Here is a 57,671-nt window from a genome sequence, read left to right as displayed (position 1 = left end):
TTCTGTTTTTTGCAGGGTATGTGTAACATCAGTTCGTTAAATCCCCAAAACAACCTGATATGGTTTAAACCCTTCTAGTACAGCCTCAGAAATTAATTGAATAAAAGCTTCAGTTTTGCCATAAGCCATCCATTGATCTAATGCTTCATAGTAGGCTAAACGATTTTCGACTGTAATAATGCAAGGAGGATATCCTGCTTTGAGTAACTCAAGGTTCATCAAAAGACGTGATGTACGTCCATTGCCATCAATAAATGGATGAATACCGACAAAATCGGCATGCACTTTAGCTGCGCGTTCAACAGGGTGTAGCTTATGTGCCTCCGAATTGTACCAATCGACAAGTTGAGTCATCTTGTCATTCAATAATGTATAGTCTGGTGGGATAGTCGTGGCACCTGAAATCAACACATTTTGCTGGCGATAACGCCCTGCATTGTCATCATCAATATTTTTTAGAATGAACTGATGAATATTTCGAATTTGCCATTCAGAAAAAGGCTCTTCTTTGCGAATAATGTCTTCAACATAGTAGATCGCATTTCTATGGTTGATTGCCTCGAAATGTTCTCGCAATGCTTTGCCACCAACAGTTATGCCTTCTAAAACAACTTTTGTTTCTAGTAATGTAAGTGTATTACCCTCGATTGCATTTGAGTGATAGGTCCAACGCACAATAAGATCTTCTTGTAGATTTTTTACAATTGAAGGAGAAAGGGGGCGATGCTGATCTAATTTTGTTTTTAAAGCATCAATATTTTCAAACATAACCTTGTCCCTACAGTTGTATTCTTGAATGATACAGGAAAAAAATAGGCTCTAGTCTATCGCATCAGATTTTCTGAGTGTTGATGTTCTATATTTTTTATATTTACTCTGGTTGTAGTGAGTCTAATGCTGAATATATCATCAATAAGCAATTAATATTTATTACAAAAACAAAAAATAAACGACAAATTGTGTCGCTTTGTGTTGGTTTTTTGACATGATGAAAATTATACTGTTAAAAAGCCTTGAGGGTTCACTATGATTAAACTTTATCTAGCAAAATTACAACTTCCGCCAAATACCCCTTATAAAACTTTGCCTGTATTTATTTGCAATGATTCGTACCATTTCACTCATTTAAAAATTTATAAAAATGGTTATGTAGACTGTTGGGAATTGGTGACTTTGGATGAGTTCATTCAAAAAGTGGCAGAAGGTTGGGTCACTGTTGAACTTGATGAAACTGAAACCAAAGAAATCGATATTTTTGGAGTGGGTAGCGTTTCTTCGGGTTTTCAATACCGTGCTGAAAAAAGCAATCAAGACTTAATTCTTGAAGTGATGGATATCATTGCAGAGTTAAATGATTTACCGACCAGTTCAACACGCTGTTTACAGGCATGGCATGTGTATCAAAGTGACTCGTCTGAAAAAAATCGTGAAAATCTTAAAGAAGCCTATGAGGCGATGCCACACCATTTGCGGATGTACGTATTAGGTGATCAAGATCGTAAAGATCGCCCTATTCGCCAAGCCATTTATGAAGAAAGATCATCTATTTTCGATCCATTTTTTAATCTTTCTGCCGAGGATCTTCCCTTAACTAATTTGACAGAAAAGACATTAAATCAACTACCGACAGAGCATCAATTTATGGAACAATTACAAGCGAATTTGCAACATGCCCGCACCATTAAACAACGTTATGAACAAGAAATTCAGCAATTGGTTCAACAAAAATTGAATGAATTTCATCAGGAAATCAATTTACCGATACAGTATTTAGAGTTTGAAATTGAGAGTGAAGAAAATGAGGATGGCGTTCATCAAACACAGCTCACTGATTGCAAAATTCATATTGCTTTAGAGCTTTAATGTTCTTTTAACTTTCAAATACTTATTTTATGTCAAACTTCATAGACTTTGATTTTACCGATAAAGCACTGGGTTGTTTTATCGGATTGGCATGTGGTGATGCTGTTGGAACTTCCGTTGAGTTTTTGCCCCGAGGCCGATTTAAGCCTGTTAAAGACATGATTGGAGGCGGAAAATTTCAACTCAAAGCAGGTATGTGGACAGATGATACAGCAATGACTTTGTGTCTGGCTGAAAGTTTGATTATTCATAAAGGCTTTAATGCACAAGATCAAATGGATCGTTATTGGTTGTGGCTAGACCAAGGCGATAACTCCAGTTTGCCTCATGCTTTTGGAGTTGGAAAAACCATCTTAAATGCTTTATTTCGCTATCATAAGACGGGGCAAGTTTATAGTGGTCGTACCGAATCACGCTATTCCGGTAATGGGTCTTTAATGCGTCTGGCTCCGATTATTTTATATTATCAACACGATTTAACTCTGTTATATCGTTATGCTGCATTAAGTTCACAAACCACACATGCATCTGCTGAGTGTATTGAAGCCTGTCAGTACTTTGCTCATATCGTCACCAATGCTTTACAGGGACAATCCAAAGAAAAGATTTTTGACATCCACTTTTCGACAGCATTACCTGATCTTCAGCAGATTGTTTCAGGACAATATCGTACAAAAACAGAAGATCAAATCAAAGGCAGTGGCTATGTGATAGAAAGTTTAGAAGCAGCACTTTGGGCTTTTTGGCACAGTTCAAGTTTTGAAGATGCAATTTTGAAAGCAACTAATTTGGGTGATGATGCGGATACAACAGCAGCGATTTGTGGGCAAATTGCAGGGGCGTATTATGGTTTAGTTCAAATACCACAGCACTGGAAAAATAAACTCTATCGCTATGATGATATACTTCAATTGGCTGAATTACTTATAGTTTAAGTAGGTCACAATACCCGTAAGCCATACTTACAGGTGATTTACCATAGGAGTAAAACATAAGTAGTAGGGCAATAATAGAGCCTAAAACGATATATTCCCCACCTTTCTACATTAAAAAGCTTATCAATACGGTAGCTACATCAGTATACCGAATGAATATTTTCACTGTTGGCTTAAAGCTAACTGCATTTCAAACCACTGTTCACTACCGTGAGAAGATTCAGAAACTTGAGTAAATTTAAAGCCAAATTTTTCATAAAACTTGATATATTCTTCTTTACACATCAAATAGATATATTGTTTTTTTAATGATTTTGCGTGTGTGATAAATGCATTCATTAGTTTGGCTGCATAACCTTGACCCTGAAATTTAGGGTCAACAACAACAGACATAATCACTAAATGAGCTCCTGATGATGTATGTCCAACAAGTTCTTTAAAATGATCATCAGACATGACAACATGATCGGTAGAACCGCTATTTACAAATCCTATGATTTGATTTTGATCTTCTAAAACAATAAAACCTTCAGGGTATTGCTCAGCTCGAATTCTAATTTTCTCTTCGGTCGCTGCTTCATCAGCAGGATATGCGAGTGATTCAATTTCATAACAACGCTCAACATCAGCAAGTTGAACTTGTCTTATTTGATCATTCATTGGATTTACCTAAAGATAAGTGATGCGTTATTTTAAATCAAAAACAAAATGTATATACTGCATTTTTTACATATTAAAAATGAATTTTATGCACTTTATTCCGCATGGTTTTGATCTAAATTTACTCTTAGTCTTTGATGCTTTATATCGACATAAAAGTGTGTCAAAGGCTGCGGAAGCAATTTATCTTAGCCCATCCGCGTTTAGTCATGCATTGAATCGATTAAGAAGTGTATTTGATGACCCATTGTTTGTGCGTATGGGTGGGGAAATGGTCGCAACAAAAAGAGCGGAAAATATTGCACCAGTTGTTTCAGAAAGTTTAAAACATTTATCATTTCACCTTTTTAAACAACATGAATTTGACCCATCAATGAGTGATGATGAATTGATCATCGCAACCACCGATTACACTTCTTTTTGTGTTTTACCTTCACTTATGAAAAAGCTAAAAAGTAGTGCCCCAAATATCAAATTAAAGGTGATTTTTCAAAGTATGGAAACATCTATTCAAAATATGATTTTAGGTAAAATTGATTTGATTGTGGGCTATTCAGAACAAGACGAAATGAAATCATCATTAATTGATGTATCACCATGTTTTAAAGACAAATATGTCGTTGTTGTATCAAAGGGGTTATACAGTGAAATGACATTAACGAATTATATTGAGGCAGATCATATTAAAATAAGTGCTTGGAATGAACATGATGGAATTATTGATGAGTCACTAAAAGCACAGGGTGTTTATCGAAAAATATCTTTGGAATTGCCTAATATGTTGATTGCACCGTATATGATGCAATCTACCAACCTGATGATCACTCTTCCAAGCAGAGCAGTTGATGTTTTTAAAGACATACACGAACTCGATACTTTTGCTCTTCCTATAATGGTACCTGAGTACAGTGTGAATGTTTATTCATTAGAACAAAGTAAGTTGAAGGCTCCTCAAGCATGGTTAAAGAGCAAAATTCTTTCAATATTTTAGGAAAATAAACCATGGGTTGTGCTTAATCAATTGATCTGTAAATTTTTATTTTTTTGCTGAAGCCAAATCAGGGAAAGACCTGTGAATACGAGCCACGGTATTAATATAAGGTTCAAAGTCTTCCAACCAACAAAATTAAGCAATGCACCAGCACTAAATGAACAAGCCAGTCCTACAATGAAAACAGTCATATCATTGATTGCCTGCGCTTTTGCCTTTTCTTCAACGGTATATGTTTGAGTGAGAAGCGCGGTACTACCAATGAATAGGAAATTCCAACCAATACCAAGAAGGATTAAAGAGACAATAAAGAATGATAAATGCAGCCCTGAAATGGCAATCGCTATATAACTAGCAAAGAATAAAACACCAGTAAACATCACTTTGGATGAACCAAAACGAGCGATTAGATTTCCTGTAAAGAAAGAGGGTAAAAACATACCTAATACATGCAGTTGAATAACTGTTGTGATTGCACCGAGTTCATGATGTGAGTGCTGCATCGCAATTGGTGTTGCTGTCATCCCTAAAATCATGATGCCATAACCAGTAACAGAACCAAACAATGCAACAAGATAGGTCGGTTGAAACACAATTTCACGCCAAGGTCATCCCGCATTAAAGTCAGTTTTGATTTCAACTTGATCTGGAATTTTAAGCCCAGACAAAATTCCAATCGCAATGAGCGAAACAATTGTAATAATTAAGAAAGAGCCAATATATTCAAAGTTGTTAAACAATGATCCACCCAAACGAGCCAATGTGGGTCCGATCAGGGCTGCAACAATACCACCTGCCATCACAAATGAAATTGCTTTAGAGCGAAAGGCATCATCGGCAACCTCACTTGCAGCAAATCGATAAAATTGAGCAAATGATTGATAGGCACCGACACAGGCTGTCCCGAATGCGAGTGTAAAGAGGGAATGAAAATAAATACCAATTGCAGCAATAATTCCACCTAAAACACCGAGCAAAGCACCACAAAGAAAACCTTTTCTTCTGCCAATATGTGCCATCAGCATGGATGCAGGAAACATCATTAGCGCTGTACCTAAGAACATTGATGCAATGGGTAATGTTGCTAAAGTCGGGCTATTCGCAATATTTGCGCCTGCTAAGCCACCAATGGTCATCACCATCACGGAGACAGTTTGAAAAAGGGATTGAGAACTCGCCAAAATTAAAACTTGGCGGTACATTACGTTGCTAAACATAGTAAACCTTTAAGCGAGAAACTTTTTGTTAAGGGGGGAGTATCGGTTTGAATAGAAAAATCCAGTAATACCGAGAATAGGACCTATAATTAATACCCATGCTGAATCTAGACCGATCAGGTCAAACATATAGGTGGTGATTCCAATGGAAACAATTGTGATTGCAAATCCGAAGGAGTTTTGAATTGATAGGGCAGCACCTAATTTTTCGGGAGGGCAGGCTTCTGCTGAGAGTGCAGAAAATTGAGGAGAGTCAGCAATCACTGATGTCCCCCAAACAGTTAAAACAATCAGCAGTAACCATTCAGGTAAGACTCGCCAACCAAGTACAAATACAAGGCAACTGAATCCAGAGATAAATAATGCTCCAATCGCTGTTTTTGCACTTCCAATACGTTTAGAGAGATACCCACCGAATAAGCAACCAATAGCTCCCCATGCCATAACAAAAAAGGTGAGCAAGGCAAGATTGTTAAAGCCTAATTTTTCAGGAATACCTGACTTTGCAATGAATAAAGGAATAATGGTCCAGAAGGCATAGAGCTCCCACATATGACCAAAATATCCAAATGCAGCTGCTCTAAATGAAGGATTTTTAAATACTTCGAAAGCACTTTCTTTGGACTTCTGATTTACAGGCGTTTTAGAAACAGAGGATTGTTGTTTGTCACCTAATTTAAATACAAGCAATGCCGCAGTGAGTGCAAGGAACGAAGAAAATGTGATCACAAATTGCCAAGGTAGATCAGCTGATAAACCATTTAATGCATAGGGGAGTGATGTACCTAGTGTGAGCATTGCGACCAATTTTGCTAAAACTTGCCCAGCTTTATCTGGCGCCCATTGAACTACCAATTTCATGCCAATTGGATAGATACCCGCCATGCAAATTCCTACAAAAAAGCGGTAGATCATGCCTTCAATCAAGCCATTTGCAAACCATGCAAAACATAAATTAAAAAAGGCACCGACTAATGCGGAAATTGCAAAAATTGAACTGGCTTTGAAGCGATCTGCGATACCAGTAAAGGCAATACTAAATGTGCCAATGATAAAGCCCGCTTGAACTGAATTTGTTAGCCAGCCAATATCCGAAACTGAAATATGCCATTCACGAATCAAGTCTAAAACTGCACTGTTGGCACTAAACCAAAGTGAAGTACCAAAAAGTTGTGCAAAAGTAATGATTGCAATCGCATGTATTGCAAAGAAACCATGAGGTCGACGATCCATGTGTTTATATCCTTTATATTTTTTCATTACTTTACTTATGAGAGCAGGGTTTGTATCCCTAATGTTGCTGCCTCAATTGCACCTGCTAAATAACCCGAATAATTAGGTGAAAACTCACTTGATATTCCGATCATTCTGTTTTGCCAAATACTTGTGTCAGGTGATTTCATTGGCGGATAGGGATGCCACATAGCAGGTAATTGATCATCTTCAGTTGCAATCAATGAATCCTGTGCCCAATCCTTTATAAACTCTGATTGAGGCGTTGCAGCCTGACTTCCAAATAATCGAACAAGCTGATGACGGCAATGATTGCTCAGTTCTTCATCTGTAAATGTTTTACGTGCATGTGCAGGCAGCCCAATGAATCCAAACAGGGCTGCTGAACCCTCTGCTGAGGATGCGTCATGTATTTCAGCCAATGGGCCTACTGAACTGTGTGCACTGCCTGATAATTTTTGATCCCGCCAGAAAGGATGGTCGTAGACTGCAATATACTTCGCATGTGGAGCCATCCATGTGGCAGTATTTAGCCACTTATCTGTAAACGCCTCTGGAAGATCTGGACTAAACTTGATGGTCGACACAGCTAAACGTGGCGGTATTGCGATTAAAATCTGCTGTGAAGAAAATACCCTAATTTCATGATTAAGGCATTTAACATGTACCTTTGTATGTTCACCTTCTTGAACCAGTTCAACGACCTGATGTGAAAGTAAAATATGGGACTGATCTAATTTCGATACAAGCTTGTCAATCAGTGCTTTCATTCCACCCTGAATCCTTTTAGATATGGGAGAATGAAGTTGCATACGTTGAGGAGGGCGTGATGGTGATCTTTCAATGAGCATTTCACCCATTTGGTATTGCTCGAAAGTGCTTAGACCGAAGTCATGAATAACATTTGCAAGCTGTGTTTGTTCATCTGGCCAAAACCAAGTTGCACCCAGATCAAAAGCTTCATCTTCATTGATCGGCATGGATTTCAAACGACCACCGAGCACATCATTCGCTTCAATAAGAAGATAATCGCTAATACCACGTTGTTCGAGTAAATAAGCAGCATAAAGCCCACTTATACCGCCACCAATGATGATGTATTGATAGTGACTCATTTACTTATTCTCACTTAAATACTCTCACTTTCCAGATTGGTAATAACTTTCATTGTTTTTAGATAGATCTTGGTTTGATCTTCTTGTGCAATGAGTTGATTTTCTGAACCTTTCGCTAAGCGAATCCAACCATCTTTTGTGACAAGCTGATCATTCACTTTGACCATACCTGCAAGCACAAGGATTTCAGTCAACACATGCGAATCAATACTGATCACCTGTTGGTTGCACAGCTTACGTAATTCAACTTTTTCATTGTCATTTTCAAATAGTGGGCAATATTCATAAACACCCTCTTTGGCATCCAGAGATGAGGTATGCCATGCCTCATCCAGATTGGTGTTAATCCGTATGGATTGATGATCTGTTTGCGACATTTGACGTAATTTCACAAAAATCACAGTGCCTTCTAAGCTCGATGGCTGATGTGAGCTACCCTCAGGATTTCGGAGATACCAACCTGCGGGATAATCAGCGCCTTGTTCAGAGAAAGTGCCTGAAAGCACCAAAATTTCTTCACCCTGTGGATGTTGATGACTGGGAAAAGAAGATGATTGAGCATATCGGACAATACTGGTTGCTCGGGCTTGTTCTGCACCAATCCGATCCAGCATGACACGCTCTACACCATGTTGAGGTGAAGGAACCCAGTCATACTGATCCGCATTCAGGATCACAGATTTAGAAAAGTCTGCATGAATCAACATATTAAAGTTCCTTCAACAAAAAGAATGACTTCATTCAGTACTGGGACTGAATGAAGTAAAAAATAAAATAGATTATTGATCTGGGAGCGTATCTACCGCTTCTAAAACATGCGCAGAGTAAGTTAATGCTGCACCTGCATTTAATGAAATTGCGACAGAAAGTGCTTCGGCAATTTCTTCACGGGTTAGACCTAAGTCAATGGCTTTTTTCGTATGTACTGCAATACATCCATCACAACGTGTGGTCACGGCTACAGCCAATGCAATCAGCTCGTGAGTTTTGGCATCCAAATGTCCCATTTTACTCACACCCACATCCACGGCAGTTAATGCACGCATCACATCAGGGGCTATTTTGCATAGTCGCCAACACGACCCATTAACGAATCACGATAATTATTCCAGTCTTGCATTTTAAAATCTCACTCACTTGATAAATTAATAAAGAATTGAACAACTTGATAGATACACATGTTTGAGGTGTTTTCAAAAAGTGCTTATAAAGACATCACAATATCCTGAGTGAATAATTCACTTTCAAGATCATTGTCATCTTCTAAACGTTTACAGCCATGCTAAAGGGACAATTGGATAACGCAATTTTCATTGCGAGTTTTCGCATCGCCGTGAGCATTTCATCAATTTTAGAAACCTAAAAAATCTGATTTAGTGTCCAGCCGTTACACCACCATCGACAGGCAGAATTGTGCCTGTAATCCATGATGCATTACTTGAAGCAAGAAAGAGAATCGCTTCAGCTACATCAGCAGGCTGCCCATTACGACCAAGCGGATGGAATGAGTTAAATGTTGGCAGGGTTTCTTTCACTTGCTCGTCAGACATAAAGGTGTTGTAAACAGGTGTTTCGACAACAGCGGGTGCTACGGTATTTATACGGATATTTGATGAAGCAAGTTCAATAGCTAAATTATGAGTCAGTGCATGCACACCCGCATTTGCAGCAGAATAGGCTGATGATGGTGTTGCACTGACAGCTTGTAATGCCCACAAAGAACCCGTTTGAACGATTGCACCGCCACCACGTTTATTCATCGCTTTAGCCGCAGCTTGTGCCATGAAAAATTTACCTTTTAAGATGGTGTCAAGGAACCAGTCATATTCACTTTCGGTCACGTCGAGGAATGGTTTTGACGCAAATACACCTGCATTGTTAATCAGGATATCAACACCCCCGAATTTTTCAGTGGTGTATTCCACAAGTTGTGCTGAGGTTGCAGGAAGTGCAATATCACCCGCGAAGAAGCTGACATTTTGACCTGTAGCGTCAATTTCTTGAGCTGCTTTCATTAATTTCGCTTCATCACGACCTGTAATAACAACTTTTGCACCTTCCTGAACGAGGCGTGTTGCAACTTCTTTACCGATACCAGAACCGCCACCTGTAACAATTGCCACTTTTAAAGAAAATCTATTCATTTCTGAATTCCTGTATAGCGTAAATGAGCATCGACATAGTGAGAGAGTGCTATGTCTTTTATTTGAGTCAATATTAGAAGTGGAATCAGTGATAAACAAATGAGATAATCTTGTGCTCATTGATAGAAAAACTTTAGTATGAAAACGCCGGTCTATCTCAACGCCTTAAGAGCATTTGAAGCCAGTGCTCGACATCAAAGCTTTTCGGCTGCGGCTGAAGAACTCAATGTCACACCTGCTGCCATTGGTCAACTTGTTCGTGGTTTGGAAGAGTGGTTGGGGGTCGCTTTATTTCATCGAAATACAGGTGGTAAGGCTCGACTTGTGACCACTGAAATTGCCTTAACCGCATTACCTGATATCCGTGCGGGCTTCGATCGACTGAGTATTGGTTTGGATAAGTTGAAAACGAATTCTGCTACAGGTGTACTGACTGTTGCGATTAGTCCTGCATTTGCAGCGAAATGGTTATTACCCAGAATTGATAAATTTCAGGCAAAGTACCCCGATACAGATGTCAGACTTGATACCAATTTGAAACCTGTCGACTTTATTTCCAATGGTATTGATATCGGGGTGAGATATGGTCAGGGAAATTGGGCTGGGCTAAAAGCGGAAAAACTGATGGATGAGGAAGTATTTCCTGTCTGTTCTCCCTCTTTTTATCAGGAATATCAACAGCAGTTACAATCACCTGAAAATTTACTGCATCTGCCATTGATTCATGACTTATCCATGGATCATTCTTCTGACTTTACAACTTGGGATACATGGTTGCATTTCAATCAGATTACCGAAAAGCATACTGAACGGGGGATGAAAATTAATAATTCTGCATCTGTCTTACAGGCTGCAATTGATGGTCGTGGGGTTGCCCTTGCTCGAAGTGTTATGGCGCATGATGATCTTAAAACAGGGCGTCTTATGCGGTTGTATCCTGAAATGAAATGTACTTCAGTTCTGGCGTACTACATTGTTTATCGTGACGAATGCTATACACTCCCAAAACTGGCGGCATTTCGGGATTGGTTAATTGAGGAAGCCAGATCGTAGATTTTAATCTTTGGTACGGCGTCTCCATCAAGACCAATTTGTTGAAAACTCATCATTTAAAATTTAGGTGAGAATAAGAGCAAATACAAAAATAAATGCTCTTTGAAAGGCGTAATGACTAGCACATGGTGACGAATTCTTCGGCAGAAGTCGGATGAATTGCTACAGTATTATCGAAATCCTTTTTAGTTGCGCCCATTTTCAAAGCAACAGCAAAGCCTTGTAGGATCTCATCCATACCGTATCCAATTCCATGAATTCCGACTACTTTCTCATCATTGCCTGCACAAATGAGTTTCATTTTGGTGAGTTGTCGGTGTTCTGTTACCGCTGTATACATGGATGTAAAGGAAGAATGATAGATTTTGATAGCATCTTGACCAAATTTTTCTATGGCTTGATCTTCAGTTAATCCAACTGTTCCAATAGGTGGGTGACTGAACACAACAGTCGGAATATTTTCATAATCCAGATGTTCATTCGGCTTATTGTTAAATAAACGTTCAGACAGTCGTCGACCTGCTGCCACAGCAACAGGCGTTAACTCGACTTTGCCTGTAATATCACCTACGGCATAAATGCCAGACTGTGTTGTATTTTGATATGCATCAACATGAATAAAGCCATTCTTATTTAATTGAACCTGAGTTTGATTCAGATGAAGTGCTTCAGTTGCAGGTTTTCTACCCACTGCCCAAATCAAACAATCTACGCTATGTTCTGTACCATCTGCTAGATGTAATACAAGTGAATCATCCTGAAGTTTAGTCACTTTGTTGATCTGACTTTGAATATGCACGTTAATACTTTCACTGCGCATATTCTCTAACAGAGTTTCACCTAAAAAGTGATCGAGACTACGCAGGGGCTGCTGCTTACGAATAAAAAGCTGTACATCTGAGCCTAAGGCGTTGAGAACACCTGCTAGCTCTACGGCAATATAACCAGACCCTACAATTGCAGTGCGTTTGGGTAATTTATCCAGTTCAAAGAAGCCGTTAGAATCAATACCATATTCAGCACCTTCAATGTCAGGTTTGAATGCCTGAGTACCCGTAGCAATTAAAATATGGTCCGCCGTGTACATTTCACCATTTACTTCAATGGTCTGAGTATCTACAAACTTTGCAAAACCATGAATCACATCGACATTATTTTTGCTGAGTACGGTGTCATATGACGCATGGATTCGACGGATATAGGCTTGCCTGTTTTCAACTAACTTTTTCCAGTCAAATGATTTCAATTCAGTATTAAAACCATAGTCTGATCCGTATTTATGAATTGCATCAGCAATTTGAGCGGAATACCACATCACTTTTTTGGGAACACAGCCTACGTTGACACAGGTTCCACCTATATCTCCCATTTCAATCAATGCACATTTTTTACCATACATGGCAGCACGATTGACCGAAGCAATACCGCCACTGCCGCCGCCAATCGCAATATAATCATAGTGTTTGGACATAAATGAAATTCCTGTTTTTTAGATTTAGACACTGAAAGACTTAAGTATTCATCTGGATGACAAATCTAAACTTAACATCTCCTGCTTTTAAACGTTGTAACGCATCATTAACACCTTCTAATGACACCGTTTCTATTTCAGGACGGATATTGGCGAACAAGCTAAAATCCAGTGTTTTTTCAGTGTCATAAGGTGTGCCTGTCAAAGAGCCTTGAACAATATGTTCGCCAACAACCAATTTTCCAGAAGATAATGAAAGAGGATCTTTTCCTGCACCCAATAGAATGAGTTTTCCTTTAGGTTCTAATCCAGCGATTAGAGGGGATACAACTGAAGCATTGCCAAGTGTTGTTAAAATGAGTTTGGCACCCCCAAGTTTCTGTAATTCGGCGATGGTATCTTGAGTATGGGTATCGATATAAATGTGTGCACCAAGTTTTTTCACCTCATTTGAGATGTCATCACCACGTCCGATTGCTACAACTTTGAAACCCATTTTATGGGCATATTGCAGTGCTAAATGACCTAAACCACCAATCCCTTGCACCGCAACAAGATCGCCAGCTTGAGCGCCAGATTTTTTTAAGGCATTGAATGTAGCCAGACCAGCACAAAGTAGGGGAGCTGCATCAACAGATTCCAGACCTTCGGGAATAGCGATTAAGCAGTTGTTTTAGCAAGCATGAATTCTGCATAACCACCATCCTGATTACTACCAATATATGTTTGATTTGTACAATGAACAAAAGCTCCCTGTCTGCATTGGTCACATGCATTGCAATGCCCACCCAGTCGTCCAACACCGACACGCTGTCCCATTGTCCAAATTAAAGGTACGTTTTCACCCAGTGCAATAATACGTCCAATCACCTCATGACCGGGTACACGCATGAATTGGTTTTCACCTGAAATATCTGACAGATCAGCACCGCAGATACCGCACGCCTCAACTTGAATAAGCACCTGATCTGATGATGGGGTCGGTATTTTTTTCTTGACTAGCGCTAGCTGTCCAGTTTCAGAAACTTGTAAGGCTTTGTACATATCCAGTGTGCTCAGTAGGAACAGAGATATCTAAAATAGGCGTGAGCCATTGTGCAAACAAAGCATATTTTCTTTTGAGATCAGATAGAAAATGTTTCGTTTGATCAATATTCATAAATAATTTACATGAAACTCTTCATTTAAAAGGCAATCTCTAAAGATGTTCATGATGTACTTGTATGTCAAGCTTTAACCCACGAGTTATAAAATGTTGTATATATGGAAAAAAGTTATTTGAGTAAGAAAAAGCATTATTATCTAGAAGAATTTTAATTAATACAGTCAATGAGCAATTAAAAGAATCTGTGTCATATCAAGTTGCAACGGATACACATCATTAATTTTCATAGCTCTAACTTCTTCAAGATTGCATCAGCAATCATGAGATCCAAATGAGCACCACCACTATTTTTAAAAACAGTGATATCACTTTGATTTCTAAAATTTTCAGAACTACTATTTACTAACCTATAGAGATCTCCTTGAATATGATCTCGTGATATTTTGCCATTTGTCACAGGGATAGAAATTTCTCCAATATTCCACGTAGTTTCAATATTATCTACATAGAGTTGGGAAGCTGCTATTAATTGATCATCAGCTTCACGCATTTCTGGAGTAAAGGCACCAATCAAATCGATATGAGTTCCTAAACGAATCCAATCTGCTTTTAAAATTGGTTGTTGTGCCATAGTTGCTGACGAAATGATATCAGCAGTTGATATGGCAGATTGTAGATCTGAGACAGCAACCACAGGTACAGATAATCGATCTAGTTTTTTAACAAGTGCTTGAGATTGATTTAAACGACGAGACCAAATTGATATTTTTTTAAGTTTAGGAAATAAAGCACAGTAAGCATGGACAAGATTGTTGGCAACTCGACCTGCTCCAACAATCACAAGATGTTTACTCTCAGGACGAGCGAGTAGCGTTGCTCCTAATACAGAATCAGCAGCAGTTTTCAGATCAGTAACAATATGGCTATCAATCAAGCCACGTAAAATACCATTTTCAGAAGAATAAACTGCAACCACTCCGTGAGTATTAGGTAGCCCTATATTTGCATTTCCATTAAATACAGATTCTACCTTTACGCCATAACCTAGTCCTTCAATTCTTGCCATACGATTTAATAACATACCATCTTGAGGACCCATGAGTGAGTCATGTAGAGTTGCTTTGGGTCTTTCATGACCTAAGCGCAGTGCCTCAATAGCATCATGCCAACTTAGAATACCTTTCGCCTGCTCGTAATTTAAAAAAGTCATTCGGTCTTATATTCCTTCAATAATTGACAATGTTCTTTCCGTTGCATTTCATGCAAGTTTCTTAGCTTTTTTATATTTTTCGCTGTAATAGCAATCCTGAGCAATCTGATTAGATGGGAACTCCAAAATAAATACACGTGCTTTTTGTGTCCCTTCTACAAAGTTAAAAGATTTAGTTCCATCAATAACTTGAGCATTAAACTCATTTGCTATTTCAGTCCAAGCATGTGCATATTTTTGCATAGAGGTTTTGTCGGTGATTTCCTGACATTCAATAATCCAATATCCTTTGGAAACACACATATCTTAATTCCCCAAGTAGCTTTATCCTTGAGCATAGAAATCTGTGCCTAGCATTAGAATAATTTATACTATTCATAATGACGCTCCATCATATAAAAAGTTTAATTGTGATTGACCATCTTTGTTAAGGCTAAAATGGCTCACATACCTATTGATCAATTTTAATGATTAAAGTATCAAAGCATTATTCTGAAAATATAAATATAAAAAAAAGGTCAATTTATCTCATAAAAATGATAAATCCAAATATGAAGAATATGACATATATAAAAAAATGTAATTAGCGTGGTTTTACTTTGATTGTTTTTTATATTGCTGATTTTTAATTATTAATTTTATATGAAAATATCTTTTTCGTATGAGTTAATTTAGTTAAGTTTAAATACAATGTCTGTTTTGTCCTAAAAATTGCCCATTTTTTTATATGCAAAATATGAAAATGAGGTCAAGAATAATAAGAAAAGGACGTTAGGAATTTATCATGGAAAGAAAGAAACTATTGCTGGAATATTATTAGCAGATTGGCTGGAAAGTGAGAGAAATAAACTTATTGATTTTTTAATTTCATCCACCGGACTTAGAGCAAATCTACTTCAACCATTTTTATCAATTGGCATAAATCTCAACCTAATGATAGGTCCATACCAAGTAGGAAGAGAAAGTCAGGTTTTTTAAAAGATTCAGTGAAGAGTTATTAGGTCACTATGTTATTAATCTCAAAATATTATTTTGGAAAAGCTGTTAAGGGATAGATAACAGTTTAATACTTTGTAGGTAAAGGAGTTTATATGCGTAATAAGATACCTTTAGAGGAAGTTCCTTTAAATAAATTTCATAAAAAGCTCACCATTTATTCAGCAGGTGGTCCATTTTTAGATGGCTACGTTTTGAGTATTATTGGTGTCGTGATGCTTCAGATTTCCTCTGCTTTACATCTTACTTTGTTTTGGGAAGGTTTAGTTGCAGCATCAGCGCTTGTGGGTATTTTCTTTGGTGGTTTTCTTGGCGGTTGGCTGACAGATAAAATTGGTCGCAAGTTACTTTATATTTTAAACCTAGTGATTATTGTTGGTTTGTCCGTTGCTCAATTCTGGGTAGAAACAGCACTGATGTTAGTGGTGTTGCGCTTCCTTATTGGTGCGGCGGTAGGAGCAGATTGTCCTATTGCTACATCTTTGCTAGCAGAGTTTTTACCACGTAAAAACCGTGGTCCTCGCCTTTCTGCTTTAGTAACAGCATGGTTTTTAGGGACAGCAGCAGCTTATATTATTGGTGAATTGATTTTATCAGTTATTGGACCAGACGCATGGCGTTGGGTACTAGTAAGTGCTCTTATCCCTGGCATTTTATTTTTGGTTGGACGCCTAGGTACACCTGAGTCTGCACGTTGGTTGATTAGCCAAGGGCGTACAGAAGAGGCAGATAAAATTATCAAAAAGATTTATGGAAATGAATATTCGGTAAATGATTTACCAGAACAACAAGTTGATGAAAAGAATAAGGTCTCTATCACATCTTTATTCCATTCTGGTTATGGGAAGCGGACATTATTTGTGGGGTTGTTCTGGACGTGTTCTATCATCCCTTTATTCGCAATCTATGCGTTTGCTCCTAAAGTTATGTTAGCACTTAATTTAACAGGTGAAATGGCAAAATGGGGTGCGGTTGCAATTACCATTTTATTCTGTGTTGGCTGTGCCGTTGCTACATTGACAATTAATACTGTAGGTCGCAAGAGAATGTTGTCACATAGTTTCTTTTGGTCTGGCTTAATGTTGCTTTTACTAGGTCTTTTCCCTAGCGCATCCTCTGTAGTGATTCTTATTTTGTTTGGGGGTTACGCATTATTTATTGGTGGTGCTCAAGTTATGCAATATGTATATCCAAATGAGTTATTTCCTACAGAAGTTCGAGCTACCGCCGTTGGGTTAGGTACATCATTATCACGTATAGGTGCAGCTGCAGGTACTTATTTTGTGCCTTTAGCTCTCGCACACTGGGGTATTGGCACAACAATGTTGATTGCAGCTGCTATTAGTTTAGTCGGTTTATGGGTGACTCAAGCATGGGCACCTGATATTGATGGGGTAGATTTACATCAAGCAGCGTCTCTAAGTAAAAATTAAATTATTTAATCTAAATCATCTTATTTAAATCTAAGAAAACAAAAAGGTTTCTTTTAGGAGAAGCTAGTAAGAGATCTTTGTTTCTAAAAATTGAATAAGGTGAATTTTGCTTGAGAGAAGGCTGAAATTTTCCCAACTTAAATAAGAGTTTCAGCTGTTGAAATGGGGGTGACTATGATTATTGCGGCTGTGATTTGTTTGGTTGGTTCATAGTCTGCATGGGCATTAGCACCAGACGTAGATGCTTTAGATTTAAATCAGTCAAAGGACTTTATAGAGAGATCATTATGAAAAATCAACTCGTTGTTGTACGCCAAGCTGAAAGTGATGTACTAGGAACATCTGTACCAGCAAAACTTCCAGTAGGTGAGTTAATTGCTCAACAAAGCACTGCACAAGATCAAACTTCTGAAAGTATTGCTGCAAGTATTGGTGTGTGGGAGAGCTCACCAGGTAAGTTCAAACGCCATATTGCAAACCGTGAGTTTAGCCATGTTGTAAAAGGTTGGTGTATTTTTACTCCAGAGGGAGGGGATCCTGTAGAGCTGCATGCTGGAGATGCTGTTTTATTCCCAGCAAATTGTGAAGGTATGTGGGACATTAAAGAAGACTTTAGAAAAACATATTGCATTTTTTAAGGAGTAAATAATGACAAATATTAAAAGATTTCGTAGTACAGCTCGTGCTAGTCAGATTGTTGTCAGTGACCAATATATAGAAACAGCTGGATTAGTGGCTAAGTGTACGGACCAAGGGATTACTGAACAAACCCGTTGTGTGCTAGATCAACTTGAACAATTAATGCTTGATGTAGGTGCAAATCTTAATCAAATTACTCGAATTCAAATTTGGCTTGCAAATATGGCTGATTTTGAAGAAATGAATAGAGTATATGATGCATGGGTAAATGAAATCGATAAACCAGCGCGAGCTTGTGTAGGCTCACAACTTGCCAGTCCTAAATATTTAATAGAAATTCAGGCAACAGGAATGTTGTAATATTTATATATTTGAATAGTACTTTTCTCTTTTTTGAGAAAAGTACTATTTTTAAAAATAGGGTTTAACTAACAAGAGTAATAGTTAAAAACTCAACCATAATTTCATAGGGTATATACCAGTCTAAAGATCTATGATGGCTTGGCTGTTACAAGTATTACGCATTTATATTTAAAATTATATTAAATATCATGTATATAATACAATTATCATGCTTGTGAAAGAAAATGCACTGATTGTCGTAGGTAATCTCACAGTATTAAGAAACTCATAAAAACTAAAATGGTAAAATCTATTTTTGAATACATGATTCTCAGCATTAAAAACAATGTTCAAGTATCAATGTGAGAATGTAACTTGCGAGCAGCGCTACTGATGTTTGAAAAAATCAATGAAAGTTTCATCAACGTAGGAATGATGTCAAAAAGGACCTAATCCATATGATAACCTTTTGTGGAAAATTAATTTAAACGTTCAACTTCATGACGTCGTTTTCTATAAGAAAAAGGCGTTTCACCATATTGTTTCTTAAACCAGTAAATAAAATGTGAAGCATCAGAAAAGCCACATTCAATGGCAATAGTGGTTACATAAGCACTGGTATTTGCTAATAATTTTCGTGCGTGTTCAAGCCTTAAACGTCGCCAATAGCTAGCAGGTGATTCATTTGCATTTGCTACAAATACACGATGCAGTTGTCGTGGACTAGTTTGAGCATGTTCCGCTACTTCTTTTAATGTAACATGAGCACTTAAATTTTTACTCATAAAAGTGATAGCACGAGTAACAGTTATATTTTCGTATGTATCTGGTTTATCAATATCAGGATTTTCTTGAGTTTTTGGGGGCTTTTCTCCATTGATTAAAAGATATTCCAATCCTTTTTGTGCACGAACATCACCACAATGTTGTCTAATTAAATTGGCTGCCAAATCAATGGCTGTGCCACCAGGGCAAGTAAAAATCCCACGATCTTCAACATATGTTTTATCTATCACCGCAATGACTTTTGGAAATCTCTGAACAAATTCATCTCTAATCGTAAAATGAATTGCACATTTATGTTGATCCAGAATGCCTGCTTTCCCTAAAACAAAGCTTGCAGAACATAAGGCAATAATAGGAATTTTAGCTTTATGGATTTTTTGAAGTGTATTTAATAAACCTTGTGGTGGTTCTCGGGTTTCACTTAATAAACCACCTGCAAGAACAATATAATCATAATTTTTCTTTAAATTTTCTAAGTTAAAGTCAGTTGTGGGTTGTATAGTAAGACCACAACTTGCAACGACTGGAATATTGTTGAAGGTCATCCAGTCCCATTTACAATAAATTTGTAGGCTACGAAAAGACTGATCTGCTGCAAATCGTAATGATTCTACTAGTCCAGTAACTGGCGCTAAAGTGAATTTGTTCATTAGAATAAATGCAACTCGCATATCTGGATTAATTGCAGAAAATGCTTCTGTAAGATCTACAATTTCTTCATAAGCATGAGCAGATACATTTTGCATATTTTCACCGTCAAGTTCCATAAGAGCAGTGTGTTACAGTTTAAAGCTGTCTGTTTTATTATATATTTATTTATTATAAAAATGAAGGGAAATTCATCGCATTTATTTTTTAAATATTTGTTTTAAGTAGATAAATTAAGAGATCGAAGTTTACTTCGGTCTCTTCTTATAAATTTTAGGTCTTATTCAGCCCAAATGTCACCTACAGTAAATCCTTCTGTAAATGGATCATCTGGATCTAATACGTAAGTGTTTAAACCATAAATCCAACTTGTGCCTGTAATTGTAGGCACAACAGCTTTTTTATCACCAACCATGGTTTCCTCGACTAGACGTCCCGTAAATACATTGCCAAGAATTCCTTGGTGGCGAAAATCTTCATTAAGTTTAAGCTGACCCTTCGCATGTAAAATTGCCATTTTTGCACAAGTTCCTGTCCCACATGGACATCGATCAATTGCACCTGTCCATGTTTGAGGATCATTCCACTTTAAGTCACCAGAAGCTACGGTTACGGCATTTTTCCAGTCAGCATCTGGGCTATCAGTAGGCCCAGAAAGCTGTGAAATCGTAATACCAACACCAGGATAATCAGGATGTGAAACAGGAAGTTGTTCGATTGCTGCTTGGCGAATCATCGCAGAAATACGCGCAATTTCAGCACCATGTTCAGGGGTTAATTGAATATGTGGGAACTGGCGCACATCAGCAATAACATAGAACATGCCACCCCAACCAACATCGACAGTAACTTTACCTAAATTGGGAACATCGATTTCTGCATCAAGATATGCCGCAAATGCAGGAACATTTTTGAATGTAACATTCTTAACTTTACCATCTTTACATTCAGCTTTGATTTTGATTAAACCTGCTGGTGCTTCAAGAATTAATTCAGTTACAGGTTCTTTCATAGGTAACATTCCCATTTCAAGTAGTACTGTAGCCACTGAAATAGTGTTGCCTCCAGACATAACAGGGTATTCCACCTGTTCCATAATAATATAGCCAGCATCCGCATCAGGATGGCAAGGTGGGACAATGACATTACAACATAGAGGAGGATAACCGCGTGGTTCTCGCAACATCAATTTACGGAACTGGTCATCATTATCTCTTAGCCAGCACATTTTTTCATAAACGGTATTACCCGGAATATGAGGAACACCACCAGTGACAACACGCATTGGTTCACCAGCGTGAGTATCTACAGCATGGAAAGTTCTTTTAAATGCCATTTTATCTTCCTTTGAATATGTCCGAGCGTTTTGATGATCTTGCAGGTAATTTTCACAACTCGAAAAGTTACAATTCCTTTAATGTTGCCAAGAATATGCCTTTTGTTGATTTATATAATAGTGACATTCGGTCTTTTTTTAGGAGATTTAAGCCATTTTGTTCTTTTTATTTATTGCAGGGTAACCATTAGCGTTTAACTCAAGGAATAAATGGTATCAAGCTGAATAGACCGCTCAATAATATAAAAAATAGGTTTGCCAACACTTCCTAATTATTGTCATTTTCTTGATATCGCATAAACCATCTCATGTCGAAAATCTTATACAGCAAAACAAATTTTTTAATGAGGCGAGTTATGTACCGTGGATTTTGGTATGCAGAGGCGTTAGATCGTGAAAGTGCACTTTCTCCGACCTTACAAGGAAACGTTAAAGCCGATGTTTGTATTATTGGTGGAGGCTATTTAGGATTATGGTCAGCAATTCGACTAAAGAAAGCACATCCTAATATGAAGATTGTGGTTGTTGAAAAAGATCGTTGTGGTTCAGGTGCAAGTGGACGTAATGGCGGTTTTGTTAATAATTGGTGGCCAAAATACTTATCTTTAGTTGAAATTTGTGGTGAGAAAGAAGCACGTCGTATTTGTGAAGCTGCCGAATCTGCTATTGATGAGATGGGTGAGTTTTGTCGTGAACATAATATCGATGCTCAATTCCGTAAAGATGGTTTGTTATGGACTGCTAGTAATAAACACCAAATGGATTCATGGCTTGGTTTAACCAGAGAACTGGATAAATATAATGTTAATCCATTTGAAGTAATTTCTAAGGAAGAAGCACAGCACCGTTCAGGTTCAAAACGGATGTTAGGCGGTGTATTTGATGCAAATGCAGCAACGATTCAACCAGCTTTTTTAGCACGTGGTTTACGCCGTGTAGCAGTTGAGTTAGGTATTATTATTTATGAAAAAACTCCAATGACACGATTGGAGCGTAGTAATCGCCCAGTTGTACATACCGAAAAAGGTACAGTTGAAGCCAATAAGGTTGTTATTGCAATGAATGCATGGGGTGCACAATTCCCTGAGTTACGTCGCATGATTATGGTGATGTCGAGTGACATGGTAGCAACTGCACCTGCTAAAGAACGCTTGGATGAGCTAGGTTTTAGTGGTGGGGAATGTGTTATGGACTCACGTACTATTTTGAATTATTGGAGAAATACTCCACAAGGTAGGATTGTTTTCGGGAAGCCCTTAGGTGAATTTGCTTATGGCGGAAAAATTGGCGACTTATATGAAAAACCATCACCAGCTGCGGCAGGTGTTGAGTCAGAGATGCGTTCATTCTATCCAGAACTAGAAGATATCCCTGTGGTCAGCAGTTGGACTGGTCCACTTGATCGTGCAATGAAGGGTTTACCTAACTTTGGTTATTTGGGTGGTCATAAAAATATTATTTTTGGTATTGGTTTCTCTGGAAATGGTGTAGGTACAACTGTGTTTGCTAGTCGTATCATTAAATCATTAGTAGAAGATGCTAATGATGAATGGGCAAACTGTGGTCTAGTTGAACAGAAGATGAAGTTATTACCACCTGAACCATTTTGTTACATCGGAGCACATTGGGTGCGTGATGCTTTAGTTAGAAAAGAAACATTAGAAGATCAAGATCGTGATGCGGGTCCAATCACTAACTTTTTAGTCAGTTTGGCACCAGCAGGTTATGCACCTAAGAAAAAGTAAGAATTGGTAATGAATAAATACATCAGGAATGGATGAAAGAAATGAAACATCATATTATTTTTTTGGATAATGAAGGTATTGGTCCGACGGTTAAATTACCAGAGTTTCCATTTCCACATACTTGGGTAAGTTACCCTTATACAAACCCTGAACAGATCGTTGATCGTCTAAAAGATGCCACGATTGTGATGACATGTAGTGTCCCATTACGTAAAGAACATTTATCACAATTGCCGAATTTAAAAATGATTTCTTTAGCACTTACTGGAACGGATGGTGTTGATCTGGATTATTGTCATAAACATGGCATCGTTGTCACTAACGTTCCAGCCTATGCTCAGAATACAGTAGCTGAGCATATTATGGCGATGATTTTTACTTTAATGCGTCAGACTTCAAGTTATCATCAACTGTTAAGGCAGGTATCTAAAGGTAAAGCTGAGCCACAGAATATTTATTTTGATTATCGTATTCGAGATGTGCGTGGTCAAGTTCTAGGCATTTTTGGATATGGTGCTATTGCTAAGCGATTAGCTGAGCTAGCGACAGCTGTAGGAATGAAAGTCCGTTTCTTTGATCGAAATGGCAAATACCAAGGAGATGAATTCTTCAGTTTTGAAGAGATTTTATCCGAAAGTGATGTGGTGTCTTTATGTTGCCCACTGACGAAAGAAACGAAAGATATGATTGGTTCTGCTGAAATTTCCCTAATGAAGGAAGATGCAATTTTAATTAATGCTGCTCGTGGTGGCATTGTGAATGAACCAGCATTGATTAAAGCAATTCAGAATAAACAAATTGGGGGTGCTGCACTTGACGGTTCAGTAGAAGAACCAATTCAGCCTCATGATCCTTTATTTCAAATTATTGATTATCCAAACTTTATTTTAAATCCACATGTGGCATGGAGCAGCGAAAATGCCATGCAAACACTTATTAATCGTACTGTTCAAAATATTATTGATTTTGCCCAAGGTAAAACACCTGTCTCTATCGTTAAGAAGGAAGAATTATGTCAAGCGTAATGAAAACCAGTTATGTAAATGGCAAATTCATTGTTTGCCAAGGTACAGAAGATATTCTAGAAAATATTAATCCGTCTAATCCAAGTGAAATTGTCGATCGTTTTGCTCGTGCAGATGAAGCCCTAACCCAACAAGCAATTGCTGCGGCAAAGGCAGCAAGTCAAGATTGGGCGAACAGTAATCCTCAATTACGGGCGGATATTCTTGATCGTATTGGTACTGAAATTTTGCAGCGTCGAGAAGAATTGGCTAAATTGCTGTCTTTGGAAGAGGGCAAAATCTTTAAAGAAGCATTAGGTGAAGTTGATCGAGCAGGGCGTTCTTTTAAATTTTACGCACAAGAAGCATTACGTGCTGTGGGTGAAAAATATAATTCAGTACGTGATCAGGTTGGTATTGATGTTTATACCCAAGCTGTTGGTGTTGTGGGAATTATCAGTCCATGGAATTTTCCTATAGCGATTCCTGCATGGAAAATAGCACCTGCATTATGTTTTGGTAATACAGTCGTGTTCAAGCCTGCAGAGCTTGTACCATCATCTGCTTGGGCTTTAGCTGAAATTATTTCTCGTTCTGGTTTACCTGCTGGTGTATTTAATATGCTGATTGGTCCAGGTCGTAAAGTAGGCGATACCATTATTCGTTCGCCAGATATCAATGCGATTACTTTTACGGGTTCTGAGGGTACAGGAAGGCAAGTCGCTGAAATTGCAGCTTCGCGTTTGGTCCGTGTGCAGCTTGAAATGGGGGGGAAAAATCCTTTAGTTGTCTTGGATGATGCAGATTTGGAAACGGCAATAGATGTTGCCTTACAAGGTTCTTTTTTCTCAACGGGTCAACGTTGTACAGCGAGTTCACGTGTAATTGTTACAGCGGGAATTTATGAATCATTCATTAAACGTTTAGAAGAAAAGACACGTTCATTAAAGATTGGCGATGCTGCAAATCATGATACTGATATTGGTCCTGTGGTTGATTCTAAACAGCTTAAACAAAACCTGTCTTATGTACAAACAGGATTAGATGAAGGTGCCACCTTACTTTGTGGTGGTGAACATCTTCAAAGTGAACAAGGCGGTTTTTACTTTACTCCAGCCATATTTACCGACGTGACTTCAGAAATGCGCATTTACCGTGAAGAGATTTTTGGTCCAGTCTTATGTGTGTTGAAAGTTGAGAATTATGAAGATGCTTTTGCAGCAGCAGAAGACACAGCCTTTGGTTTGTCGGCAGGTATCGTGACCACTTCATTGAAATATGCTGAGGATTTTAAACGTCGTTCATCTGCAGGTATGGTCATGGTTAATTTAGCGACAGCAGGTGTAGATTACCATGTTGCTTTTGGTGGAAATAAAAGTTCAAGTTTAGGATCTCGTGAACAGGGGACTTATGCAAGACAATTTTTTACCAAGGTTAAAACAACCTATCAACTTGCATAGAACAGTGAACGAGACGACTTCTTATTCAACTCCTTTTGAGCTCTGAATAAGAAGTCACCATGAATAAATTTTCAGCTTAGTGTTGGATTCGAATGAATACCATGACTAGCTCAGAGGCAATTTAGGATGAATAGCTTTTTATTATCTCCAGATGTACTTGATGCATTAAAAAATATTGTAGGTGAAAATCGTATAAAAACGGATGTGGATAGTCTAGAAAATTGGGGGAAAGATCATACCAAATATTTTTCCCCACATGCATCAGTGATAGTATTCCCTTCATCAACAGAACAGGTGCAGGCTATTGTAAAGCTTGCTAATTATCATGGAGTTGCGATAACACCATCTGGTGGTCGGACTGGATTATCGGGCGGTGCAGTTGCTTATCATGGTGAAATAGTTATCAGTCTAGATAAAATGAATCAGGTTTTAGACTTTTTCCCAGCTGATCGAATGGTGCGCATTCAAGCTGGTGTAGTGACACAACAGTTGCAAGATTATGCACAAGAGCAGGGTTTGTATTACCCAGTAGATTTTGCTTCAGCAGGTTCAAGTCAACTGGGGGGAAATATTGCAACCAATGCAGGTGGTATCAAAGTTATTAAATATGGTATGACACGTAATTGGATATTAGGTCTGACCGTGGTTAGTGGCAAAGGTGACATTCTTCGTCTAAATAAAGGCATGATAAAAAATGCTACAGGCTATGCTTTACATCATTTATTTATCGGCGGTGAAGGAACTCTCGGCATTGTAACGGAAGTGGAGATTCGCCTTGATCGCCAACCACAAGATTTACAAGTATTTGTACTTGCAGTTCCTGATTTTGAATCAGTCATGCCTATTATGCATGCTTTTAGGAATGAAATAGATTTAACAGCCTTTGAGTTTTTTAATGATTTGGCGATGCAGAAAGTATTAGATCATGGACTAGTAGCGCGCCCATTTGAAACTTCTTGTCCTTTCTATGTGCTATTAGAGTTTGAAGCTCCATATGAGCCTCTAGTTGATAAAGCTATGCAAATTTTTGAGCATTGTATGGAACAGGGATGGGTTTTAGATGGTGTGATGAGTCAATCTTTAGAACAAGCCCAAAGTCTATGGCGTTTAAGAGAAGATATTTCTGAATCTATCTCGGCATTCACACCTTATAAAAATGATATTTCTGTTTTAATTAGCTATGTACCAGATTTTATTGCTGAAATTGATTCTATCGTAGCAGAAAATTATCCAGATTTTGAAACATGCTGGTTTGGTCATATTGGTGATGGCAATCTTCATTTAAATATTTTAAAGCCAGAAAATTTAAGCAATCAAGATTTCTTTGCAAAATGTGAAATAGTCAACTCATATGTCTTTGAAGTAGTGAATAAATTTGATGGTTCTATTTCTGCTGAACATGGGGTGGGTATGACAAAGAAACCTTATCTTGAATTTAGTCGAAGTGAGCAAGAAATTGAATATATGAAAGCACTTAAGAAGGTATTTGATCCTAACTTAATTATGAATCCTGGGAAACTATTAGATTTCTGATAGGAAAGTTCAAAGTTAGTTTAAACATCTTCAAACTTTTTTGTGACTTAAATTTTATCTAGTGAAAAGTTGGCTTTTTATAAAAACCAAAGATTTCTTACACCTTTAATTTAGTGTGAAACTAGATAAAAATATTAAATATCATTAATTTGATTGAGAATAATAAGATTTTTTAAGCCGATTGGCTGGAGATTCTATGGAACACATCGAGCGTGAATCGATGGAATTTGATGTTGTTATCGTAGGTGCAGGACCTGCAGGTTTATCTGCTGCGATTAAGATTCGTCAATTGGCTATTGAAAACAACCTTTCAGACCTTTCTGTCTGTGTAGTTGAAAAAGGCTCTGAAGTAGGGGCACATATTTTGTCTGGTGCAGTGCTTGAGCCACGTGCGCTCAACGAACTTTTCCCAAATTGGAAAGATGAAGGTGCACCTCTGAACATTCCAGTAACAGAAGATAAAACGTTCTATCTTCTTTCTGAAGTGACATCTAAAGAAGTACCCCATTGGATGGTGCCAAAAACCATGCACAACAATGGTAACTATGTAATCTCATTAGGTAATTTAGTCCGTTGGTTAGGTCAAAAAGCAGAAGAGCTCGACGTTTTGATTTTTCCTGGTTTTACTGCATCTGAAGTGCTTTACCATGCCGATGGTTCAGTTAAGGGTATTCAAACAGGCGATATGGGTATTGGTAAAAATGGTGAACAAACACATAACTTCACGTCAGGCTATGATCTTCACGCTAAATATACTCTCTTTGCTGAAGGTTGCCGTGGTCACTTAAGTAAACGCCTAGTTGCTAAATATAACCTCGATAAAGATGCCGATCCTCAGCACTACGGCATCGGGATTAAAGAACTTTGGGAAATTGATCCTGCAAAACATAAACTAGGGTTAGTTATGCATGGTACGGGTTGGCCTTTAACTGAAACAGCCTCTTCAGGTGGTTGGTGGTTATATCATGCTGAAAATAACCAAGTCACTTTGGGGCTGATCGTAGATTTATCTTATGAGAATCCACATATGTATCCATTTATGGAAATGCAGCGCTGGAAAACTCATCCACTGATTAAACAGTATTTAGAAAATGGTCAACGTATTTCTTATGGGGCACGTGCAGTTGTGAAAGGTGGTTTAAACTCTCTACCTAAACTAACTTTCCCAGGTGGTTGTTTGATTGGTGATGATGCAGGTTTCTTAAACTTTGCAAAAATCAAAGGTTCTCATACTGCAATGAAGTCAGGCATGCTCTGTGGTGAAGCTGTATTTGAAGCAATTGCTATTGGTGTAGAAAAAGGGGGGAGTCTTACGATAGCACGTGTTACCGAAGGCGAAGATTTATTTACAAAAGAATTGACTGCGTATACAGAAAAATTCAACAACAGTTGGTTAAAAGAAGAACTTTATAAAGCTCGTAACTTTGGTCCTGCCATGCATAAATTTGGTCAATGGATGGGCGGTGCATTTAATTTTATCGACCAGAATATTTTTATTGTTCCATTTACTTTACATGACTTAAAGCAAGACTTTGCTGTATTAAAAACTGTTGAGGCAACAAGCTTCAAGCCAAATTACCCCAAACCAGATGGCAAGGTTACATTTGATCGTTTGTCATTTGTATCGAATACGGTTCATGAGGAAAATCAGCCAGCACACTTAAAGATGACTGACCCTTCAATTCCAGTGGATGTGAACTTACCAAGATGGGATGAACCTGCACAGCGCTATTGCCCTGCCGGTGTTTACGAGATTATGCAAAATGATGATGGTTCTCAACATTTCCAGATTAATGCAGCCAACTGTGTCCACTGTAAGACCTGTGACATTAAAGACCCATCACAGAACATCACATGGGTAGCGCCTGAAGGCGGTGGTGGTCCTAATTACCCAAATATGTAGAGTTATATCTGCTCTTCATTTTAATTTTTTAGGTAATCCTAGTCCTTAAGAGGGCTAGGATTAAAAATACATGAGGTTTACGGGAAAAAGCGCTGAACAAAGGAAAATTTTATTTCTGAACATGGATGACACAATGAAAAAAGTATATGTAAATATAGCTATTGGTTTTTTTACGGTAGCTATTTCAGTTCCTGTTTTTGCTGGTATAACATTTGGTGACCCAGAAACTGAACTGGGCGCAATGACTGTTTCGGGAGCTTTGCGCGCTAACTATCAGGATAAGGATTATGGAGAATCTGCTTCTGATCAAAAAATTAAGTTCGATGCTGCCATTTTAAATGTGGCTTATGAGTCACCAGACTGGTTTGGTCAATTTCAATACCGCTGCTATCAATACGATAAATTTTGTGATTTCTCAACTCTAGTACAAGCCTATGCTGGCTATCGTTTAAATGCGACTGACCATATTACAGTTGGTTTACAAGCAATTCCTTTTGGACCAGCGCGTTATTGGGATAGCAGTTTCTATGCTGGTATTAACAATACTATGGGTTTACAAGATGTTTTAGATCTAGGCATGAACTATCACTTTGAAATGCCAACTGCGACCCAAGTAGATTTAGCTTATTTCGCAACTGATGGGGGCAATTATCACGGAACAAGCAAAGATTCAGCACGATATACAGCAAATGTTGTGACGTCATCCGATCCACTTAAAACCAATCTAAATGAAAAAAACATGTGGATGGCACGTGTTGATCAGGATCTGAAGTTCTTAAGCACTGATGATTTAAAAGTATCTATAGGGGGAAGTTATTGGTATTCAGAGATTGAAAATAAAAAAACATCTGCTGATGGAAATCGAAACACATGGGCGGTGTTTAACCGTATTCATTATAAAAATCTGAATGTGGTGCTTACAGGTGGCAGACAGTCAATTCGCAACAAAGATACTCTAAGTCCAGCAAGCTCTACTTTGGGTTCGTTTGATAGTGAATACGATATTGCCAACAAGGGTTATCTCTACACAGTAGATACAAGTTACACCTTTAAGAATGTACGAGATGCACTCAATGTCACACCTTATGTTGTATTGAGTGGTTTCAATAAGAAAGAGCAAAATTTTGATGACTCACAGCGCAACATTGTAGGTGTGGGATGGGGCTACAAAAATATTTCGTTATATACCGAATACTTAATGAGTAAAAATGATCCATTTGTGGGTGGGACAGGCGACTCGCTTGCAGTGGGTGATGATGGCAAGTGGAATAAACTCTTAAATGTGATGCTCATTTATAACTTCTAGATTTCGCATCTTAACTGATCAATCTACTTCTATTCATAAGCTTTCAAGAGTATTTGGATGCCACTTAAAGTATTCAAAATAGGAATTAGATTCATGTGTATAGGACTACGGAAATAGACATCCAAACAGTTGTAATTTATGCAGAAGAAGGCAGTTTACTCCGCATTGTTTTAAATCAGATGAAGTTTATTAGGTAAGCAAGTTAGAAATATAGATTTGGTTTTAGTTGTTCAATAGAACGACTTTCAATTTGAAAAGTGATTTAAAGATATGATAAGCAAGAGAAATGCAACATTAATAGGACTCATCGCTGTTTTACTATGGAGTTCTATTGTTGGGCTCATTCGTAGTGTGAGCGAGAGCTTGGGGGCAACAGGTGGTGCTGCCATGATGTACAGCGTTGCTTCCATATTTCTCCTGATCAGCATTGGATTTCCAAAAATTAGCGAATTCCCAAAGCGCTATTTAATTTGGGGAAGCTTATTATTTGTGTCTTATGAATTATGTCTTGCCTTATCTATTGGTTATTCAAATACTAATCGGCAGGCTATTGAAGTGGGTATGGTGAATTATTTATGGCCTGCTTTAACAATGGTCGCAGCGATTTTATTTAATCATCAAAAATCTAACTGGTTGGTGATCCCCGGATTCGTAATCGCTATTTTGGGAATCTGTTGGGTACTTGGAAGTGAGCAAGGCTTTGATGTAACAAATATGCTTAAAAATGTAAAAGATAATCCTTTGAGTTATGGACTGGCTTTTACTGGTGCATTGATTTGGGCGGCTTACTGTACTGTAACAGCAAGAATAGCGAACGGAAAAAATGGCGTAACACTCTTTTTTATACTCACAGCACTGGTGTTATGGGTGAAATATCTAGTGATTGGCGGTGCGCCAATGGTGTTCGATATTCACGCAGTGATCTACCTTGTACTTGCTGCAGCGGCAATGGGTTTTGGCTATGCCGCATGGAATGTGGGTATTTTGCATGGCAATGTCACTATTTTGGCAGGTGCGTCATACTTTATCCCTGTATTTTCAGCAGCTTTGGCAGCAATCGTTTTACATACACCACTTTCTATATCATTTTGGCAGGGAGCGGCTATGGTATGTATTGGTTCAGTTTTATGTTGGCTTGCAACACGTCAGAAACGTTAAAATTCAATATTGTGCTATACGATAAACGGGTTAGTGCTTAACGACTAGATGTAAATAAATAGTGAATTTCTCTAGTGACCTTTTGAATGAAAGGTCGAACCACTGACCAGTTTGTAGAAATCCAGCAAATAAAAGAACCTGCTGTCACCAACGCAGTGCCTTGCCAAAAGCTTAAAGACAATTGGGTTTTTAAAACGAACATGGCTAAAAGCGATGAAATGATCGGAGTAAAATAAGAGGCAACAACCAATATGGTGATATTTCCATGAATAATACCCACATTCCATGCAGCATAACCTAATCCGATTGCGACCGAAGCAAGACCTAAAGAGATCAATGTTGCTAAATCTATAGAGGGTAGCGTTGTGTGACCTGTGATCAATAGTTTAATCCATAAGGTTAGTGCGACACAGATAAAGAAAATAGAAATTGGATTTTGTCCATTGCTCATTTTCTTGGTGAATACACAGTAAAAAGCCCAAATAATAGCGCCTGCAAAGGCTAAAACATAACTCAAAGGGTTACTGTAAAAATTATTGATAACGCTATTTAGACTGAAATCACCAGATCCAGTCTGAATAAAAATAATGCCTGAAATTGAGATAAGTAAGCCTAAGATAATTATAAAATTAAACTTTAACTCTTTAAAAATGACAAAGGCTAAAACTGTTAAACTCGGCCAGAGATAATTCACAATACTCACCTCAATTGCTTGTTGAGCTGTTTGGGAATAAGCAATGGCAAATGAAAAACAAAGCTCATAAGCAATAAATAGAGCCGTCCCTAAAATTAAATATTTTTTAGAAATTAACTTAAAATTTGGAACTCTAAAAATAATAAGTAAGAGTATTGCGCTGAAAGTATAAATCAGCGTAATACCCATATCTGGACCAATTTCGGCAGTAATATGTTTTACAAGACCGACCATAGATGCCCACATGAGAATGGCACTTAAACCAATCAATGTTGCTAAATTTTTTGACATAAAAAGTTGAATAACTCAAATCATTAACTGAGTTGTTAACAGGAGATAGAAAAAGCATGAAGCTTGACAGGTTAAAAGAAGTTAAGATCAAAAAATAGGTTATATCGGACAATTTATATAAAATATCGCATTTTTAATTACAATATTTTTATTTGAGTTTTTCTATCTCGTGGCGACGCTTTCTATACGTAAAAGGTGTTTCTCCATATTGTTTTTTAAACCAAAGAATAAAATGAGAAGCATCAGAAAAACCACATTCAATGGCGATATTGGTGATATAGGCATTTGTGTTGGCAAGTAACTTTCTCGCATGTTCTAGTCTTAGTTTACGCCAATAATTTGATGGTGGTTCATGCGTACTCGATAAAAAGGCACGATGTAGTTGTCTTGGGTTGGTTCTGGCATGTTCCGCTACTTCTTTTAATGTAACATGCGCACTTAAATTTTCACTCATGAAAGAGATTGCTTTAGAGACAATACTATTTTCATAGGTTGTTGGGCTATCTAAAAGTATCTCTTCTTTTTCGTTCATAATGTGTTTATCAGCATTAATCAGTAAATACTCTAAGCTTTTTTGTGCGCGAATATCACCACAATGACGTCGTATTAAATCTGCGGCTAAATCTATGGCTGTTCCACCGGGGCAAGTAAAAATACCTTGGTCTTCAACATAAGCTTTATCCACCACTGTGATTGCTTTAGGAAATCTTTCTGAAAACTCTTCTTTGGTTGTGAAATGAATGGCACATTTTCGACCATCCATAAGCCCTGCATTTCCCAAAACAAAACAGCCTGAACAAAAGGCAATAATCGGTATTTTAGCATTGTGTATTTCGTTGAGTATTTCTAATACATGTTCTGGCGGATTTCGTGTTTCTGTGAGTAACCCCCCTGCAATGACAATGTAATCATAATTTTCTTTTAAAGCTTTTACATTAAGCAAGGTTGTAGGGTTAACGGAGAGTCCGCAACTTGCAGTAACGGGTGCATCATTAAAGGTCATCCAGTCCCATTTGCAATAAATTTGCAAACTACGAAAAGATTTATCTGCTGCAAATCTAAGAGATTCAACAAAGCCAGAAATAGGTGCTAGGGTGAATTTATTCATCAAAATAAATCCAACACGTAAATCTGGATGCACTGAGGAAAGACTTTCTTCAGACGGAAATGCTTCATCATAAGCATGGGAAGACGAGTTCTTCATATTTTTCACTGTCAATATCCATTTAGAGCAGTGAGTCATTGAGACTCTGTTCTTAATTATAGATACAATAACAAAAAAAGTGGAAGAATTTTAATTTTTTAAAAATTAAATGAATGTAATTTAAAAAGAATTTTTAAATATATTTATCATTAATCTCTGCTGTTATTTACAGAATGATGATTTTGCAATTTATCCCTTTGTATGAGAAGAAGCGCTTAGTAGAGGGGGGATGTGACTATAAACCTTGATTGATCAGTGATATTGAAACGATTGTTGTCGCAATAATGTTCATTCCGCAAGAAATATAAGAATTTCCAATAAAAATGTATTATATTCTCAATAGTTAAAAAAAATTTAGTATGACTGTAAACGGCATGAGTATTGCCTAGATACTGCATGCAAGTTGATCAAAATTTAGGAACCCTGTTAGCGTTATGACAAACAACAACTTTTCTCAAGTCGCAGCCTTCATTTGGTCAGTCGCTGATCTTTTACGTGGGGATTTTAAACAATCTCAGTACGGGCGTGTCATTTTACCATTTACCTTGTTGCGTCGTTTGGAATGTGTTTTTGCACCACAAAAGGCACAGGTATTGGCAGCCAATGAAAAAATTAAACAAATGCCGTTGCCTGAAGAAGCCAAAGAGAAAATGTTGCTTAAAGCAACTCAAGGTTTATCATTTTTTAATACATCAGAACTTGACTTAGGCAGTTTAGGTCAAAAAGATATTCGTGCGAATTTAATCAATTATATTCAAAACTTTTCTTTAGATGCTCGTGAAATCTTTGAACATTTTAAGTTTGAAGAGTTTTTGGGTTTACTTGATGATGCTAACTTGCTGTACAAAGTGGTGCAGTATTATTCCGACCCTAAAATTGATTTAAGCCCTTCAAATATTTCAAACCATGAAATGGGTTTGGTGTTTGAAGAATTGATTCGTCGTTTTGCTGAAGGGTCAAACGAAACAGCAGGGGAACATTTTACCCCACGTGATATTGTGCGTTTAACGACGGGCTTAGTGTTCGGTAAAGATGATGATGCTTTAACGAAAGAAGGTATTATCCGCACGGTATATGACCCAACAGCGGGGACAGGTGGGTTTTTATCTTCAGGGACAGAATATGTACGTGAGCATAATCCCGATGCTTCTATTGTAGTTTATGGTCAGGAGTTAAACCCTGAGTCATACGCCATCTGTAAAGCTGACATGCTGATCAAAGGGCAGACGGTTGCCAATATTAAACTGGGTAACACCTTGTCTAGTGACCAATTGGCTTATGACAAATTTGATTACATGTTATCTAATCCGCCATTTGGGGTAGATTGGAAGAAGATCGAACAAGATATTAAAGACGAACATGATCAAAAAGGCTTCGAAGGTCGTTTTGGTGCAGGTTTACCCCGTGTTTCAGATGGTTCATTACTGTTCCTTATGCATCTCATTAGCAAAATGCGTCAGCCTGATACCGAGCATCAACAAGGCAGCCGTATCGGGATCATCCTCAACGGATCACCATTATTTACAGGCAGTGCAGGCAGTGGTGAAAGTGAAATCCGCCGTTATATTTTAGAAGCTGACTTATTAGAAGCGATTATCGCGCTACCGACTGATATGTTCTATAACACGGGGATTGCGACTTATGTTTGGGTGCTGAGCAATAAAAAAGAAACCGAGCGCAAAGGCAAAGTACAACTGATTGATGGTACAAATCTGTATAGCAAAATGCGTAAGTCTTTAGGCTCAAAACGTAATGAAATGAGCGAAGACGATATTGCCCTCATTACGCGTACCTATGGCAATTTTGACGTTATGGATGCCCGAGAGCTGGATAAACCTGCCGATGTAAAATCGAACCGTGGTCGTCAAGCTGCCAGTCCTAAAACTGAAACAGCGAAAACATTCTCAAGTAAAATTTTTAACAGTTATGAGTTTGGCTACCGCCGTGTGACCATTGAGCGTCCATTACGTTTATCGGCTCAGGTGAATGGTGAGCGTATAGCAAGTTTACGTTTTGCACCAAAGCCATTTAATGCCGTCATGCAAAAGTTGTATGACGATTATGGCAATACATGGACAGCGGACAATTATGGTCAGTTGGCTGAGTATGAAGCCGAAATTCGTGCGCTGATTAAAGCTGAATTTAGCGAGTTAAAAGAAAAAGATATTAAAACTGTACTTGAGCCAAAACTATGGTTAGAGCAATGCAATTTACTCGATAAAGCCCAAGCCCTACAAGGTAAGATTGGCACAGCGCAGTTTGATGACTTTAATACTTTTGATGATGTCCTCAAGCAAGCCTTAAAAGATGCCAACATTAAGCTTGAAACCAAAGAGAAAAAGCAATTTATTGATGCCATTACATGGAAAAATGCAGATGCTGAACCTGTGGTGAATAAGGTTGTTAAAGGCACAGAACATCCGTTGTATGGTCAGTTTAGTTATAAAGGCAAAGTGGTTGAGTTTGTGCAAGATGGTGATTTACGTGATGCGGAAAACATTGCTTTAAATCCAAATGTGAGCACCACTGATTTAATTGAGTCTTACTTTAAGCGTGAAGTGCAACCGCATGTGCCTGATGCGTGGATCAATGCCGATAAGCGTGATACGCAAGATGCTGAAATTGGCATTGTGGGTTATGAGATTCCGTTTAACCGTCATTTTTATGTGTATGAACCGCCACGTGATTTAAGCGAGATTGATGCGGATTTGGATGCGGTGAGCCGTGAAATTATGGCACTTCTACAAGAGGTGCATTCTTAATGGCGAAGTATCAGAAATATGCTGAGTATAAAGATTCAGGTGTTGAATGGTTAGGGGAGATTCCTAGTCATTGGCGAGTAAGTAAGGTTAAGTATTTAGCACCATTTCAAGTTGGATGGACACCACCAACTAAAAATGATGCTAATTTTATTGGAGAAAATCTTTGGGTAAATATCTCTGATCTAAAAGCGAAAACTATTACGAGTACATCGAAACAGATTTCTGATAAAGCGGCGCTGGAGGCTTCTATGGATATAACTCCTAAAGGCTCTTTAATGTATAGCTTTAAACTATCTGTTGGCGCAGTATCTTTTGCTGGTTGTGATATGTATACCAATGAAGCAATAGCATCATTCTTGGATACAAGTAAGCTACCCTTATCTTTTTTATATTATGTTCTTCCAAAGTTTGTTATCGAGAATGCATCTACTAATATCTATGGTGCAAAAATTCTTAACCAAGAATTAATTAGAAATGCAAATTTAATAGAACTACCCTTTGAAGAAGCTGAAAATATCGCTAATTTCCTCGACCATGAAACCGCAAAAATTGACAGCCTAATTGCCAAACAAGAAAAGCTGATTGAACTGCTTAAAGAAAAGCGTCAAGCAGTGATTAGCCATGCCGTGACTAAAGGTTTAAATCCTGATGTAAAAATGAAAGATTCAGGGGTGGAATGGTTAGGACAAGTGCCTGAGCATTGGAGAGTTTCAAGATTTAAGTTTGTATGCTCAAGCATTATTGCAGGACCATTTGGTTCTAGTATCACAAAGGATATGTATGTACCTAAAGGGTATAAAGTTTATGGTCAAGAACAAGTAATTCCAAATGACTTTGAAATTGGCGATTACTACATTTCTGAAAAAAACTACATAGAACTGAGCCGTTATGCAGTATATCCAAGAGATATTTTAATTAGCTGTGTGGGTACGTTCGGCAAAATTGCTGTCTTTCCTGAAAATGCAGAAAAAGGGATTATTAATCCTCGACTAATAAAAGCAACAGTATCTAATAAATTTAATCCCTATTTCTTTCGAGAATATCTCAAAAGTGATGCTGTGTTTAAACAGTTCGAGCAACTGTCTAGAGGTGGAACTATGGGGGTGATTAATATTGGTATTTTGAATGAAATTATTGCTGTAATTCCTCCAATAAAAGAACAGGATGATATTTATAATTTCATTCAGCAACAGAAATATAAATTCAATAGTCTAATTAAAAAAGCTGAATCCGCCATTCAACTGATGCAAGAACGTCGTACAACGCTTATTTCTTATGCGGTGACAGGCAAGATTGACGTTCGCAATTGGCAAAACCCAAACCATAACAATAATGAGGTGAATACGGAGCTTGGCGCATGACTCAGCAACAACTCAGCACAGTTGAAAGTACCGTACTCAGCCAAGACATCATTGCCCTTGTTCATAGCGCAAAACAACGTGCAGCAGTGTCGGTCAATGCAGAACTCACCCTGTTATATTGGACGGTCGGGCAACGTATCCAACAAGAAATTTTAAAAGGTGAACGAGCAGAGTACGGACTACAGGTCATCGCCAACTTGGCAAAAACCCTGACTCAACAACTCGGCAAAGGTTGGAGTAAACGAAACCTTGCCCAAATGATTAAATTTGCACAACTATTTCCCGATCTTAACATTGTGCAGGCAGTGACTGCACAATTAAGCTGGACGCATTTTGTGCAACTTCTCAGTATAGACGATGCCATCAAACGAGAATTTTACCTTGCAATGGCAGTACAAGAGCGCTGGTCTACACGTACCTTGGACGAACGTATAGGCTCAATGCTGTTTGAACGCACGGCGATTTCAAAAAAACCTGAGCAAACCATTTTGCAGGAATTGGCACAACTACAAAATAAGGGTGTCGTTCATCAACAACTTTTACTCAAAGACCCTTATATTTTAGATTTTCTTGACCTGAATGACCGCTATTTAGAAAAAGATTTAGAAGATGCGATTTTACGAGATATCGAACAATTTTTATTAGAACTCGGTTCAGGCTTTAGTTTTATTGCTCGGCAAAAACGCATTCAAATCGATGAAGATGATTTCTATATTGATTTGCTTTTTTACAATCGCAAACTGAAACGACTGGTTGCCATTGACTTAAAAACTGAAAAATTCAGACATTCACATAAAAGCCAAATGGAACTGTATTTACGCTGGCTTGCCAAATACGAACAAGAAGAAGGTGAAAATCCACCGCTTGGTATTATTTTCTGTACCTCTAAAAAATACGAACAAATTGAATTACTCGACCTTGAAAGTTCAGGTATTCATGTCGCCGAATATATGACGGTTTTACCACCTAAAGAAATACTCGAGCAACGCTTACATTTAGCAATGGAACACGCGAAACAACGCTTATTGGCACAAAGGGAGTCAGAATAATGGATGCAACTTTAGAAACAGCATTCCAACAAGACATCATTGCGCAAATGCAGTCGCACGGTTGGCAACTTGGCTCAGGTGCAGGCTATAACCGTGAAAAAGCCCTCTATACCCAAGACCTATTGGACTTTGTACAAAATACTCAACACAAAGAATGGCAAAAGTTTAAAGGTATTTTCCCCAATGACACCGAACGCCATTTTTTAGACACCGTCGAAGCACAACTAAAAAAAGCCGATATTAATGCCACCGATGCCCAATCTCGTAGTTATGGCACATTGGGCGTGTTGCGTCATGGCATTCGTACTCGTGGTTGTCGTTTTTCATTTTGTCAGTTTAAACCCGAACATGGCTTAAACCCTGAACTGAACGAACGCTATACGCAAAACATCTGTCGTGTTGTACCAGAACTCGTCTATAGCCCATACGCCAACAAAGCCGAACTCGAAGCTACAGGCAAACAAGCCAAAAAATGGCGGATTGACCTTGTGCTGTTTATCAATGGCTTTCCTGTGGCAACCATGGAGCTAAAGTCTGAGTTTAAGCAAGCGGTGCAAAATGCCATGGCACAGTACCGCAAAACGCGTTTGCCGAAAGACCCTGAAACCAATAAGCCTGAACCTTTGCTGATGTTTAAACGTGGCGCATTGGTACACTTTGCCGTAAGTCAGTATGACGTCTATATGGCAACGCATTTACAAGGCGATAGCACCTACTTTTTGCCCTTTAACAAAGGCACAAAGGAGCAAGGCGCAGGCAATGATGTACCTGACAATATTCATGAATATGCCACAGGCTATTTATGGAATGAGGTGTTAACACCTGATTGCTTGCTGAATATCATCGGTAGCTTTATTCATCTGCAAATTGTAGAAAAAGAAAAATTAGAAGGCATTAAATATAAGGAAGAGAGCCTGATTTTCCCACGTTATCACCAATGGAAAGTGGTGACCCAATTGGTTGAGGATTCTTTAAAAGAAGGTACAGGACAAAAATACCTGATTCAGCACAGTGCGGGTTCGGGTAAATCTAACTCGATTGCATGGACGGCACATCAGCTTTCTAGCTTATACGATGCCAACAATAAAAAGCAGTTTGACTCCATCATTGTGGTCACAGACCGCACCATTTTAGATGCACAGCTTCAAGATACTATTCACCAGTTTGAACATGCCGATGGCGTGGTAGGACGTATTAACAATAAAGAAGGTGATGGTTCAAAATCTGAAAAATTGGCGAAAGCCTTGGAAATGGCACAGCCGATTATTATTGTGACCATTCAAACCTTCCCCTTTGTCCTCCGTGCGATTGAAAACAGCACAAGCCTGAAAGAACGTAAATATGCCGTGATTGCCGATGAAGCACACTCATCACAAAGCGGTTCGACTGCACGTCAATTGAAAGAAACTTTAATGCTCGAAGCACGTGAGGATGATGACAGCCTATCGACAGAAGATCTGCTTGATGTAGTCATGGCATCACGTAAAGGCAGTGATAATTTAAGTTTTTATGCTTTTACCGCAACCCCAAAGGATAAAACTTTACAGCTCTTTGGTCGTGTGCCTGATCCAAGTATGCCACCATCTAAGACCAATAAACCTGAAGCCTACCATGTCTATTCGATGCGCCAAGCGATTGAGGAAGGCTTTATTTTGGATGTGCTAAAAAACTATACCAATTATAAAGTTATCTATAAGCTCAAGCAGAAGATTGAAGAAAAAGACGATACGGTTGATGCTAAAAAAGCCAAGATCAAACTGAATCAATGGGTACGCTTGCATGATTACAACATTTCGCAAAAGGTCGCGGTGATCATTGAGCATTTTAAAAAAAATGTCATGGGTTTACTCAATAACCAAGCCAAAGCCATGGTGGTGACCAGTTCACGCAAAGAAGCTGTGCGCTATAAACAAGCCTTTGATAAATACATTGCTGAGCATAAATATAAAAACATTCAGGCAATGGTGGCATTCTCAGGTGAAGTTGAATTTAATGAAAATGATTCGGATAGTCGTCATTTAATTGGGCAAAAGTTTACTGAAAGTAATATGAACCCGAACTTGAAAGGTCGTGAGATGCGTAAAGCATTTGATAGCGATGACTTTCAGGTAATGATTGTGGCAAACAAGTTCCAAACAGGCTTTGACCAACCTAAACTCTGTGCCATGTATGTGGATAAAAAACTTGGTGGGGTAGAATGTGTACAAACCCTATCTCGTTTAAACCGAACTTATCCAAGCAAAGCCCAAACAGGCACATTTGTATTGGACTTCTTTAATGAACCACAAGACATTTTAGATGCCTTCCAACCCTATTACCAAACCGCAGAATTGGCAGATGTATCCAACCCTGACCAAGTATATGACCTGTTTGATAAACTGAAATTGGTTGGGATTTTTTTATGGACAGAGGTGGAGCAATTTAGCGTTGCTTTTTATGCCAAAAATAAATCACCTGCAGCAGTGGCAAATATTTGTAAGCCTGCATTGCAACGTTGGGAGCAACGCTATAAACAAGCAGTGAATGATTATGATGTCACCAAAAATCGTTTAGAAATTACCAAACGAACCAATGAGCCAGTACTGATCGCCAATGCAGAAAATGAATTTGCAGATGCTAAAAAAGCCCGAGATGCCTTAGAAATCTTTAAAAAGGATTTGGGTAGTTTTAGTCGTTTCTATGAGTTTATGTCACAGATTGTGGACTATGACGATAAAGATCTTGAGAAGCTTAGCCTATATGCACGTACCTTACGTCCGATGCTGCGTGAACAAATTGCTGATGAGGATGTCATTGACTTGAGTAATGTAGAAATGAGTCATTACCGCTTGTCTAAGTTACGTCAGCAGGATATACAACTCAAAGCCAATAGCACCGAACATAAACTTGAACCTGCCAATGATGTAGGGACAGCAAAACCTAAAGATAAGAAAGAGGATTTTTTGTCTGTAATACTCAATCGAGTGAATGAGATCTTTGTAACTGACAAACTTAGTGATCAGGATATGATTAATTATGTTCATACAGTTGCTGATAAAATGTCTGAAAATACCCGAATGATGACACAGATTCACAATAACCCACGTGAACAAGCGATGTTAGGCGAGTTTGACTCTGCACTTGATGATGCTGTCTTAGATAGCAATGCGGCACATATAGAGCAGATGACACAACTTATGAGTGATCCTGTCAAAATGAAGCAGTTTGCGTATGTAATTTATGATGTGTTGGTAAATAAAAAATCAGATTTATCAGGTGGAGTATAAAACCTTGCTGTCTATGGCATAGGTATCTACACATTATGCTGTGGATACCCCAGTGCTATTTCAGCATAGCCATTAAAGGTTATTAAGTTGTTTTAGCAAAGCTAAAATTCGTTGAGTAAGTCATCAATGGATACTTTTTATTTTACATAAAAAATATCCTTATTCAAAAAATAGGCAATTTTCTACTTTTAAAATCGTTTAATTTTTGGGAGTATTGCCCCTCACCCTATTCAAATTTGTATATACAATAATGTATCACATCAGGTTCTAATTAATCTTGTCTTTGAAGAAAGCACCTTCTTCGCCATTTATTGCTGAAAAAATAGCGCTAAATTGTCTAACACTGATAAACTTTGTGATCATCAATAAATCTGCTTTTAAAGCACTTTTTTGATTAACTGTAACGCTCATATTAAACACCTTTTATTTAGTGCTTAAATTTTCTCAACAACTTATTGGCATAGCAATGACAGAACATAGGCAAAATTATTACGCTGCGTTTTCAAGTATTGGACTGAATGTATTGTGATTATTAAAAATCACGGTTGAACCGATTGGATCTGAAATAACCACAGTTCCATCTTCACGCTGCATAAAATTTCCAGTATGAAGATCGGCAAATGAATCGGGGTTTTGGTTAATAAATTCCGCCAATAGAACAAACGCATCAGCCATTTCGGGTTTATCGCTAACAAGATCATCGCTTGATAGATCAACCAAGCACATCACAAACCTTTCAGCTTGGTTGTCAATAAACGAGTACGCATTTAGCTCTCTAAAACGTTTACAGAGACGATTTACAACGCGTCTATTCTCGCCCTTGGTATCGAGTTTCTGAAGTCTCTCAACCTCATACAAGAAGATTGGCACAGTAGTTGAAATTGGATTTGATACAAGGCTCGGTGAGATATTTTTTGACGTAACAAACTCGCCAACAATCCCGTAGTCCTTCACCACTTTCACTAGAGAATCACTTTGCGTTGCTGACTCTCCAAGTAAAAATTTATAACTCATATCATCAATTGAAAGTTTAAGAACGGTATTCGGGTTATCGCTTTCAAATACTCCTGAAAACTGACCGCTTGCAATTAATTTTTTACCCTTTAATGCTGGGTGCTTTTTTCTGATATTAAGAACCGCTTTATCACTTAAAACAAAAATCTTAGCCATAACTTACTCGTAAATTCAAACATATTTCAATTATGATTATTAGATCAAATATAACTTAGATTTTAAATCTCCAATGCAACATAGCCATACTTTTGCCCAGACAAAGAAAAAGGCGATTAGATTAACTCCAATCGCCTTTCCCCTCTTTTAACCATACCGTACAAGTCATTACCTCATTTTTCAATGAGCCGAAACGAACAACAAGCACGTGAGAATCTAAAAGGTAACATTTAGACTATGTGTTTACTTTATCTTTTTCCAATTGCTCTGTCAAACTCTGCTCATAGGCAATTATTTGTTCTAGGAACAACTGAAAATCCTTTTCATGTTTATCTCTCCAGTCTATCGCTAACAAAAAGAACGGAAGGGCAAACATAACAAAGAGCCAAGTTGACGGAATGAAGAGGCAAACAATGCACGGCAGACCAACACAATACATAATCATTGTCCATGCTCTTTTTTTTGATTTCGATATTGCAATGCAATGGTGAAGAGTGTCAATGTCCAACTGTGTATTATCCGCATTCATTCCGTATCTATCTCTCTAAACTAATTTAAATACACCCCGATACACACACTTGAAGAAACACTGCATCATAACCTCAACGTCGTAGTCGGCTGCGTGTGCTGCTGCTTGGTCATAACTTACATCAAGAGCGAAACACAATTCACTAAGTTTAGGCGATTTGCCATTGAATGTAGCCCATCTGCCATTCTCCATCGTACAGAAAGCACCCTTGCTCGGTATCGGTTGGTTAATTCTTGCTAGTTCCATAGAAATAAAAGGTAAGTCAAACGCCATGTTATGTGCAATTAACATGTCCGCCGTCATCATCTTTTCATAAACAATGGGAACGACTTGCTCCCATGTTGGCTATCGAGATCATAAGTGAGAAGGGCAAACTGAAGCACCAGCCAAAGTTACAGGACTTATCGAAGACTTTGTTCAACAAGTAATAGCTTAATTGTTTTGGACAAAAAGTCAGAAGTACTGGCATCTATGGGTTTAACCATTTCTGATGCGGTACGCTTAATGCTCACCAAAGTAGATGCTGTCCTACAAAATGTTTTAGAATTATTGCAAGCTGATAAAGCATTACCTGAAAAGTACCGAGATTATGCCTTAGTGAGTCATTGGGTAGGGCATAGTGATTGCCATATCAAACCTGATCTTGTTCTGATTTAGTAGAAATGTCCTAGATGAAAATGAGTTGATTAATTATTCTATTCGGCTCATATATTAAGCCGAATAAATGCTATGGTTATCCTCAAAAATAAGATACTGCATCAAAGTGACTGTTTTTATTAAAAATTGTAGAAGTTAACTGAAAATTATTTATTTTTCTGGAATATGCTTTAAAAGAATATGGAGTATTAGCAATAAAAATCAGCTAGACGTTTTTTAGGATAAATGCATTATTCTTAGACTAATTAGTATAAATATTGAGTAGTATTCTAAATTCTATGTTGGTTGAAATTATCAGTTAATCGCTTGAATTAAACATTTGGAAGTTATCAAATCGTTTTATCTCATCATTGAATGATGCATGATAGATCAAAAACATTTTTTTTTAACAACCAATTGATTAATCATTTTTTGATTTATAAAATAGACTGATCAAATGTATTAATTTGTTGAATAAGTTGATCTAAAGCTGCTTGAGTATGCTCATTTAATTCAAATGAACAATTAATCCGAATATGATGTGGTGTCTGATCAGTTCGATAAAATAATGAACCTGATGCGACACCAACCTTATATTCTAACATTTCATGATAAATCAAATCGCTGTTGATGTGTTCAGGTAAAGTTATCCATAAAAAATAACCTGATGGATAATAATGAACTTTACATGTTTGAGGTAATCTTTCGGTGAGATATTGATAATACTGATTTTTTAAATGCTTGAGCGTATTCCGTAAAGTTTTTAAATGCTTTTCATAATAACGGTGCGACAGATAATCCATCAAAGCATTTTGAATAAAAGAATTCACTGATAGCGTGCTCATTAATTGCAAATGTTGAATGCTTTCCGAAAACTTTCCTGTATGTACCCAACCAATACGAAATCCAGCGCCTAAGATTTTCGAAAATGAAGAACAATGTAAAACTAAATTATGTTGATCAAAATACTTCATTGATAAGGGTTTTTTATGGTCAAAATAAAGCTCTTCATAAACATCATCTTCAACCAGATAAATCTGATGTTCCTGTAATAATTTTGCCAACTGTAATTTAATCTCATCACTGACGGTAAAACCAATCGGATTGTGGCTGTTCAACATGAGTAAACAGACTTTAATCGGATAATTTGATACAGCATTTTTAAAAGCCTCCAAATCCAAACCATGTTCAGGATGCTCAGGTATAGTGATGACTTTTAAACCAAAATGCTCAGCTGCTTGCCATGCGCCATAGAAAATCGTTTCTTGTAAAAGAATATAGTCATCAGGTTTGGTCAAGGTCTGTAAAGCTAGGTTAAGTGCATCTAAACCACCAGAAGTGATAACAATATCGGATGGATCAGTTGGAATATCTTGCATACAATAACGCTGTGCGATGAGTTTGCGCAATTCTAAATTACCTGGTGGTAAACTTGGCATTTGCTCATAGCTTAAACGGTGTTTGGCGCGTTGTGCTAAGGTCTGCATGAGTTTAGGTGAATACAATAATTGGCTGTCAGGAAAGGCGCTACCAAAAGGCACAATATTTTTGGACTGAATCGATTTTAAATAACGGAAAACTGTTGAGTTAATTTCTATTTTTTCATTCAGAATCACTGTTTTAGCAATTTTTAAGCTATTTGGATCTTCGGCAATAAAATAGCCCAATTTTTCTTTAGAATAAATGAGCCCTTGTGCTTCTAATTCTTGATAAGCATTCATGACGGTAATCAAGCTAAATCCAGAAGCTTGTGCCTGTTGGCGTAGAGAGGGTAACTTTTCATTCGGTTTCCATCTACCACTTTCGATAAGATGCTTCAAACTGAGAGTAAGCTGTTCTGATTTATACATAGGAAATGATTCACATAATTCAAAAAGAAAATATGGACAGCACATACTATCCATATTTGAATTTTTTGTTATGACTCGGAGTAAAGCTTAGATTTTGACTTTAAACATTTAATCCAAATCGCTTTAATTTATGGATAAGCAAAATATAACAAGACTTTAAATACACCAGCAATGAGTGCTAATCCCAGAAAGCCGATCAACCATAAGCACACAAACCATTGTATAGAAGTCATTTTGTTGAAAATTTTAGGCATTTAAAATTCTCCATAACATTTTTTGATTAAATCTAGTGATGATTCAAAATACGTTAAAAAAACTACTAAGAACTTAGTGATAACCTTCATCACCAATACGCACTTTGTCACGAAATACCCAATAGGATAAGAAGGTATAAGCGATAATAATTGGAATTAAAATCACAGCACCGACTAAGGTAAATTTCAAACTCGACTCAGGTGCAGCCGCTTGCCAAATACTTATAGATGGTGGAATGATGTTGGGCCACAAGCTAATCACAAAACCAGTGAAAGCTAAAAACACCAATACCAATGTATAGACAAAAGGTTTAACATCATTTTTGTCTTTACATGCTTTTAGAATTAGACCGACACAAATCAAAACTAAAATAGGCACAGGGCTGAAGTAGAATACATTCGGCACTGAAAACCAGCGATTGGCAATTTCAGGATGAGTCAATGGTGTATATAAACTCACACCTACAAAAATCAGCAGCAGTACAATCAGTAGTCTAGGCATAAACTGATACATATATGCTTGCAATTTAGCCTCTGTTTTCCAGATTAACCAACCACAACCTAAAGTGGCATACATAGCAACGACACCAATACCAGAAAAGACTGAAAATGGCGTTAGCCAATCCCATGCACCACCACTATAAATACCATTCGTGGTTTCAATCCCTTGGATATAAGCACCTAAAATTACTCCTTGGAAGAAGCTCGATAAAATTGAGCCCCAAATAAAGGCTTGATCCCATAAAAACTTGGTTCGTTTTGATTTAAAACGAAACTCAAATGCCACCCCACGAAAAATAAGAGCGACAACCATAAACGAGATGGGTAAATATAGAGCAGACAATACAGTGGCATAAACCAAAGGAAAAGCTGCAAATAAACCTGCACCACCTAAAACCATCCATGTTTCATTACCATCCCAGACAGGTGCAATAGTATTCATCATCACATCACGTTCTTGATGGTCTTGAATGAATGGGAACAGAATTCCGATACCTAAATCAAAACCATCCATAACCACATAGATCAATACACCTAAACCAATGATACCAACCCATACTAAAGCTAGATCAATCATGGTGATTCTCCTTATTATGATTAGTATCAAACTTTTGCTGTTTGGCTTCATTATCAAATGCATCATCAACTGCACTGAGTGGACGTAGTGGTGTTTTGAAATGTCCAGGACCACCAGTTTCAGGTGTAAAACTGTCTATAAAAATAGGTCCTGTCTTGATGAGCTTGAGTATGTAATAAATACCGCTGCCAAAAACAACTGTATACACCAGAACAAAAATAATTAGACTTAAACCAACTTGATCGGCTGTTACACCATGCGATAAACCATCTTGCGTACGTAGCACACCATAAACCACCCACGGCTGACGTCCGACTTCAGTAGTGACCCAACCTGCAAGCAGAGCGATATAACCTGTTGGTCCCATTATGATGGCAAACTTATGAAACCATGATGTTTCATATAATTGTTTGGTTTTACGCAACCACAATGCAGTAAATGACAGTAAAACCATTAACATACCCAGACCGACCATAACGCGAAAACTCCAAAACACGATAGGTACATTAGGACGATCTTCTTTGGAAAACTCTTTTAACCCTGTCACTTGACCTTCCAAAGAGTGGGTTAAAATCAGGCTTCCCAAATTTGGAATACCAATTTCAGCGACATTTCGTTCATTTTCCATATCAGGTAATGCAAACAAAAGCAAAGGCATACCATGATCACGATTGGTTTCCCAATGACCTTCTATCGCAGCCAATTTAGTCGGCTGATGTTCTAAAGTATTTAAACCATGATTATCACCTATTAGCACTTGCAGACATGAGGTCACAAGAACCATCCAAAGCCCCATAGAGAGTGATTTTTTCACCAACTCATCGCGGCGACCTTTGAACAAATGCCATGCCGCAGTCCCGACAACCAAAAGTGAAGACACCAAAAAAGCAGCCGTTGCCATATGGGCAAAGCGATAAGGAAAAGATGGATTAAAAACAATAGCCCACCAGTCCATTGGGACAATGATGCCATTTTCAATCGCAAAGCCTTGAGGGGTTTGCATCCAACTGTTGGACGACAAAATCCAAAACATCGAAATACAGGTGCCAATTGCCACCATTAAGGTTGCAAAAAAGTGCGCTTTGGGACTAACTCGTCCCCAACCAAACAGCATAATGCCAAGAAAACCTGCTTCAAGAAAAAAGGCACTCAGCACTTCATAAGTCAATAATGGACCAGTAACTGAACCAGCGACACGGGAAAATTCACTCCAGTTCGTACCAAACTGGTATGCCATGACAACCCCTGATACGACTCCCATACCAAAAGCAACAGCAAAAATTTTAATCCAGTACTTAAATAAATCTTTATAAACCGAATCTTGTGTTTTCAGCCATTTCCATTCTAATAACGCAAGGAAACACGCTAAACCAATAGATGTCGCAGGAAAAATAATATGAAAGGATACTGTAAAAGCAAATTGTATCCTTGCTAACTCTAAAGCGGTTACGAGACTCATACTATTGCTCCCCGATGATTCAATAATTTGATGGAGAAATCTGCCGAAAGACAGTGAAAAAGACTAAAAAAAAGAATAGATCGCCCCATAGAAACTACCTATTGAAAAGAATAGATTTCATTTTGCAGAAGTTGCTTTTGAATAAGTAGGTACAAAAAAATGGGGAATAAAATATAACAGAGGACATTTATAGGACTTTCTTGTTATATTTTTTCTCGGATTTTTATAGTTACATCTGGAATATTAATTTAGTGAAAATGTACGTAACAAAAGGATTTAAAGACCTGAATTGGTACTGTGTTTGTGACTAAAAAATTAAATATCATTTCAACATTGATTGAGAAACATGGCTTTTCAGAAAAGTTGGGCAGGGTGAAAAACCGACTACCATGATCAAAGAATCACGACTATAGCCATCAATAACATTGTAGACACAATAATTTTAGACAGCATTACCGCTCCACAAGATATAAAAAATATGATGAGACTTAAAGATAAATGATTATTCACGACATGGTTGATAAGCATTAATCTCTAAATGGTAAGTCAGCATAATCATCGATATTACATATAAATTTCTTATGGATACTAGAAATGGAGACACACATGAATAGTGTATTGAATTTAAATGAAACCAAATTAGATCAAATGGGTAACACTAAGCTATTTGAAAACGATAAAGTCATTATTTGGGATTTTGTATTAAAGCCGGGTGAAGCCTCAGCAATGCACACCCATATGAAAGACTATATGTGGTTTGCTATTGAAGGAGCTCCTTTGCAAATCTTTGATCAAGAAGGTCGTGATTGCGGTGTGTTTGATGTACCTACAAATGGTGTATTTTCTTTAAAGGTTACAGATGGAGTCGTAGAAGTACTTTCTGAAATTGGTAAAGGTGAAAAATTTCCAGCAACTCATAAAGCTGTAAATGTAGGACAATCCAATTATCGAGAAGTTTTGGTTGAATATAAGTAGAAAGGAGAGCCTTTTTTACATCAATACATAATTGTTTGAGTGATAAAAAAGGCTTTTAGAATGAATCTTTACGAAATAATTTTTTCGTAATCGTATGCCTCTATCGTCAATGGAGAATAGGATGTCTGAGCCAATTAGAGTTTTACATGGAAGTTTTGGTCGAGTTGCTCTATTGCGATTAGATCATTCTATGACAAGCCACGCCCATCGTGATGCTCATTTTGTGTTTAAGGTCGGAGGACCAGATATTTTATTTGGTGTCGGTCAAAAGGAATATCTGGTTTCTGACAAAACAGTGTTGTTTATCAATGCTTGGGAACCTCATTTCTATAATCATAAGCCAACTTTTGAAGATACAATTTTATTAGCATTTTATTTTAAACCAAATTGGTTGGGGCAAATTGATTCTCGCTTTATTCAAAATGCTTACCCTGATTTTTTAACCTTCCAATTCACAGAATTTCGAAAAAGATCGAACATTTAAGAGATGAAGTACTTAACTGGTTAGAGAAAGGTTTATTACCTACATCATATCAGATGAATAAGCTTATTTCTGATTTGTATATTGAAGGATTAGAAATCAGTGTTCCTGACCTTAAAAAAGTCTCTATTAGCAAATATAGTGAATTACGTTATGACCCTAGAATTAGAAAGGTCATAAATCAAATATTAAACAATAATTTAAACACATTAAATTGGGCAAAAGTTGCTGATTCTGTTGGACTTTCTCGTGCACATTTTTTCAGATTGTTTTCGAACTCAACAGGTGTTTCACCGACAACATTTACCAATACTTTAAAAATGGAGCAAGGGCTTATGCTTCTATCTGATCTGAATTTACCGATTCAGAATATTGCTGAGGCAGTAGGGTTTGTTCCGATGAATAATTTCACGCGTTTTTTTTCGGCACATCAAGGTGTAACTCCAAGTAAGTATCGGAAAGTGATGGATATCGTGAAGTAAAAATTCCTGAAATAACATATTGAAGTAACGATCTAAAAAAGGTTGTAGGCTTCGTTCGCTCAAAATTTCACATCGTGCAGAAGGAAAACCGTATGCAAATTAATGGAGCTATGCTAATTGGTGCTGGCAGTGTTATCGGAAATGATCAACCAATATATGCAAAAAATCCACGTACAAATGAAACCTTAGAACCTGTTGTCATGGGTGGGACATTTGAGCATGTAGATCAAGCAGCGCGTCTTGCCAGTCAAGCTTTTGATACGTTTAGAAATACGGCTCCCGAGCAACGGGCTCAATTTTTGGAAGCCTGTGCTGATGAAATTATGGCCTTAGGTGATACTTTGCTGGATCGTGCAAGTAAGGAAACAGGCCTTCCGATTGCACGTTTAACTGGTGAGCGTGGGCGTACTGTCAATCAGTTAAAACTTTTTGCATCAGTATTGCGGGCAGGAAATTATCTGGATGTACGTATTGATCCCGCTTTACCGAATAGAACACCTATGCCGCGTAGCGACTTGCGCTTTCAAATGATCGCGTTGGGACCAGTTGCTGTTTTTGGTGCAAGTAATTTTCCTCTCGCATTTTCAGTTGCGGGTGGGGATACTGCATCGGCTTTGGCTGCAGGGTGCCCAGTGATTGTTAAAGCACATTCAGCACATTTAGGTACTTCTGAGTTAGTGGGTCAAGCAATACAAAATGCTGTCAAAAAATGTAATTTACCTGAAGGCGTATTTTCATTAATTTTTGGCTCAGGGGCGAATGTAGGCGTTGAACTAGTTAAACATCCACTGATTAAAGCGGTAGGTTTTACAGGTTCTCGTAATGGTGGCTTGGCCTTAATGGATATTGCAAACAAGCGTCCTGAACCTATTCCAGTTTATGCAGAAATGAGTTCCATTAATCCAGTATTTATATTGCCACATGCCTTAAGTACAAGAGCTGAGCAAATCGGTAAAGATTTTGCGGCATCTTTAACAGGAAGTGCTGGTCAGTTGTGTACAAATCCGGGGCTGGTCATCGTTCAGGAAAGTGAATCTTTAGATCTTTTGCTGAATTCTATTGCTGGGGCAATGTCTCAGGTTGCAGCACAAACCATGTTGACCGAGGGAATTTATCAAGCCTATGCAAATGGCATTGATAAACTTGAAGCCCATGCATTAGTTGAAAAGGTGAGTGAAGGCTTAAATAGTCAAGAACCAAATGCTTGCCAGGCAAAACTGTTTAAAACCACAGCCGAGCAGTTCCTGTCCGATCATACGTTGAGTGATGAGGTGTTTGGTTCGAGTTCATTGGTGGTTGTATGTAAAAACCAACAAGATTTTTCTCGTGTTGCTGAATATCTTGAAGGTCAGTTGACAGCGACTTTATTGATGAATTAAGAAGATCTCGACCAAGCGAAAGCTTTGTTGCCAATTTTGGAACGAAAAGCCGGACGAATTTTATGTAATGGTTTCCCGACTGGAGTCGAGGTTTGTCATGCCATGGTGCATGGAGGGCCATTTCCGGCAACGTCTGATGCACGTACCACGTCGGTTGGCACGGCTGCAATCAACCGATTCTTGCGTCCAGTGTGTTATCAGGATTTTCCAGAAGATTTATTGCCAACAAGTTTAAAAAGTGAAAACCCTTTAAAACTTGTACGTCTGATTGATGGGCAGAAAGTCTTATCTTAATTTTCAAGTTTTCGCAGCAAGAGTAAATACAGAAGTTGTTATTCAGGTTTTTGTATTTACTCATTTATTCAACTCTTATGTTCAAGGAACCTCTAAATGAAAAAGAGCATATCTATTATATTGGCAACATGTTTACTCGGAATTCAGGGGTATTCACATGCAGCAGAAACCAAGCAAAGCACCTCTGGCCAGCAAAATGAAGGCAAAAGTATGGTTGTGCGAGGGCTAGACCATATTGCAATTACAGTTCCCGATATTGATGCGGCCACTAAATTTTTAAAGGAAGCATTTGGTGCAAAGATTGCTTATGATTTAGTAGATCCCAAGACTGATAAACCGTTAAAGGGTACGGAAATCGAGAAAATTCTGGGTCTAAAATCTGGGACTCAGTTAGTCCACATGCGAATGATGTCTCTAGGACAAAGTACTAGCATTGAGTTATTTGAGTATCGTGCAAAGACCCAACATAAAGCAGCGATTTCTTCTGATATCGGGTTACAACATTTTGCTGTCTATGTGGATGATATTCAAGAAGCTGCACGCAGATTTAAAGCAGCCGGTGGCGTCTTATATTCTGACATTAATCCAATTTTTGGTGAAATTGAAGGCGGTGAAAAGAACCGCTTTGTTTATGGCAAAACCCCATGGGGAACGACGGTTGAGTTGGTCACTTATTCCAGCGGTATTAACTACCCTAGTTATAGCGAAGCAAATCGCTATACCCCGCCAAAACCTTAAAAATAGCGATTATTAGATCAGTTTCCAAAGCGATAATTTTGGTTAAATCGCTTTGGAATCATACTTCTTGTTGATAAAGCATGGTAAAGGAATACTTAAGGTTTGTTGACGTTTTTTTATGATATGGATGTTTATATTTTTAAACCGAGTTAAGTTCCAATCAAACTCAGTTTATTTTTAATAATAAGTAGCCCAATTTAAGCTGCGGTATTTTTATATATTATTGATTATTAAAATATTTAAAAATCCATTTAAAAAAATCATCAGACCCTAAGCCACGTTAAGGGACTGTAATTATGAAAAGCCACACATCTTGTTTATATTCATGTATATCACTTGTAGCATGTGCTATCTATGCACAACATGCACTTGCTGCATCTTCAACAGAACCATGGATGCTTGGTGATTGGGATGGTGAACGTAGTGCTTTAGTCGAGCAAGGTTATGACTTTACATTTGATTATACCGGTGAGATGGCGAATATTTTAGACTCTAAAAAGACCACAAAAAACGGCACGGAGTTTTCAGGACAGCTAGGTTTAGGTGCTCATCTCGATTTAAATAAAATTTTGGGATGGCAAGATACCGATGCGCAAATCACGATAACTTATCGTGATGGCAAAAATTTAACCAATACGGCTCCGGCACTTGAGGGTCAGATCAGTTCTGTGCAAGAGGTTTGGGGTAGAGAGCAAACCTGGCGTTTAACAAATTTTTGGATTAGAAAAAAAATTCATGATCAGGCTTTAGATATCAAAATAGGCCGTTTTGGTGAAGCAGAGGATTTTAATAGTTTTGCTTGCGATTTCCAAAATCTTGCATTATGTGGCTCGCAAATGGGAAATTGGGCTGGTGACCAGTGGTTCAATTGGCCAGTTAGTCAATGGGCAGCACGAGTTAAGTATAATTTCACACCTGATTTTTATACTCAAATAGGCGTATTTGAATATAATCCGGAAAATTTAGAACGCGGAAAAGGTTTTAACTTAAGTACAGATGAATCGAAAGGTGCATTAATTCCAGTTGAAATGGTATGGACACCAAGCATTGGTGCTCAACACTTATCTGGTGAATACCGTATAGGATATTATTTTAGTACAGCGGATGCGAATGAGTTGGATGGTCATGGTCAAGCTTTAGAGACGACAGACCATAAAAAAGGCGGATGGATATCAGGAAAACAGAAGTTGATTTCGCACCGATTTGATTCTGAACGCGGTCTGACTGCCTCGGCTAGCGCAGTTTTTTTTGACAGTAAAACCAATGTGATCAGTAACATGCAAAATCTTGCTTTCAGTTACCTAGGAGCATGGAGTACACGTCCAAAAGATGAAATTGCCATCGGTTTTGCACGAATCCATAAGAATGCTGAAGGTTTTAGTAATGAATACAATTCAGAGTTATATTATGGAATTCATCTCACGGATTGGTTCACTCTTCGTCCTAATGTGCAATACATAAAAAATGTAGGTGCTGTATCCAATGGAAATAACACCTGGGTCGCTGGTATTAAATTTAATACAACTTTTTAATTTCATTTATTGAATCTTTTTAGGGAATATCTTTCCACCTTCAAGTAACTATGTATATCCATACTTGTTTGGAGGTGATCGATTATAGATATAATTTTTTTTATATTTAATATAATTCTTATTATTTTATTAATATCTTTCTTCAAACTAAACTTCAAACATCAAAAGAATGTGAGTTTAGTCATGCCGATTATTATCTATATTTTTACCATTACCGCCTTTGCACTAGGCTTGGCTGAATTTGTTCCGATAGGGATTACTGATGTCATGGCCAGCGGTTTGGGTGTAAGTGTAGAACAAACAGGATCGATTGTTGCAGCCTATGCCCTAGGGGCAACATTTGCAGCACCTGTGCTTACCGCTTTAACCAATGGTTGGTCTCGTAAAAAAGCCATGCTAGTTACAACCATAATTTTTACCCTAGGAAGCCTAGTGACCGCTTTTGCAACTAGTTTAACCCTTATGATTGTTGCTCGTTTTGTTGCAGGTCTAGGACATGGCTTATTTTTAGCAGTAGCTTCTAGCACAGCCGCTAAACTTGCAGGTCCTGAAAGAGCTGGGAGTGCAGTTGCGATAGTCTTTGGTGGGTTTACGATTGCGATGGCAATTGGTGTCCCGTTAAGCACCTATTTGGGTGGTGTGATTGATTGGCGTTTGGTGCTTGGTTTCATTGCATTATTCGGTGCAGTAGGCTTTGTTGGCTTATTGGTTGGAATGAAAGATCCGCTGCATGCAGATCAAAAAACAACATTTAATGCTAAGCAAGAGATTTTAACGATCTTTAATCCAAAATTAATTTCAGGTGCATTGGTCACGGTGTTTGCTTATGCGGGTTCATTTGCTGCTTATACCTATATCGCCTCAATGTTGATTGAAGTAACAAAAGTTAGCCCATCTTCGGTACCGATGTATACACTTCTATATGGTGTATTCGCAGCTATTGGTAATGTCTTGGGTGGTAAAGTAACAGATTCTTTGGGTGCTAATAAAGCAAACGTGGTAATTATCTCAGGTATTATCTTAACAGCATTTGGAATGTGGTTATTTATCGGTTCCCCAATCTTGATGGCTGTAATGGTTTCATTACTTGGCTTATTTACTTTTGGTGCTGTACCAGCTTTGCAAGCTCGTTTAATTCAGGTTGCACACAAGTATGCTCCAAATTCACATGGTGTTGCAGCAGGTCTAAATATTGCAGGCTTTAACTCTGCGATCGCATTAGGCTCGATTCTTGGTGGCATGACGATTAGTCATATTGGTTTAAGTTTTACGGGGATTACAGGGGCAGTATTATCAGTAATCGGTTTACTGATCTTAGTGATCCAGATTCAGAAATCGGTTTCACGAAACGTTTAAAAAATTTGTCATTTATACAGAAAAGAACACTTAGCATTTCTTTTCTGTATTTAATGGATTCAATCACTTAAAATAAGTTGATGGGAATAAATAAATGATCAAATTGATGAGCCACCTGATCCATTTAAGAACTTTTTTGGAAGTGTATAGATCTAAATCTTTTTCAAAAGCTGCTGAAAATCTGGCGATTACTCAGCCAGCTGCATCTTTACATATCCAATCTTTAGAAAGCTTTATAGGCATTAAGCTTTTTATTCGACAGTCTCGTGGTGTTGAGCCTACAACCGCAGCGGATGAATTAGCTCGATCTATAGCTCCAAATATTGATGCTTTAGAGTTTAAATTATCATCGTTTAAACTTGGGAATATTCAAGGTGGGACAATTCACTTAGTTGCACCTGCTGATTTTTTATACTACTGTTTAACAAAACCTTTAGCCTCTTTAATGACGCAGGGATTTAATATTCGATGCCAAACGGGCAATCGTCAAAAAATATATGATCTATTAAAAGAACAATCGATTGATTTGGCAATAACAGCGTCAAAGCCAGATGAACAACAGTATAATTTTCTACCTTTAGTGACTGAAAAATTATATTTAGTTCATGCACCTAGTCTAAGTATAAAAATTGGAAAAAAGCCAAATAAAGAGGTACTCTCGCAAATTCCATTGATTGCATATGATGAGGATTTACCTTTGGTACGCTCCGTTTGGTCTACTTTATTTGAGTCACCAATTCATACTGTTGCATCATGTATTGTTCCTGATTTAAGAGCGATTAAAGAGTTAGTTATTGCAGGTCATGGCTGGTCTGTTCTTCCAGACTATCATTGTGAGCATGAACTAAAAGAAGGAGCTTTGATAGCTTTAAATAATAGGAATGAGGCTCCTACGAATCAACTTTATTTGGTTTGGTCCAAAGGTTTACAAAAAACAAATATAAACTTTGTTAGAGATTATTTAACAAATTTTTTTCATTCGAACAAATAACAGATAATAAAAAACTGATAGTTATCATTCTAATGATATATGCGAAATAACAGGAGACATTCACTTGGAAGATTCTAGGCAGACGACTTGTAAAATTCCTCAGTTATTGGTTTCGTTTCTTAAAATCTAAGCATGTCTGAGTTCTTCATTGATTATAAAATAGCTCAATGTATTTTATAATATCTGCCTTTGCTTCTTCCCTAATTTTGACCTCAATATAATATTAGCCATATAGCTAACATGATCTATTATTTTCTATATAGCTAATAAATTTGATGTTATTTAGAAAAAAATCTATAAAATAAAAGTTATGTAAGTTGTTGAATTTTATTTTAAAGAAGAAGGATATGAGGTTATTATAAGCGTATTAGAGTTAACTGATATTTACTTAAATAGGACTTACGCACTATGATTTTTGCAACTTTTGTGGCAGAAGATGATTTTTATCTAAAATAAAACCATCAATAAAACTTTTAATGATGGGTCGAAATAAACTCTTCTGCCATTGATATATATTCATAAAAACATCATTCCATTGGGTCTTTTGAATCTGA

49 protein-coding genes and 5 pseudogenes are annotated in these 57,671 nt (G+C 37.7%); 28 read left to right on the top strand and 26 right to left on the bottom strand.

Annotated features, from left to right (window positions below; translation table 11 throughout):
- Positions 1–36: 36 nt before the first annotated feature.
- Positions 37–768: a Fic family protein gene (locus tag C9E89_RS13595; RefSeq protein WP_107008880.1), complete on the bottom strand. Its 732-nt coding sequence runs from the start codon at positions 766–768 to the stop codon at positions 37–39.
- 258 nt (positions 769–1,026) lie between these two features.
- Between C9E89_RS13595 and C9E89_RS13590 the strand changes: the two genes are divergently transcribed.
- Positions 1,027–1,863 carry a DUF7638 domain-containing protein gene (locus C9E89_RS13590; protein ID WP_107008879.1) on the top strand — a complete coding sequence of 279 codons (837 nt, stop codon included), beginning with the start codon at positions 1,027–1,029 and terminating at the stop codon, positions 1,861–1,863.
- A gap of 29 nt (positions 1,864–1,892) precedes the next feature.
- Positions 1,893–2,798 (top strand): ADP-ribosylglycohydrolase family protein, encoded by a 906-nt coding sequence (locus C9E89_RS13585; protein WP_107008878.1) that lies wholly within the window; start codon positions 1,893–1,895, stop codon positions 2,796–2,798.
- A gap of 162 nt (positions 2,799–2,960) precedes the next feature.
- On the opposite strand, the gene C9E89_RS13580 is transcribed toward C9E89_RS13585, so the two are convergent.
- Positions 2,961–3,458: a GNAT family N-acetyltransferase gene (locus C9E89_RS13580; protein ID WP_107008877.1), complete on the bottom strand. Its 498-nt coding sequence runs from the start codon at positions 3,456–3,458 to the stop codon at positions 2,961–2,963.
- Positions 3,459–3,480: 22 nt separating this feature from the next.
- Between C9E89_RS13580 and C9E89_RS13575 the strand changes: the two genes are divergently transcribed.
- Positions 3,481–4,449: a LysR family transcriptional regulator gene (locus C9E89_RS13575; RefSeq protein WP_228199042.1), complete on the top strand. Its 969-nt coding sequence runs from the start codon at positions 3,481–3,483 to the stop codon at positions 4,447–4,449.
- Positions 4,450–4,475: 26 nt separating this feature from the next.
- Here the strand turns inward: C9E89_RS13575 and C9E89_RS13570 are convergent.
- From C9E89_RS13570 to C9E89_RS13545, 6 genes and pseudogenes are all read right to left on the bottom strand, one after another.
- Positions 4,476–5,666: pseudogene (locus C9E89_RS13570) on the bottom strand (MFS transporter).
- A gap of 9 nt (positions 5,667–5,675) precedes the next feature.
- Complete coding sequence (locus C9E89_RS13565) at positions 5,676–6,899, bottom strand: MFS transporter (RefSeq protein WP_107008875.1); 1,224 nt, start codon at positions 6,897–6,899, stop codon at positions 5,676–5,678.
- Between the two features lie 35 nt (positions 6,900–6,934).
- Positions 6,935–8,014 carry a flavin monoamine oxidase family protein gene (locus C9E89_RS13560; RefSeq protein WP_107008874.1) on the bottom strand — a complete coding sequence of 360 codons (1,080 nt, stop codon included), beginning with the start codon at positions 8,012–8,014 and terminating at the stop codon, positions 6,935–6,937.
- 14 nt (positions 8,015–8,028) lie between these two features.
- Entirely contained in the window at positions 8,029–8,721 is a 693-nt protein-coding gene (locus C9E89_RS13555) for a cupin domain-containing protein (RefSeq protein WP_107008873.1), read from the bottom strand.
- A 72-nt stretch (positions 8,722–8,793) separates the two neighbouring features.
- Positions 8,794–9,060, bottom strand: a complete 267-nt coding sequence (locus C9E89_RS13550) for a carboxymuconolactone decarboxylase family protein (protein ID WP_213069644.1) — start codon at positions 9,058–9,060, stop codon at positions 8,794–8,796.
- 327 nt (positions 9,061–9,387) lie between these two features.
- Positions 9,388–10,158, bottom strand: coding sequence for an SDR family NAD(P)-dependent oxidoreductase (locus tag C9E89_RS13545; protein ID WP_107008872.1), 771 nt, complete (start codon positions 10,156–10,158; stop codon positions 9,388–9,390).
- Between the two features lie 138 nt (positions 10,159–10,296).
- On the opposite strand from C9E89_RS13545, the gene gcvA reads away from it, so the two are divergent.
- Positions 10,297–11,211: a transcriptional regulator GcvA gene (gcvA, locus tag C9E89_RS13540; RefSeq protein ID WP_107008871.1), complete on the top strand. Its 915-nt coding sequence runs from the start codon at positions 10,297–10,299 to the stop codon at positions 11,209–11,211.
- Positions 11,212–11,329: 118 nt separating this feature from the next.
- Here the strand turns inward: gcvA and gorA are convergent, their stop codons facing one another.
- From gorA to C9E89_RS13520, 5 genes are all read right to left on the bottom strand, one after another.
- A complete protein-coding gene (gene gorA / locus C9E89_RS13535; RefSeq protein ID WP_107008870.1) occupies positions 11,330–12,682 on the bottom strand; it encodes a glutathione-disulfide reductase in 1,353 nt (450 codons plus the stop codon).
- 40 nt (positions 12,683–12,722) lie between these two features.
- Positions 12,723–13,229: a zinc-binding dehydrogenase gene (locus C9E89_RS23835; RefSeq protein WP_228199041.1), complete on the bottom strand. Its 507-nt coding sequence runs from the start codon at positions 13,227–13,229 to the stop codon at positions 12,723–12,725.
- Between the two features lie 113 nt (positions 13,230–13,342).
- Complete coding sequence (locus C9E89_RS23830) at positions 13,343–13,726, bottom strand: alcohol dehydrogenase catalytic domain-containing protein (RefSeq protein WP_228199040.1); 384 nt, start codon at positions 13,724–13,726, stop codon at positions 13,343–13,345.
- A gap of 344 nt (positions 13,727–14,070) precedes the next feature.
- Entirely contained in the window at positions 14,071–14,997 is a 927-nt protein-coding gene (locus tag C9E89_RS13525) for an ornithine cyclodeaminase family protein (RefSeq protein WP_107008869.1), read from the bottom strand.
- A gap of 48 nt (positions 14,998–15,045) precedes the next feature.
- On the bottom strand, positions 15,046–15,300 hold the full coding sequence (locus tag C9E89_RS13520) for a DUF1330 domain-containing protein (RefSeq protein ID WP_107008868.1): 255 nt from the start codon (positions 15,298–15,300) through the stop codon (positions 15,046–15,048).
- Between the two features lie 408 nt (positions 15,301–15,708).
- On the opposite strand from C9E89_RS13520, the gene C9E89_RS13515 reads away from it, so the two are divergent.
- From C9E89_RS13515 to C9E89_RS13500, 4 genes are all read left to right on the top strand, one after another.
- Positions 15,709–15,975: a hypothetical protein gene (locus C9E89_RS13515; RefSeq protein ID WP_213069643.1), complete on the top strand. Its 267-nt coding sequence runs from the start codon at positions 15,709–15,711 to the stop codon at positions 15,973–15,975.
- Between the two features lie 113 nt (positions 15,976–16,088).
- Positions 16,089–17,426: an MFS transporter gene (locus C9E89_RS13510; protein ID WP_107008867.1), complete on the top strand. Its 1,338-nt coding sequence runs from the start codon at positions 16,089–16,091 to the stop codon at positions 17,424–17,426.
- A gap of 287 nt (positions 17,427–17,713) precedes the next feature.
- Entirely contained in the window at positions 17,714–18,064 is a 351-nt protein-coding gene (locus C9E89_RS13505; protein ID WP_107008866.1) for a cupin domain-containing protein, read from the top strand.
- A gap of 10 nt (positions 18,065–18,074) precedes the next feature.
- Complete coding sequence (locus C9E89_RS13500) at positions 18,075–18,425, top strand: RidA family protein (protein WP_171405133.1); 351 nt, start codon at positions 18,075–18,077, stop codon at positions 18,423–18,425.
- 461 nt (positions 18,426–18,886) lie between these two features.
- On the opposite strand, the gene C9E89_RS13495 is transcribed toward C9E89_RS13500, so the two are convergent.
- Both C9E89_RS13495 and C9E89_RS13490 read right to left on the bottom strand, forming a co-directional pair.
- Positions 18,887–19,960, bottom strand: coding sequence for a GlxA family transcriptional regulator (locus C9E89_RS13495; RefSeq protein WP_107008864.1), 1,074 nt, complete (start codon positions 19,958–19,960; stop codon positions 18,887–18,889).
- A 161-nt stretch (positions 19,961–20,121) separates the two neighbouring features.
- A complete protein-coding gene (locus C9E89_RS13490) occupies positions 20,122–21,177 on the bottom strand; it encodes a proline racemase family protein (RefSeq protein ID WP_107008863.1) in 1,056 nt (351 codons plus the stop codon).
- A 356-nt stretch (positions 21,178–21,533) separates the two neighbouring features.
- Between C9E89_RS13490 and C9E89_RS13485 the strand changes: the two genes are divergently transcribed.
- The 7 genes from C9E89_RS13485 (at position 21,534) to yddG (C9E89_RS13455) (ending at position 31,286) form a co-directional block, all read left to right on the top strand.
- Positions 21,534–22,922, top strand: a complete 1,389-nt coding sequence (locus C9E89_RS13485) for an NAD(P)/FAD-dependent oxidoreductase (protein WP_107008862.1) — start codon at positions 21,534–21,536, stop codon at positions 22,920–22,922.
- Positions 22,923–22,963: 41 nt separating this feature from the next.
- Positions 22,964–23,947, top strand: coding sequence for an NAD(P)-dependent oxidoreductase (locus C9E89_RS13480; RefSeq protein ID WP_107008861.1), 984 nt, complete (start codon positions 22,964–22,966; stop codon positions 23,945–23,947).
- Positions 23,935–25,386, top strand: coding sequence for an aldehyde dehydrogenase family protein (locus C9E89_RS13475; protein ID WP_107008860.1), 1,452 nt, complete (start codon positions 23,935–23,937; stop codon positions 25,384–25,386). The genes C9E89_RS13480 and C9E89_RS13475 overlap by 13 nt, the downstream gene beginning before the upstream one ends.
- A gap of 126 nt (positions 25,387–25,512) precedes the next feature.
- Positions 25,513–26,919, top strand: coding sequence for an FAD-binding oxidoreductase (locus tag C9E89_RS13470; RefSeq protein WP_107008859.1), 1,407 nt, complete (start codon positions 25,513–25,515; stop codon positions 26,917–26,919).
- 196 nt (positions 26,920–27,115) lie between these two features.
- Positions 27,116–28,822, top strand: a complete 1,707-nt coding sequence (locus C9E89_RS13465) for an electron transfer flavoprotein-ubiquinone oxidoreductase (RefSeq protein ID WP_107008858.1) — start codon at positions 27,116–27,118, stop codon at positions 28,820–28,822.
- A gap of 133 nt (positions 28,823–28,955) precedes the next feature.
- A complete protein-coding gene (locus C9E89_RS13460) occupies positions 28,956–30,128 on the top strand; it encodes a hypothetical protein (protein ID WP_107008857.1) in 1,173 nt (390 codons plus the stop codon).
- A 270-nt stretch (positions 30,129–30,398) separates the two neighbouring features.
- Complete coding sequence (gene yddG, locus C9E89_RS13455; protein ID WP_107008856.1) at positions 30,399–31,286, top strand: aromatic amino acid DMT transporter YddG; 888 nt, start codon at positions 30,399–30,401, stop codon at positions 31,284–31,286.
- A 37-nt stretch (positions 31,287–31,323) separates the two neighbouring features.
- Here yddG (C9E89_RS13455) and yddG (C9E89_RS13450) read toward each other — a convergent pair whose 3' ends face one another.
- On the bottom strand, positions 31,324–32,271 hold the full coding sequence (gene yddG / locus C9E89_RS13450; RefSeq protein ID WP_107008855.1) for an aromatic amino acid DMT transporter YddG: 948 nt from the start codon (positions 32,269–32,271) through the stop codon (positions 31,324–31,326).
- A gap of 148 nt (positions 32,272–32,419) precedes the next feature.
- Complete coding sequence (locus C9E89_RS13445; protein WP_107008894.1) at positions 32,420–33,475, bottom strand: GlxA family transcriptional regulator; 1,056 nt, start codon at positions 33,473–33,475, stop codon at positions 32,420–32,422.
- Positions 33,476–33,909: 434 nt separating this feature from the next.
- Between C9E89_RS13445 and C9E89_RS13440 the strand changes: the two genes are divergently transcribed.
- From C9E89_RS13440 to C9E89_RS13425, 4 genes are read left to right on the top strand one after another with little or no spacing between them, the layout of a single operon-like run.
- On the top strand, positions 33,910–36,237 hold the full coding sequence (locus tag C9E89_RS13440) for a type I restriction-modification system subunit M (protein WP_107008854.1): 2,328 nt from the start codon (positions 33,910–33,912) through the stop codon (positions 36,235–36,237).
- Positions 36,237–37,598: a restriction endonuclease subunit S gene (locus tag C9E89_RS13435; RefSeq protein ID WP_107008853.1), complete on the top strand. Its 1,362-nt coding sequence runs from the start codon at positions 36,237–36,239 to the stop codon at positions 37,596–37,598. The genes C9E89_RS13440 and C9E89_RS13435 overlap by 1 nt, the downstream gene beginning before the upstream one ends.
- Positions 37,595–38,647: a PDDEXK nuclease domain-containing protein gene (locus C9E89_RS13430; protein WP_107008852.1), complete on the top strand. Its 1,053-nt coding sequence runs from the start codon at positions 37,595–37,597 to the stop codon at positions 38,645–38,647. The genes C9E89_RS13435 and C9E89_RS13430 overlap by 4 nt, the downstream gene beginning before the upstream one ends.
- On the top strand, positions 38,647–41,913 hold the full coding sequence (locus C9E89_RS13425) for a type I restriction endonuclease subunit R (RefSeq protein WP_107008851.1): 3,267 nt from the start codon (positions 38,647–38,649) through the stop codon (positions 41,911–41,913). Before C9E89_RS13430 ends, C9E89_RS13425 begins: the two co-directional genes overlap by 1 nt.
- Positions 41,914–42,180: 267 nt before the next feature.
- Here the strand turns inward: C9E89_RS13425 and C9E89_RS23310 are convergent, their stop codons facing one another.
- The 3 genes and pseudogenes from C9E89_RS23310 to C9E89_RS13410 all read right to left on the bottom strand — a co-directional run.
- Positions 42,181–42,324 (bottom strand): hypothetical protein, encoded by a 144-nt coding sequence (locus tag C9E89_RS23310; RefSeq protein WP_171405132.1) that lies wholly within the window; start codon positions 42,322–42,324, stop codon positions 42,181–42,183.
- A gap of 78 nt (positions 42,325–42,402) precedes the next feature.
- The gene (locus C9E89_RS13420; protein ID WP_107008850.1) at positions 42,403–43,083 is read right to left on the bottom strand and encodes a hypothetical protein; all 681 of its coding nucleotides are present in this window, start codon (positions 43,081–43,083) and stop codon (positions 42,403–42,405) included.
- A gap of 544 nt (positions 43,084–43,627) precedes the next feature.
- A pseudogene (locus tag C9E89_RS13410) lies at positions 43,628–43,936 on the bottom strand (3'-5' exonuclease); the annotation flags it as partial.
- 117 nt (positions 43,937–44,053) lie between these two features.
- Between C9E89_RS13410 and C9E89_RS13405 the strand changes: the two are divergent.
- Positions 44,054–44,269, top strand: a complete 216-nt coding sequence (locus C9E89_RS13405; protein ID WP_228199038.1) for a type II toxin-antitoxin system mRNA interferase toxin, RelE/StbE family — start codon at positions 44,054–44,056, stop codon at positions 44,267–44,269.
- A gap of 416 nt (positions 44,270–44,685) precedes the next feature.
- Here C9E89_RS13405 and C9E89_RS13400 read toward each other — a convergent pair whose 3' ends face one another.
- From C9E89_RS13400 to C9E89_RS13385, 4 genes are all read right to left on the bottom strand, one after another.
- The gene (locus C9E89_RS13400) at positions 44,686–46,098 is read right to left on the bottom strand and encodes an aminotransferase-like domain-containing protein (protein WP_107008893.1); all 1,413 of its coding nucleotides are present in this window, start codon (positions 46,096–46,098) and stop codon (positions 44,686–44,688) included.
- Between the two features lie 128 nt (positions 46,099–46,226).
- Entirely contained in the window at positions 46,227–46,352 is a 126-nt protein-coding gene (locus C9E89_RS13395; RefSeq protein WP_107008846.1) for a DUF2474 domain-containing protein, read from the bottom strand.
- 73 nt (positions 46,353–46,425) lie between these two features.
- Positions 46,426–47,430 (bottom strand): cytochrome d ubiquinol oxidase subunit II, encoded by a 1,005-nt coding sequence (gene cydB / locus C9E89_RS13390; protein WP_107008845.1) that lies wholly within the window; start codon positions 47,428–47,430, stop codon positions 46,426–46,428.
- Entirely contained in the window at positions 47,423–48,889 is a 1,467-nt protein-coding gene (locus C9E89_RS13385; protein ID WP_107008844.1) for a cytochrome ubiquinol oxidase subunit I, read from the bottom strand. Before C9E89_RS13385 ends, cydB begins: the two co-directional genes overlap by 8 nt.
- Positions 48,890–49,495: 606 nt before the next feature.
- On the opposite strand from C9E89_RS13385, the gene C9E89_RS13380 reads away from it, so the two are divergent.
- The 8 genes and pseudogenes from C9E89_RS13380 (at position 49,496) to C9E89_RS13345 (ending at position 57,117) form a co-directional block, all read left to right on the top strand.
- Positions 49,496–49,864, top strand: a complete 369-nt coding sequence (locus C9E89_RS13380; RefSeq protein WP_107008843.1) for a cupin domain-containing protein — start codon at positions 49,496–49,498, stop codon at positions 49,862–49,864.
- A gap of 121 nt (positions 49,865–49,985) precedes the next feature.
- The gene (locus tag C9E89_RS13375) at positions 49,986–50,348 is read left to right on the top strand and encodes a hypothetical protein (RefSeq protein WP_107008842.1); all 363 of its coding nucleotides are present in this window, start codon (positions 49,986–49,988) and stop codon (positions 50,346–50,348) included.
- Positions 50,349–50,401: 53 nt separating this feature from the next.
- Positions 50,402–50,827, top strand: coding sequence for a helix-turn-helix domain-containing protein (locus C9E89_RS13370; RefSeq protein WP_107008841.1), 426 nt, complete (start codon positions 50,402–50,404; stop codon positions 50,825–50,827).
- Positions 50,828–50,919: 92 nt separating this feature from the next.
- A pseudogene (locus C9E89_RS13365) lies at positions 50,920–52,500 on the top strand (aldehyde dehydrogenase (NADP(+))).
- A gap of 96 nt (positions 52,501–52,596) precedes the next feature.
- Positions 52,597–53,238: a VOC family protein gene (locus C9E89_RS13360; protein WP_213069642.1), complete on the top strand. Its 642-nt coding sequence runs from the start codon at positions 52,597–52,599 to the stop codon at positions 53,236–53,238.
- Positions 53,239–53,534: 296 nt separating this feature from the next.
- Positions 53,535–54,770, top strand: a complete 1,236-nt coding sequence (locus tag C9E89_RS13355) for a carbohydrate porin (RefSeq protein ID WP_107008840.1) — start codon at positions 53,535–53,537, stop codon at positions 54,768–54,770.
- Between the two features lie 183 nt (positions 54,771–54,953).
- A complete protein-coding gene (locus tag C9E89_RS13350; RefSeq protein ID WP_107008839.1) occupies positions 54,954–56,126 on the top strand; it encodes an MFS transporter in 1,173 nt (390 codons plus the stop codon).
- Positions 56,127–56,220: 94 nt separating this feature from the next.
- Positions 56,221–57,117 (top strand): LysR family transcriptional regulator, encoded by an 897-nt coding sequence (locus C9E89_RS13345; RefSeq protein WP_107008838.1) that lies wholly within the window; start codon positions 56,221–56,223, stop codon positions 57,115–57,117.
- A gap of 74 nt (positions 57,118–57,191) precedes the next feature.
- Here C9E89_RS13345 and C9E89_RS23820 read toward each other — a convergent pair.
- Together C9E89_RS23820 and C9E89_RS23815 are read right to left on the bottom strand one after the other, a co-directional pair.
- A pseudogene (locus C9E89_RS23820) lies at positions 57,192–57,322 on the bottom strand (IS3 family transposase); the annotation flags it as partial.
- Between the two features lie 201 nt (positions 57,323–57,523).
- Positions 57,524–57,671, bottom strand: a pseudogene (locus C9E89_RS23815) (IS701 family transposase); the annotation flags it as partial.

The organism is Acinetobacter sichuanensis, assembly GCF_003024515.2.
Classification (GTDB): Bacteria; Pseudomonadota; Gammaproteobacteria; order Pseudomonadales; family Moraxellaceae; genus Acinetobacter; species Acinetobacter sichuanensis.
This window is presented reverse-complemented; position numbering and strand designations above follow the sequence as displayed.

Excerpts from the sequence above, each read along its gene's own strand:
- C9E89_RS13595 (WP_107008880.1), bottom strand. The coding sequence starts at position 768 with ATGTTTGAAAATATTGATGCTTTAAAAACAAAATTAGATCAGCATCGC.
- C9E89_RS13590 (WP_107008879.1), top strand. The coding sequence starts at position 1,027 with ATGATTAAACTTTATCTAGCAAAATTACAACTTCCGCCAAATACCCCT.
- C9E89_RS13585 (WP_107008878.1), top strand. The coding sequence starts at position 1,893 with ATGTCAAACTTCATAGACTTTGATTTTACCGATAAAGCACTGGGTTGT.
- C9E89_RS13580 (WP_107008877.1), bottom strand. The coding sequence starts at position 3,458 with ATGAATGATCAAATAAGACAAGTTCAACTTGCTGATGTTGAGCGTTGT.
- C9E89_RS13575 (WP_228199042.1), top strand. The coding sequence starts at position 3,481 with ATGCGTTATTTTAAATCAAAAACAAAATGTATATACTGCATTTTTTAC.
- C9E89_RS13565 (WP_107008875.1), bottom strand. The coding sequence starts at position 6,899 with ATGGATCGTCGACCTCATGGTTTCTTTGCAATACATGCGATTGCAATC.
- C9E89_RS13560 (WP_107008874.1), bottom strand. The coding sequence starts at position 8,014 with ATGAGTCACTATCAATACATCATCATTGGTGGCGGTATAAGTGGGCTT.
- C9E89_RS13555 (WP_107008873.1), bottom strand. The coding sequence starts at position 8,721 with ATGTTGATTCATGCAGACTTTTCTAAATCTGTGATCCTGAATGCGGAT.
- C9E89_RS13550 (WP_213069644.1), bottom strand. The coding sequence starts at position 9,060 with ATGCGTGCATTAACTGCCGTGGATGTGGGTGTGAGTAAAATGGGACAT.
- C9E89_RS13545 (WP_107008872.1), bottom strand. The coding sequence starts at position 10,158 with ATGAATAGATTTTCTTTAAAAGTGGCAATTGTTACAGGTGGCGGTTCT.
- gcvA (WP_107008871.1), top strand. The coding sequence starts at position 10,297 with ATGAAAACGCCGGTCTATCTCAACGCCTTAAGAGCATTTGAAGCCAGT.
- gorA (WP_107008870.1), bottom strand. The coding sequence starts at position 12,682 with ATGTCCAAACACTATGATTATATTGCGATTGGCGGCGGCAGTGGCGGT.
- C9E89_RS23830 (WP_228199040.1), bottom strand. The coding sequence starts at position 13,726 with ATGTACAAAGCCTTACAAGTTTCTGAAACTGGACAGCTAGCGCTAGTC.
- C9E89_RS13525 (WP_107008869.1), bottom strand. The coding sequence starts at position 14,997 with ATGACTTTTTTAAATTACGAGCAGGCGAAAGGTATTCTAAGTTGGCAT.
- C9E89_RS13520 (WP_107008868.1), bottom strand. The coding sequence starts at position 15,300 with ATGTGTGTTTCCAAAGGATATTGGATTATTGAATGTCAGGAAATCACC.
- C9E89_RS13510 (WP_107008867.1), top strand. The coding sequence starts at position 16,089 with ATGCGTAATAAGATACCTTTAGAGGAAGTTCCTTTAAATAAATTTCAT.
- C9E89_RS13505 (WP_107008866.1), top strand. The coding sequence starts at position 17,714 with ATGAAAAATCAACTCGTTGTTGTACGCCAAGCTGAAAGTGATGTACTA.
- C9E89_RS13500 (WP_171405133.1), top strand. The coding sequence starts at position 18,075 with ATGACAAATATTAAAAGATTTCGTAGTACAGCTCGTGCTAGTCAGATT.
- C9E89_RS13495 (WP_107008864.1), bottom strand. The coding sequence starts at position 19,960 with ATGGAACTTGACGGTGAAAATATGCAAAATGTATCTGCTCATGCTTAT.
- C9E89_RS13490 (WP_107008863.1), bottom strand. The coding sequence starts at position 21,177 with ATGGCATTTAAAAGAACTTTCCATGCTGTAGATACTCACGCTGGTGAA.
- C9E89_RS13485 (WP_107008862.1), top strand. The coding sequence starts at position 21,534 with ATGTACCGTGGATTTTGGTATGCAGAGGCGTTAGATCGTGAAAGTGCA.
- C9E89_RS13480 (WP_107008861.1), top strand. The coding sequence starts at position 22,964 with ATGAAACATCATATTATTTTTTTGGATAATGAAGGTATTGGTCCGACG.
- C9E89_RS13475 (WP_107008860.1), top strand. The coding sequence starts at position 23,935 with ATGTCAAGCGTAATGAAAACCAGTTATGTAAATGGCAAATTCATTGTT.
- C9E89_RS13470 (WP_107008859.1), top strand. The coding sequence starts at position 25,513 with ATGAATAGCTTTTTATTATCTCCAGATGTACTTGATGCATTAAAAAAT.
- C9E89_RS13465 (WP_107008858.1), top strand. The coding sequence starts at position 27,116 with ATGGAACACATCGAGCGTGAATCGATGGAATTTGATGTTGTTATCGTA.
- C9E89_RS13460 (WP_107008857.1), top strand. The coding sequence starts at position 28,956 with ATGAAAAAAGTATATGTAAATATAGCTATTGGTTTTTTTACGGTAGCT.
- yddG (WP_107008856.1), top strand. The coding sequence starts at position 30,399 with ATGATAAGCAAGAGAAATGCAACATTAATAGGACTCATCGCTGTTTTA.
- yddG (WP_107008855.1), bottom strand. The coding sequence starts at position 32,271 with ATGTCAAAAAATTTAGCAACATTGATTGGTTTAAGTGCCATTCTCATG.
- C9E89_RS13445 (WP_107008894.1), bottom strand. The coding sequence starts at position 33,475 with ATGAAGAACTCGTCTTCCCATGCTTATGATGAAGCATTTCCGTCTGAA.
- C9E89_RS13440 (WP_107008854.1), top strand. The coding sequence starts at position 33,910 with ATGACAAACAACAACTTTTCTCAAGTCGCAGCCTTCATTTGGTCAGTC.
- C9E89_RS13435 (WP_107008853.1), top strand. The coding sequence starts at position 36,237 with ATGGCGAAGTATCAGAAATATGCTGAGTATAAAGATTCAGGTGTTGAA.
- C9E89_RS13430 (WP_107008852.1), top strand. The coding sequence starts at position 37,595 with ATGACTCAGCAACAACTCAGCACAGTTGAAAGTACCGTACTCAGCCAA.
- C9E89_RS13425 (WP_107008851.1), top strand. The coding sequence starts at position 38,647 with ATGGATGCAACTTTAGAAACAGCATTCCAACAAGACATCATTGCGCAA.
- C9E89_RS23310 (WP_171405132.1), bottom strand. The coding sequence starts at position 42,324 with ATGAGCGTTACAGTTAATCAAAAAAGTGCTTTAAAAGCAGATTTATTG.
- C9E89_RS13420 (WP_107008850.1), bottom strand. The coding sequence starts at position 43,083 with ATGGCTAAGATTTTTGTTTTAAGTGATAAAGCGGTTCTTAATATCAGA.
- C9E89_RS13400 (WP_107008893.1), bottom strand. The coding sequence starts at position 46,098 with ATGTATAAATCAGAACAGCTTACTCTCAGTTTGAAGCATCTTATCGAA.
- C9E89_RS13395 (WP_107008846.1), bottom strand. The coding sequence starts at position 46,352 with ATGCCTAAAATTTTCAACAAAATGACTTCTATACAATGGTTTGTGTGC.
- cydB (WP_107008845.1), bottom strand. The coding sequence starts at position 47,430 with ATGATTGATCTAGCTTTAGTATGGGTTGGTATCATTGGTTTAGGTGTA.
- C9E89_RS13385 (WP_107008844.1), bottom strand. The coding sequence starts at position 48,889 with ATGAGTCTCGTAACCGCTTTAGAGTTAGCAAGGATACAATTTGCTTTT.
- C9E89_RS13380 (WP_107008843.1), top strand. The coding sequence starts at position 49,496 with ATGAATAGTGTATTGAATTTAAATGAAACCAAATTAGATCAAATGGGT.
- C9E89_RS13375 (WP_107008842.1), top strand. The coding sequence starts at position 49,986 with ATGTCTGAGCCAATTAGAGTTTTACATGGAAGTTTTGGTCGAGTTGCT.
- C9E89_RS13370 (WP_107008841.1), top strand. The coding sequence starts at position 50,402 with ATGAATAAGCTTATTTCTGATTTGTATATTGAAGGATTAGAAATCAGT.
- C9E89_RS13360 (WP_213069642.1), top strand. The coding sequence starts at position 52,597 with ATGAAAAAGAGCATATCTATTATATTGGCAACATGTTTACTCGGAATT.
- C9E89_RS13355 (WP_107008840.1), top strand. The coding sequence starts at position 53,535 with ATGAAAAGCCACACATCTTGTTTATATTCATGTATATCACTTGTAGCA.
- C9E89_RS13350 (WP_107008839.1), top strand. The coding sequence starts at position 54,954 with ATGCCGATTATTATCTATATTTTTACCATTACCGCCTTTGCACTAGGC.
- C9E89_RS13345 (WP_107008838.1), top strand. The coding sequence starts at position 56,221 with ATGATCAAATTGATGAGCCACCTGATCCATTTAAGAACTTTTTTGGAA.